This is a genomic window from Kitasatospora sp. NPDC001159 (genome assembly GCF_053598235.1).
Window position 1 is genome coordinate 1 of sequence record NZ_JBSFJV010000007.1, and the last position, 57,137, is coordinate 57,137.

48 protein-coding genes and 1 riboswitch (1 of these 49 running past the window's edge) are annotated in these 57,137 nt (G+C 74.0%); of the genes, 26 read left to right on the forward strand and 22 right to left on the reverse strand.

All coding sequences use genetic code 11. The features are described from left to right. Positions 1-37: 37 nt before the first annotated feature. Positions 38-745: a lysoplasmalogenase gene (locus ACWC9T_RS05725; RefSeq protein WP_449819784.1), complete on the reverse strand. Its 708-nt coding sequence runs from the start codon at positions 743-745 to the stop codon at positions 38-40. A 306-nt stretch (positions 746-1,051) separates the two neighbouring features. On the opposite strand from ACWC9T_RS05725, the gene ACWC9T_RS05730 reads away from it, so the two are divergent. Further along, the gene (locus ACWC9T_RS05730; RefSeq protein WP_449819785.1) at positions 1,052-2,803 is read left to right on the forward strand and encodes a DUF2398 family protein; all 1,752 of its coding nucleotides are present in this window, start codon (positions 1,052-1,054) and stop codon (positions 2,801-2,803) included. 75 nt (positions 2,804-2,878) lie between these two features. On the opposite strand, the gene ACWC9T_RS05735 is transcribed toward ACWC9T_RS05730, so the two are convergent. Further along, complete coding sequence (locus ACWC9T_RS05735; protein WP_449819786.1) at positions 2,879-3,058, reverse strand: hypothetical protein; 180 nt, start codon at positions 3,056-3,058, stop codon at positions 2,879-2,881. A gap of 466 nt (positions 3,059-3,524) precedes the next feature. On the opposite strand from ACWC9T_RS05735, the gene ACWC9T_RS05740 reads away from it, so the two are divergent. Together ACWC9T_RS05740 and ACWC9T_RS05745 are read left to right on the forward strand one after the other, a co-directional pair. Then, positions 3,525-3,755 carry a helix-turn-helix domain-containing protein gene (locus ACWC9T_RS05740; protein ID WP_449819898.1) on the forward strand — a complete coding sequence of 77 codons (231 nt, stop codon included), beginning with the start codon at positions 3,525-3,527 and terminating at the stop codon, positions 3,753-3,755. A gap of 246 nt (positions 3,756-4,001) precedes the next feature. After that, positions 4,002-5,213, forward strand: a complete 1,212-nt coding sequence (locus tag ACWC9T_RS05745; RefSeq protein WP_449819787.1) for a sulfite oxidase — start codon at positions 4,002-4,004, stop codon at positions 5,211-5,213. Between the two features lie 12 nt (positions 5,214-5,225). Here the strand turns inward: ACWC9T_RS05745 and ACWC9T_RS05750 are convergent, their stop codons facing one another. From ACWC9T_RS05750 to ACWC9T_RS05770, 5 genes are all read right to left on the reverse strand, one after another. Next, positions 5,226-5,876 (reverse strand): TetR/AcrR family transcriptional regulator, encoded by a 651-nt coding sequence (locus tag ACWC9T_RS05750; RefSeq protein WP_449819788.1) that lies wholly within the window; start codon positions 5,874-5,876, stop codon positions 5,226-5,228. A gap of 100 nt (positions 5,877-5,976) precedes the next feature. Continuing rightward, on the reverse strand, positions 5,977-6,885 hold the full coding sequence (locus ACWC9T_RS05755; RefSeq protein WP_449819789.1) for an acyl-CoA thioesterase: 909 nt from the start codon (positions 6,883-6,885) through the stop codon (positions 5,977-5,979). A gap of 247 nt (positions 6,886-7,132) precedes the next feature. Continuing rightward, on the reverse strand, positions 7,133-8,338 hold the full coding sequence (locus tag ACWC9T_RS05760; RefSeq protein ID WP_449819899.1) for an MBL fold metallo-hydrolase: 1,206 nt from the start codon (positions 8,336-8,338) through the stop codon (positions 7,133-7,135). Between the two features lie 321 nt (positions 8,339-8,659). Next, on the reverse strand, positions 8,660-9,112 hold the full coding sequence (locus tag ACWC9T_RS05765; protein WP_449819790.1) for a MaoC family dehydratase: 453 nt from the start codon (positions 9,110-9,112) through the stop codon (positions 8,660-8,662). A gap of 117 nt (positions 9,113-9,229) precedes the next feature. Then, on the reverse strand, positions 9,230-9,673 hold the full coding sequence (locus ACWC9T_RS05770; protein ID WP_449819791.1) for a pyridoxamine 5'-phosphate oxidase family protein: 444 nt from the start codon (positions 9,671-9,673) through the stop codon (positions 9,230-9,232). Positions 9,674-9,814: 141 nt separating this feature from the next. Between ACWC9T_RS05770 and ACWC9T_RS05775 the strand changes: the two genes are divergently transcribed. The 14 genes from ACWC9T_RS05775 (at position 9,815) to ACWC9T_RS05840 (ending at position 26,278) form a co-directional block, all read left to right on the forward strand. Further along, positions 9,815-10,666: a hypothetical protein gene (locus tag ACWC9T_RS05775; protein ID WP_449819792.1), complete on the forward strand. Its 852-nt coding sequence runs from the start codon at positions 9,815-9,817 to the stop codon at positions 10,664-10,666. A gap of 137 nt (positions 10,667-10,803) precedes the next feature. Next, a complete protein-coding gene (locus ACWC9T_RS05780) occupies positions 10,804-11,427 on the forward strand; it encodes a hypothetical protein (RefSeq protein ID WP_449819793.1) in 624 nt (207 codons plus the stop codon). Next, the gene (locus ACWC9T_RS05785; protein ID WP_449819794.1) at positions 11,421-12,371 is read left to right on the forward strand and encodes a hypothetical protein; all 951 of its coding nucleotides are present in this window, start codon (positions 11,421-11,423) and stop codon (positions 12,369-12,371) included. Before ACWC9T_RS05780 ends, ACWC9T_RS05785 begins: the two co-directional genes overlap by 7 nt. A gap of 64 nt (positions 12,372-12,435) precedes the next feature. Then, on the forward strand, positions 12,436-13,263 hold the full coding sequence (locus ACWC9T_RS05790; RefSeq protein WP_449819795.1) for an SAF domain-containing protein: 828 nt from the start codon (positions 12,436-12,438) through the stop codon (positions 13,261-13,263). After that, positions 13,263-14,516: a hypothetical protein gene (locus ACWC9T_RS05795; RefSeq protein ID WP_449819796.1), complete on the forward strand. Its 1,254-nt coding sequence runs from the start codon at positions 13,263-13,265 to the stop codon at positions 14,514-14,516. The genes ACWC9T_RS05790 and ACWC9T_RS05795 overlap by 1 nt, the downstream gene beginning before the upstream one ends. Further along, entirely contained in the window at positions 14,506-16,134 is a 1,629-nt protein-coding gene (locus tag ACWC9T_RS05800; RefSeq protein ID WP_449819797.1) for a CpaF family protein, read from the forward strand. The genes ACWC9T_RS05795 and ACWC9T_RS05800 overlap by 11 nt, the downstream gene beginning before the upstream one ends. After that, the gene (locus tag ACWC9T_RS05805; RefSeq protein ID WP_449819798.1) at positions 16,134-17,093 is read left to right on the forward strand and encodes a type II secretion system F family protein; all 960 of its coding nucleotides are present in this window, start codon (positions 16,134-16,136) and stop codon (positions 17,091-17,093) included. Before ACWC9T_RS05800 ends, ACWC9T_RS05805 begins: the two co-directional genes overlap by 1 nt. Further along, positions 17,090-17,968 (forward strand): hypothetical protein, encoded by an 879-nt coding sequence (locus ACWC9T_RS05810; RefSeq protein WP_449819799.1) that lies wholly within the window; start codon positions 17,090-17,092, stop codon positions 17,966-17,968. Before ACWC9T_RS05805 ends, ACWC9T_RS05810 begins: the two co-directional genes overlap by 4 nt. 48 nt (positions 17,969-18,016) lie before the next feature. Then, entirely contained in the window at positions 18,017-18,301 is a 285-nt protein-coding gene (locus ACWC9T_RS05815; protein ID WP_449819800.1) for a hypothetical protein, read from the forward strand. Between the two features lie 35 nt (positions 18,302-18,336). Further along, entirely contained in the window at positions 18,337-18,729 is a 393-nt protein-coding gene (locus ACWC9T_RS05820; RefSeq protein WP_449819801.1) for a TadE/TadG family type IV pilus assembly protein, read from the forward strand. After that, positions 18,726-19,175: a TadE/TadG family type IV pilus assembly protein gene (locus tag ACWC9T_RS05825; protein WP_449819802.1), complete on the forward strand. Its 450-nt coding sequence runs from the start codon at positions 18,726-18,728 to the stop codon at positions 19,173-19,175. The genes ACWC9T_RS05820 and ACWC9T_RS05825 overlap by 4 nt, the downstream gene beginning before the upstream one ends. Positions 19,176-19,328: 153 nt before the next feature. After that, the gene (locus ACWC9T_RS05830; RefSeq protein ID WP_449819803.1) at positions 19,329-19,793 is read left to right on the forward strand and encodes a hypothetical protein; all 465 of its coding nucleotides are present in this window, start codon (positions 19,329-19,331) and stop codon (positions 19,791-19,793) included. 122 nt (positions 19,794-19,915) lie between these two features. Continuing rightward, on the forward strand, positions 19,916-23,710 hold the full coding sequence (locus ACWC9T_RS05835) for a LysM peptidoglycan-binding domain-containing protein (protein ID WP_449819804.1): 3,795 nt from the start codon (positions 19,916-19,918) through the stop codon (positions 23,708-23,710). Between the two features lie 534 nt (positions 23,711-24,244). Then, the gene (locus ACWC9T_RS05840) at positions 24,245-26,278 is read left to right on the forward strand and encodes a hypothetical protein (protein ID WP_449819805.1); all 2,034 of its coding nucleotides are present in this window, start codon (positions 24,245-24,247) and stop codon (positions 26,276-26,278) included. Between the two features lie 211 nt (positions 26,279-26,489). On the opposite strand, the gene ACWC9T_RS05845 is transcribed toward ACWC9T_RS05840, so the two are convergent. The 4 genes from ACWC9T_RS05845 to ACWC9T_RS05860 all read right to left on the reverse strand — a co-directional run bounded on the left by ACWC9T_RS05845 (position 26,490) and on the right by ACWC9T_RS05860 (position 31,376). Continuing rightward, entirely contained in the window at positions 26,490-27,884 is a 1,395-nt protein-coding gene (locus tag ACWC9T_RS05845; protein ID WP_449819806.1) for a S53 family peptidase, read from the reverse strand. Between the two features lie 286 nt (positions 27,885-28,170). Further along, positions 28,171-28,929: a 3-oxoacyl-ACP reductase FabG gene (gene fabG, locus ACWC9T_RS05850; RefSeq protein ID WP_449819807.1), complete on the reverse strand. Its 759-nt coding sequence runs from the start codon at positions 28,927-28,929 to the stop codon at positions 28,171-28,173. 47 nt (positions 28,930-28,976) lie between these two features. Next, positions 28,977-30,176: a thiolase family protein gene (locus ACWC9T_RS05855; RefSeq protein WP_449819808.1), complete on the reverse strand. Its 1,200-nt coding sequence runs from the start codon at positions 30,174-30,176 to the stop codon at positions 28,977-28,979. Positions 30,177-30,212: 36 nt separating this feature from the next. Beyond that, entirely contained in the window at positions 30,213-31,376 is a 1,164-nt protein-coding gene (locus ACWC9T_RS05860) for an acyl-CoA dehydrogenase family protein (protein WP_449819809.1), read from the reverse strand. Between the two features lie 174 nt (positions 31,377-31,550). Between ACWC9T_RS05860 and ACWC9T_RS05865 the strand changes: the two genes are divergently transcribed. Next, positions 31,551-32,222: a TetR/AcrR family transcriptional regulator gene (locus ACWC9T_RS05865; protein WP_449819810.1), complete on the forward strand. Its 672-nt coding sequence runs from the start codon at positions 31,551-31,553 to the stop codon at positions 32,220-32,222. Between the two features lie 19 nt (positions 32,223-32,241). Here the strand turns inward: ACWC9T_RS05865 and ACWC9T_RS05870 are convergent, their stop codons facing one another. The 8 genes from ACWC9T_RS05870 to ACWC9T_RS05905 form a co-directional block, all read right to left on the reverse strand. Then, entirely contained in the window at positions 32,242-33,357 is a 1,116-nt protein-coding gene (locus tag ACWC9T_RS05870) for a nitric oxide synthase oxygenase (RefSeq protein ID WP_449819900.1), read from the reverse strand. A gap of 328 nt (positions 33,358-33,685) precedes the next feature. Then, complete coding sequence (locus ACWC9T_RS05875) at positions 33,686-35,113, reverse strand: sugar porter family MFS transporter (RefSeq protein WP_449819901.1); 1,428 nt, start codon at positions 35,111-35,113, stop codon at positions 33,686-33,688. Positions 35,114-35,333: 220 nt separating this feature from the next. After that, positions 35,334-36,305, reverse strand: a complete 972-nt coding sequence (egtD, locus tag ACWC9T_RS05880; RefSeq protein ID WP_449819811.1) for an L-histidine N(alpha)-methyltransferase — start codon at positions 36,303-36,305, stop codon at positions 35,334-35,336. Between the two features lie 53 nt (positions 36,306-36,358). Continuing rightward, on the reverse strand, positions 36,359-37,108 hold the full coding sequence (egtC, locus tag ACWC9T_RS05885) for an ergothioneine biosynthesis protein EgtC (RefSeq protein WP_449819812.1): 750 nt from the start codon (positions 37,106-37,108) through the stop codon (positions 36,359-36,361). Further along, complete coding sequence (gene egtB, locus ACWC9T_RS05890; protein ID WP_449819813.1) at positions 37,108-38,454, reverse strand: ergothioneine biosynthesis protein EgtB; 1,347 nt, start codon at positions 38,452-38,454, stop codon at positions 37,108-37,110. Before egtB ends, egtC begins: the two co-directional genes overlap by 1 nt. Then, on the reverse strand, positions 38,451-39,830 hold the full coding sequence (gene egtA, locus ACWC9T_RS05895; RefSeq protein ID WP_449819814.1) for an ergothioneine biosynthesis glutamate--cysteine ligase EgtA: 1,380 nt from the start codon (positions 39,828-39,830) through the stop codon (positions 38,451-38,453). The genes egtB and egtA overlap by 4 nt, the downstream gene beginning before the upstream one ends. Positions 39,831-40,017: 187 nt before the next feature. After that, positions 40,018-41,211, reverse strand: coding sequence for a MalY/PatB family protein (locus tag ACWC9T_RS05900; RefSeq protein WP_449819815.1), 1,194 nt, complete (start codon positions 41,209-41,211; stop codon positions 40,018-40,020). Next, positions 41,208-41,708, reverse strand: a complete 501-nt coding sequence (locus ACWC9T_RS05905; protein WP_449819816.1) for an SRPBCC family protein — start codon at positions 41,706-41,708, stop codon at positions 41,208-41,210. Before ACWC9T_RS05905 ends, ACWC9T_RS05900 begins: the two co-directional genes overlap by 4 nt. A gap of 302 nt (positions 41,709-42,010) precedes the next feature. Between ACWC9T_RS05905 and ACWC9T_RS05910 the strand changes: the two genes are divergently transcribed. Together ACWC9T_RS05910 and ACWC9T_RS05915 are read left to right on the forward strand one after the other, a co-directional pair. Beyond that, positions 42,011-42,817: an SAM-dependent methyltransferase gene (locus ACWC9T_RS05910; protein ID WP_449819817.1), complete on the forward strand. Its 807-nt coding sequence runs from the start codon at positions 42,011-42,013 to the stop codon at positions 42,815-42,817. Positions 42,818-42,959: 142 nt separating this feature from the next. Next, positions 42,960-45,077: a putative bifunctional diguanylate cyclase/phosphodiesterase gene (locus ACWC9T_RS05915; RefSeq protein ID WP_449819818.1), complete on the forward strand. Its 2,118-nt coding sequence runs from the start codon at positions 42,960-42,962 to the stop codon at positions 45,075-45,077. A gap of 234 nt (positions 45,078-45,311) precedes the next feature. Here ACWC9T_RS05915 and ACWC9T_RS05920 read toward each other — a convergent pair whose 3' ends face one another. Then, the gene (locus ACWC9T_RS05920) at positions 45,312-45,941 is read right to left on the reverse strand and encodes a GTP cyclohydrolase II (protein WP_449819819.1); all 630 of its coding nucleotides are present in this window, start codon (positions 45,939-45,941) and stop codon (positions 45,312-45,314) included. A 348-nt stretch (positions 45,942-46,289) separates the two neighbouring features. On the opposite strand from ACWC9T_RS05920, the gene ACWC9T_RS05925 reads away from it, so the two are divergent. From ACWC9T_RS05925 to ACWC9T_RS05935, 3 genes are all read left to right on the forward strand, one after another. Beyond that, entirely contained in the window at positions 46,290-47,165 is an 876-nt protein-coding gene (locus ACWC9T_RS05925; RefSeq protein ID WP_449819902.1) for an AraC family transcriptional regulator, read from the forward strand. Positions 47,166-47,399: 234 nt separating this feature from the next. After that, positions 47,400-48,308, forward strand: a complete 909-nt coding sequence (locus ACWC9T_RS05930; RefSeq protein WP_449819820.1) for an NADP-dependent oxidoreductase — start codon at positions 47,400-47,402, stop codon at positions 48,306-48,308. A gap of 120 nt (positions 48,309-48,428) precedes the next feature. Next, on the forward strand, positions 48,429-49,193 hold the full coding sequence (locus ACWC9T_RS05935) for a VOC family protein (RefSeq protein ID WP_449819821.1): 765 nt from the start codon (positions 48,429-48,431) through the stop codon (positions 49,191-49,193). A gap of 36 nt (positions 49,194-49,229) precedes the next feature. On the opposite strand, the gene lnt is transcribed toward ACWC9T_RS05935, so the two are convergent. Together lnt and cobN are read right to left on the reverse strand one after the other, a co-directional pair. Beyond that, positions 49,230-50,864 carry an apolipoprotein N-acyltransferase gene (lnt, locus tag ACWC9T_RS05940; protein ID WP_449819822.1) on the reverse strand — a complete coding sequence of 545 codons (1,635 nt, stop codon included), beginning with the start codon at positions 50,862-50,864 and terminating at the stop codon, positions 49,230-49,232. Positions 50,865-50,968: 104 nt separating this feature from the next. After that, positions 50,969-54,580: a cobaltochelatase subunit CobN gene (gene cobN / locus ACWC9T_RS05945; RefSeq protein WP_449819823.1), complete on the reverse strand. Its 3,612-nt coding sequence runs from the start codon at positions 54,578-54,580 to the stop codon at positions 50,969-50,971. A gap of 154 nt (positions 54,581-54,734) precedes the next feature. After that, positions 54,735-54,820: riboswitch (cobalamin riboswitch) on the reverse strand. 308 nt (positions 54,821-55,128) lie between these two features. On the opposite strand from cobN, the gene ACWC9T_RS05950 reads away from it, so the two are divergent. The 3 genes in view from ACWC9T_RS05950 to ACWC9T_RS05960 are tightly spaced (each overlapping or abutting the next) and all read left to right on the forward strand, a layout consistent with a single transcriptional unit that may run on beyond the window. Continuing rightward, the gene (locus ACWC9T_RS05950) at positions 55,129-56,373 is read left to right on the forward strand and encodes a hypothetical protein (protein WP_449819824.1); all 1,245 of its coding nucleotides are present in this window, start codon (positions 55,129-55,131) and stop codon (positions 56,371-56,373) included. Next, the gene (locus tag ACWC9T_RS05955; RefSeq protein WP_449819825.1) at positions 56,370-56,996 is read left to right on the forward strand and encodes a precorrin-8X methylmutase; all 627 of its coding nucleotides are present in this window, start codon (positions 56,370-56,372) and stop codon (positions 56,994-56,996) included. Before ACWC9T_RS05950 ends, ACWC9T_RS05955 begins: the two co-directional genes overlap by 4 nt. Then, positions 56,993-57,137 carry the 5' end (the start) of a precorrin-2 C(20)-methyltransferase gene (locus ACWC9T_RS05960; RefSeq protein WP_449819826.1) on the forward strand. The gene runs 1,373 nt beyond the window's last position, so only the first 145 of its 1,518 coding nucleotides appear in the window; the start codon lies at positions 56,993-56,995; its stop codon lies beyond the right edge, outside the window. Before ACWC9T_RS05955 ends, ACWC9T_RS05960 begins: the two co-directional genes overlap by 4 nt.

Below are 57,137 nucleotides of genomic sequence, written 5' to 3' on the forward strand. Positions count from 1 at the left end.
CGCCGGACCCTGACGGGACCGGCGGCGCGACGGTGCGTCAGGCGGCCGCCCGCTCCTGCCGCTCCTGGTGCTGGAGGATGCCGCTGGCCAGCAGGTACTGGGCCAGGACGTACGTCGCCATGATCCAGAACTGATGCCCCGGCAGCTCGCGCCACTTCGCCAGCTGGGTGGCGATCAGCGTGTCGGAGAGCAGGAACAGCGCCCCGCCCAGCCCGGTCCGCCAGCCCAACCCGGCCGAGGTGACGGCCGTCGAGGTGAGCAGCAGGCTGTAGCCCGCGACCGGGACCTTCAGGTCCCCGAGGTCCGGCCAGAGCCGGCTGACCAGGCCCACCCAGGCCGTCGCGTACGCGGCCGCGACCACCAGGGCGCGACGGCGGTCGGTGAGCGCCCCGCGCTGGACGAACATCGTCACGTAGCAGACGTGCGCCGCCGCGAACGAGCCCATGCCGGCCAGGAACGCGGGGTCGTTCTTCAGCTGCAGCAGCACGTCCCCGCCCGCGCTCGCCAGCAGCGCCGGAGCCAGCAGCTTCGGCGCCTGCCGACCGGCCGTCGTGGCCGCCGTCACGCTGTGCGCGGCCAGCAGCGGCATCAGGGCCGGCTTGGTGGCGTTCTGCAGCACCGAGGCGCCGGACAGGATCGAGCCCAGGTGCGCCGCCGAGGTGGCCGCGAACCCGCCGAGCAGGCCGGTGGCCGAACGCAGGCGGCTGCCGAGGCCGGCGGCGCGGGTGGTCGTACTGATACTCATGCGCCCGCCTCGCTGCGCTCGGCAGGGGCATTCGCCCATACGCACTTTTTGATGATTCGCTCGCTTCGCTCACTCATGTGGCGAGTGCCTCCGAGTCGCTCGGGTGGGGGTCCACCGACCCCAAAGGAGCCGATGGGGCCGGGGAAGAGCAGGTTACCCGTGCGTAACCCCGGCTGGGTACGGCGGATGACGGGCGGCCGGGTAGCGGAGGGTGCGCGGCCGCTTCAAGGGCTCCTGCGGAGAGTTCCTCAGGAGGGCGGTTGCTGCCACCGGGTGACCCGGTCACCGTCTAGTCTGGATCCCGACATGGAGCAGCAGGAGTACGCGGTCGGCGCCACCAGGATGGCCGTCGGCAGGCCGGACGGACGCACGGGCGGGGCAGGACGGGGAGCCGCCGACGCCGTTCTCGCCGTACGCGAAGCCGACTCCTCCCCGGGCTGCTCGCCGCCCGGCTCCGGGCCGGACCGCGACCCCGCCGATGCTGACGCGGTAGCCGAGCTCGCTCCCGAGGGTGGCGCTGACGGCCCGCAGGCGACCGGGGAGGGCCTCTCGCCCGACCCGGGGCTGCTGCGACTCGCCCACTGGTTCGCCGCCGCCACCCCCGGCACCGCGGACGACCTGTGCACCGCCTCCTTCGGCCTCTACCCCGCCCGCCACCTCGGGGCCCCCGCCGAGCCCGCCGACCCCGGCGTCAGCTGGTGGCACGGCCCGACCGCCCACGGCGGCGCCACCGTCCCGCGAGCCCGCGACGCCCGCACCGACGGCGGCCTGCGCCGAGCCCGGCGCGACGATGCCGCACTGCCCGTCGTCCGGTCAGGCGCCAAGCCGGGCAGGCCCGGCAGGCACCGCAAGCCCGAGCGGGTCCGGGCGCTCCCGGGCGCACCCGCCGAACCGCAGGATCGATCCGGCGCGGAACTCCCGGCCGCCGAACGCCGCATCGCCGCCCGGCTGTTGCTCGCCCACCCGCTGGTCACCGCCTCCGGCCCGCACGCCGACGGCTTCCCGCTGATCCGCCGTCACCGTGACTGGCTCACCGAGCGTTTCGACACCCTGCTCGGCTACCGGCTGGTCGTCGGCCCCTGGCACGCCCGGCTCTGCAAGGCGGGCCTCGGTCCCGGCGCCGCCCGCCGCCTCGAACACCCCGTCACCAACGCCCCGTTCACCCCGGCTGGCTACGCCCAACTCGCGCTCGCCCTGGCCCTGCTCGTCGACGCCCCGGAGCAACTCCCGTACGGACGCCTGCTCGACGCGATGCGCGCCGCGGCACCCGAACTCGCCGCCGAGCCGGCCGACCTCGCGATGGCACTCGCCGCGCTCGCCGCCTGGCAGGTGCTCGGCGACCTGCCGTCCGACCCGGCCGACGCCGACTTCGTGCTCACCGTCGACCGGGAACTCGCCCGCGCCGTCCCGGCCGGCCCGCCCGCCCTCGCCGACGACGCCGCCGACCTCATCCGCCGCGCCGCCGAGGCCGAGCCCGCCACCGCCGTCCGCCGCCTCCTCGCCGAGACGCCCGCCGTCCTCGCCGCCGACCTCCCCGAGGAGCGGCGCGCCTGGCTGCACGAGCACCGGCTCAGCGGCCCGGCCGCGCTCGCCGAGTTCCTCGGCCTCGAGGCCGAACTGCGGGCCGAGGGCGTCGCCCTGCTCGACCCGGCCGCCGAGCTCACCGACCTCGCCCTCCCCGGCGCCGGCACCCTCGCCCAGGCCACCCTGCTGCTGGTCGAGCGTCTGGTCGAGGAGGTCCGCCCGCTGCCCGGCGAGAGCGCCGACGGCGACGTCCCCGTCCCCGACGCCCTGATAGACGGCGTCCTCGGCGACATCACCGACGAATACGGCCTCCCCGCGCGCTACCTCGCCGACCGCACCGCCCTGCGCCGAGACGCCCTCGACCTCCTCCACCGCCTCGGCCTCATCACCCCCACTCCCCGCACCACCTGGCTCCTCCGCCCCCCGGCCGCCCGATACGCCCCGGCCCCCGACCTCCACCCCACCCCCAGCACCGGCCGCCACTCCCGCCCGGCGGCCCCGCCCCCGGCGGCGCGTGAGGGGCGGCGGGTGTAGGTGCTTCGCGTCTTCCCGCGCAGGGAACGCGAAAGCACCGCGTCCGGGGTGGACGGCGGTGCCGGGTGCGGCCGGCTACTTGCTGGCGGTGGTGGTGGCGAGGGGGCCGTGCTGGACGGTTTCGACTGTGGCGCCGACGCCGAGGGTGCCGAGGGCGATGGAGGCGAGGACGGCGGTGCAGGCGAGGAGGCGGCGGTGGTGCTGCGGGAGGGGGAAGCGCGGTTCCTGGTAGGGCGCCTGAGAGCTGGCGTTCATGACAGGGAGGGTCCCAGGGCGGTGTGAACGGTCGGTACGCGCGGGTGAAGTCCGGACGGGGGTTGGGCGTCGGTTGGCCGCATACGCCCCATCCTGCCGCCGGGTGGGGCGTATGCGCCGGTCAGTGGGTCGTCCGCATCGGCGAGGGCCTCGCCGACCGGCGACCCGTACGGCGGCCCGGAGGCCGCGGGCGGGGATGGGCGGGCGGCCGTGGACGGGTGTGGACGGGCCGGACAGGCGGGATTTCGCGGGTTCATGCGGGACTGCTCCGACAGCGGGAACGCTAGGTGTTCACCTGATTCTGGCGAGGAAGCCGGGGGCTTCAGCCCCGGGAGGAATCGGTTCCTTGTCTCGGAGCCACGAAGGGGCGGAGTGAGCTCCGGAGTTCTGTACGGGAGGCGATGTCAGTGGCCCCCGGTAGGTTGATCGTGTGCATCTGAGGTACTCGTATCGCATCTACCCGACGGTGGGCCAGCGAGCGGCGCTGGCCCGGACGTTCGGGTGCGCGCGGGTGGTGTACAACGACGCTCTTGCGGCGCGGAAGGATGCCCGGAAAGGAGGTTTGCCGTACCCGAAGAGCGCCGATCTCCAGAAGCTGGTGATCACGGCGGCGCCTGTTCCGCTTGCGGCGTCCTGCATGACCGTGACCTCAATGCTGCTCGCAACATCCTGGCCGCCGGGCAGGCGGACAGGCTAAACGCCCTTGGAGGGCCGGTCAGTCCGGGTGTGGCGATCCCACGCCAGGCACGGCCCGTTGAACGGGGAACCCACCTTGGCGACCTGCGATCCACGGGTGTCCGTGCCGCAGGCGCGGGAGGATGTCAAACCGGTGAGAAGGTCAAGCCGGAGATCGCACCGGAACCCCGGCCGACGGCCCTGGTTACGTGAAGCGCCGGATCCCCTACGCTGAGACACGGAGCGCCATCCGGACAGTGCCGTCCGGATGCCGTTGCGCTCCGCCGCCGGGGCGCTCACCGTGCCCGCGTTGGCCGCGCCGGTGTTCGCCCCGGGCCGGGCGGCCGCCGAGGAGGTGCCCTGGCCTGTGTCCGGAATCGTCAAACCGCTTCCTGCCGAGTGGTTCGTCCCGCACGACACCAATGCCGAGATGCGTTGGGAGGCTCTGCGCGACGCCGACGGCAAGGCCGCGATCGGCCGTCATGTGCCGACGGAACGGTTCTTCGTCCGCAACCACACCGGCACCCCGCTGATCGACCCGGACCGCTGGCGGCTGCGGCTGTTCGGCGGCGGCTTGCGCGGCGCGCCGACGGCCGAGCAGGCGGTCGAGTTCGGCCTGGCGGACCTGCGAGCCCTGCCGGCCACCCGGATCGACGCGGTGATCGAGTGCGCCGGCAACGGCCGCAGCTACTACCGCAGCCAGCAGCACCAGTCCGTGCCCGGCACCCCGTGGACGCTCGGCGGCATCGGCTCGGCGAGCTGGCGCGGGGTCCGGCTGGCCGAGGTGCTGCGGGCGGCCGGGCTGACCGACGGCGCGGTGGACCTGCTGCCGGTCGGCCTGGACCCGGACTACGTGGTCGGCGGCGTCAACTACGGCCCGGTGCGCCGCCCGCTGCCGGTCGCCAAGGCGCTGGAGGACGTGCTGCTCGCGTACGAGATGAACGACGAGCCGCTGACCCCGGACCACGGCGCGCCGGCCCGGCTGGTGGTGCCCGGCTGGGTGGGCATCGCCTCGATCAAGTGGGTCGGCGCCATCGAGGTGGCCGACCACCCGCTTCGCTCGCCGTGGAACACCGACTTCTACCGGATGTTCGGCCCGGACTACCCGCCCGGCGGCGGCGCCCCGCTCAGCACCCAGGTGGTGAAGTCCGCCTTCGAGCTGGCCGCGGGTGCGGTGCTGGAGGCCGGGCGAGAGCACCGGCTGCACGGACGTTCGTGGTCCGGCACCGCCCCGGTGAGCCGGGTCGAGGTGAGCACCGACGGCGGCCGGAGCTGGCGGCCCGCCGCGCTGTGCGAGGAGCCGCTCGCCGACAACTGGACGCGCTGGAGCATCGACTGGCGCCCCGAGCGGCCCGGCCCGTACGAGCTGCGCGCCCGCGCGACGGACCGCCTCGGTGGCACCCAGCCGGAGCGGGCGCCGTTCAACCGGGAGGGCTACCTGTTCGGCGCCGTGGTGGTGCACCCGGTGGCGGTGGTCTGACGAAGCCGGGGCTCAGCCGGTGGACTGGACCTCGTACGGGGCCGGGTAGTGGGTCTCGTACGGGGTCAGCACCAGCCGCACCACGTCCTCCAACCGCCGCCGGGCGTCCCCGAGGGTGGTGCGGCCGGTCACCCAGGCGGTCAGCTCCCCCTGCCAGGCGTGCGCGACGATGTGCCGCACCAGGTCGCTGGCCGCCGCCGGCACCTCGGCCGTCACCGCCTGCAGGGCGGCGCTGTCGGCCCGGGCCATCCCCTGCAGGGCCTCGCTGGCGAAGGGATCGGTGGAGGCGGCGACGGCCACCCGAAGCCGGGCCAGCTCGGGCTGGCGCTGGTAGGCCCGCATCCCGCCCCGGACGAACCGCACCGCCCGGTCGGTGGCCCCCAGCCCGGCGCGCGGTCCGCGCAGCTCGGCCACCAGGTCGGCCAGCAACAGGCGGTGCCACTCGGCGATCGCCGCCGCCAGGAGGTGGTCCTTGGAGGAGAAGTAGCGGTACGTCGTCCCCAGGGCGACTCCGGACCGCTCGCAGACCTGCTTCATCTGCAGCCGCTCGACGCCGATCTCGTTCACCAGGGCGAGCGCGGCCGCGATCAGGCTTTCGCGGCGTTCGAGCTGACGCGGAGACATCGCCTCCACCGGCCGTGGTGACAGGTCAACCTTGGTCACCCGCACCATGATACGGGCCGGGGCCGCTCAGGAGTATGACGCCGACCGGCCCCCTTCCGTTCGCCCGGCGGCCACCGGGGTGCCCGGGGCCGTCCGCCGGCTACGGCAGCCTGCGGATCAGCGCCTCCTGGACGGCCGAGGCCACCAGTCGGCCGTCCCGGTCGTAGAACTCGCCGAGCGACAGGCCCCGGCCGTCCGAGGCGGACGGGCTGCGCTGGGCGAACAGCAGCCATTCGTCGGCCCGGAACGGGCGGTGGAACCACATCGCGTGGTCCAGCGAGGCCATCAGCAGCCGGGGCGGTTCGGTGCGCTGGAAGAAGTTCGGCTGCTCGTGCAGTCCTGCGGTGGAGGCCAGCGTGAGGTCGGACAGGTAGGTGAGCGCGCAGGTGTGCAGCAGTGGGTCGCCGGCCGGGAACGGGGTGGCGATGCGCAGCCAGACGAACTGCTGCGGCATCCCGGGGACGGCCGGCGGCACGCCCGGGGCGTCCGCCGGGACGAAGCGCAGTTCGAGGTCGCGGAAGCCGTCGGAGTTCCTCATCGCGGCCTGCAGCTCCTCGTCCCAGTGCGAGAAGGCGTCGGGCAGGGACTCCGGGGCGGGCACCGGCGGCATCTCGCGGTGGCGCTCGCCGGTCGGCTCCGGGCGCTTGAAGGAAGCGGTGAGGCTGAAGATCTCGTTCCGGTCCTGCACCGCCCGGACCCGGCGGGTGGCGTAGGTGACGCCCTCGCGCAGCCGCTCGACCTCGTAGGTGATCGGCCGGGTGGGGTTGCCGGGCAGCAGGAAGTAGCTGTGCAGCGAGTGCACCGCGCGCGGGGCCTCGCAGCTGCGTCCGGCGGCTGCGAGGGCCTGGGCGGCGACGTGGCCGCCGAAGGCGCGCATCGGGGCCCCGGCGTGGCAGTAGCCCCGGAACGTGTTCTCGTCCAGCTGCTCGATCTCCAGCAACTCGGCGAACGGAGCGGCCGGGCGGGGCGCCTGCTCGGCCGGGGTCTGCTGTTCGGTCAGGTCGGTCACCGGCCCATAGTGGCAGAAGCCAACCGTACGGTGGTGTGTCCTGGGTAACACTCACAGGGTGTAGAACACGTTTCATTTCGATGTCGGCCCGATGGGCTGTCAGACCGGTGACCTGGCGTGCTCCGCATGACGCGTGCTCCGCATGACGTAATCCGCACACGCGTACGCCTTTCCGTGCCCGTCGGCTGTCCTGGGCGGCCGTCCGACGCTCGTCGAGCAGCTGTGCACGGATTTCAGCAAACGGCGTTCAGTGAACAGATTTCGAAATCTGTTCGCTGAAATCTGTCACCTGTTCGCGCACCGCCGTCCCCGTCGTGGCCGCCGCCGCGCTCTCGCGCTCGGAGACCAGCGGCTCGATGCCGCGCGGCACGGCCGTCACCGCGCGCCACCAGAGCCGCAGCGCCGGCGGGTCGACGGGCTCGAAGGGCTTGCCGGGGCGGGGGACCGCGAGGCGGGCGCCGAGCGCCTGGGCGGCGGTGACGACGCGCTCGGCGGGCTCCTCCCACGGGTGGGCCGCCAGGTTGAAGGTGCACCAGTGGATCGGCAGAAGCAGCTCGCCGCCCAGGTCCAGGTGTGCCCGGACGCCCTCCTCGGGGGTCATGTGCACCTCGGGCCAGAACTCGCTGTACGCGCCGACCTGCATCATCGTCGCGTCGAACGGTCCGAGCCGACGCCCGATCTCCGCGAAGCCGGGGAAGTACCCGGTGTCCCCGCTGTGGAAGATCCGGTGCCCGCCGCCCGCAACCACCCAGGACGACCACAGGAACAACGTGCTGGTGCGCGGCCCGCGGCTGCAGTAGTGCCGGGCGGGGGTGGCGGTCAGGGTCAGCCCGGCGACCTCGGCGGACTCCCACCAGTCCAGTTCGACGATCCGTCCGGCCGGCACCCCCCAGTGCTCCAGGTGCGCCCCGACCCCGAGCGGTACGGCGAACACCGCGTCGCTGCCGATCAGGGCCCGTACGGTGGCCATGTCCAGGTGGTCGTAGTGGTCGTGCGAGACCACCACCACGTCCACCGGCCCGAGTTCGGACAGCGGCAGCGGCACCGGGTGCAGCCGCTTGGGTCCGGTCCAGGTGAACGGGGAGCAACGCTCGCCCCAGACCGGGTCGATCAGCACGCGCCGCCCGCCGATCTCGGCGAGCACGGTGGCGTGCCCGAGCCAGGTGAGCCGCAGCCCGGACTCCGGTGGCGTGGCCAGGTCGACCGGCAGCAGTCGGTGCACCGGCACGGCGGCGGCTGGCGAGCGGCGGGTCTTGTCCCCGCCCAGCTGGGCGCGGGTGATCTCCAGCGGGCTCCGCTCGTACACCAGGCGGCGGGTCGGCACCGGGTTGCGGAAGGCGCCGTCGACGAACTGGGGCGAGCGGCGGATCCGGGCCAGCCGCTCGCCCCGGGGATCGGCCCCGAAGGCGTCGGTCCGGACCCGGTGCCAGGCCGCGCGGGGGAGTCCGGCCAGTCCGGGGACGGCGCGGTCGGCGACCGGCCCGGCGGACGGCGGGGCGAGCTGTGAGGTCAGACCGGCGAGACGGGAGAACCACGGGGCAGGGCGGGGCACGGCTCCTCCAGGGACGGTCACGGCTACCGGGGCATGCCCGGGCGCGCACCCTTGGGGCAGATGGGCCCACGTGGTACGACAACCATCTCGTCGGAGACTACTCGCCGTGGGCCGTCCGGACCCGGTGGAGAGTCCGGTACGGTCCAATCGGCGTACCCGGCGCGGGCCGGAACCCGGATCCGCGCTCCACGTGGAAGCCGGCGCTACGCGTACCAGTCGGCGTTACGCGTAGAAGCGGGTGATCGCCTCCGCGACGCAGTGCGGCTTGGCGCTCTGCTCGCTCATGATGGTGAACCGGACCACCGCCTGGACCCCGCCCGGCACCTCGGTGGCCGAGACCAGCTCGGCGGTGGCCCGGATCGCCGTGCCCACCGGCACCGGGGCCGGGAAGCGGACCTTGTCCGAGCCGTAGTTCAGTGCCATCCGCACGCCCTCGACGCTGTAGCACTCCTTGGCCAGCACCGGGATCATCGACTGGGTCAGGTAGCCGTGCGCGATGGTCGAGCCGAACCGGCTCTCCTTCGCCCGCTCCGGGTCCACGTGGATCCACTGGTGGTCCCCGGTCGCCTCGGCGAACAGGTCGATCTGCCGCTGGTCGATGGTGTGCCACTCGCTGGTGCCCAGTTCGGTGCCGACGGCGGCGGTCAGCTCGGCGAGGGAGGCGAAGGTCGTCACGGTGCGCTCCTGGAGGGGGACGGGCCCGGCGAGGGGCCAGGACGCCGGAAGCGTATGCCTACCCGTTGGTATCTGTCAGGAGCGGACGGGAAAAGGGAAGCGCGGAACGGCAGCGCGTCAGGGCCGCAGCGCCGCGTGCCCCGGCGAGCCCTGGCCGGTCGGGAACAGCCGCCGCCCGCTGACCAGCTCCGGCACCAGCGCGATGAACAGCGGCTCCGGATCGCCCACCCATGGCCGCAGCCCGGAGCGCAGCACCCGCCGCACCTGCTCGGGGTCTCGCACCGCGTCCGCCCGACCGTGCACCAGCACGCTCCACCCGGTGCGGGTGACCGGGTCCAGCAGATCGGCCTGGAAGGCCACCACCGTGCCGTCAAGCCCGCGCGCGGTGGCACTTCCCCGGCGCACGGCGAGCACCAGCCGCCCGTCCAGGACCTCGAAGGAGACCGGCAGGACGGCCGGCAGCGCGTGCTCGGTGTACACCACGCGCCCGACGGGCACGGTGCTGAGCAGCCGCAGGCACTCGGCCTCGCTCAGGGTCTCCACACGGTCCTCACGCTCCATGCGTCCGATCGTCCTCCGGTCGGTACGCGCGTCGATAGGGCCCATGGTCCCTGAGCGGACGGGTCGGGAGCCCCGTCGGCGGCCGCCCGGAGCGGTAGCCTGCCCGGCGGGTGGAGGAATGGTGGAGGAGGGGGCGGACGGATGGCCGGCGGGGTCGATCTGGTGGTGATCGGGGCGGACGGCGGGCCGGACCGGGCGTACGGGGGTTCGGCGCTCGCGCCGGACGGCGCCCGGCTGCTGGCCGAGGTGCTGCCCGGGATGTGCTTCGACACCGGCGCGGCCGGCTGTCGCGTCACCCGTACGGCGCCGTATGCGGACGCCAACGCGATACTCACCGCGGTCCGGGGCGCCGCCCAGCACCCAGGCCGATGGCTGGTGGTCTGCCTGGTCGGCCAGCTGGTCGCCGACCCCCGCGGTCGCCGGCTCGCCCTGGTCACCGGCGGCAGCACCCCCGACAACGCCTACCGGCGCGGCCTGGCGTGGGACTGGGTGGTCAGCGCGATGGTGCACGGCGACCAGGAGGAGGCGCTGCTGCTGGTCGACGCGGTGGCCGACCGCGACACCTGGACGGCGCTGGAGCGCGGCGGCGAGGACAGCGCGGGCGAACTGCTCAGCTACTCCCGGGTCCCGCTGTGGGGCCGGGTCGGCCGCTTCACCCCGGGCAGACGCGGCCGGGACGCCGTACTGCCGGGCGGCGATGGCTCGTTCAGCCGGGCACTCACCACTGTCCTGCGCCACGGCGTCCCGGGTGCTCCCGCGGCCGTCGCCCCGCTGGACCTCCAGCCGGCCGTCGCCGGGTTGCTGGACGGGGAAGAGTCAGCCGGTAGTTCGGGTGCGCCGGGCGCGCGCCTGCTCGTTCCGCCGCACGGCGGGCGCCTGTTGATGCGCAATCGGGCCGCGGTTCGGGGCGCATTGGCCGGATTGTCGCTTTCCGAAGAACTGTTGGCCGTTCTGTGGCGGGAAAGTGCCCCGACGGAACCGCCTTCCGCGTAAGGTCGGGGGGCCTGAGGTGTTGCCGTGATGGGGTGGGTTGGCGAAGAATCGATCCCCAGCGGAAACACCGGCGGGACGAAGTAAATCTTCTGGCGGCCGTGGATCACGGATCGGCTCGGTCGCGACGAGGTGGGGCGATGCGGCAGCGCGGAAATGTGTTGCGCCCTGGGGCCGTTGGGGTTGGTGGGGCGGTTCTGGTGTTGCTGCTCGGCGCTTGTGCGAGCGGTGGTGCCGACGGTTCCGTCGATCGTCTCGGTTCGGCTGCGCCCACTGTTGCGGGAGTGAACCCGTTAACTCCTTCGGGTGGTTCGGTAAACGCCACGATCGCGCCGACCGACGGCCCGGAAGGCGCCATGGCGCGGCTCGCCCTGAGTGCGTATCAGGACTGGTGGCAGGCCCAGACCGAGGTATTCGGGCGCACGGATTCGGACGGTTTTACGCTGCAGCAGTACTCCTCGGGCCGCGCCCTGTCCGACACCCTCGTCAGCCTCCGCCAACTCCACGAGGCCAAAGTGGTGATGACCGGGACGCCGCGCAATTCGGCGGTGGTGAAGGCGATTGATCTGAAAGCCGATCCGCGGACCGCCGTGATCGAGGACTGCGTCGATCTCTCCGGCTGGCATCGCGTCGATGCCGTCACCGGGGCCGCAAAGGATCCCGGGCAGCGCTTGAACCGGTACGTCGCGACCGCGTCCCTGCGCAGGTTCCAAGCACATTGGCTGATCTACGAGTTCACGCGGGAGGTGGACCGGACATGCTGAACGCGCGGAAACCGGCCGGGCGGTTCGCGGTCGTCGCGTCGTTGTCCGCCGGGCTGCTGCTGTCCTCGGCGGTGACGGCGACGGCGGACGAACCGCCGAGCGGCGGGGCCGAGCAGTGTTTCCCGAGCGTGATCTGCGCCCACGCCAGTTCCGGCGGAACGACGCCCGCGCCCGGAGCTTCGAATCCCGGTGGGGGCGGGGGCGGCGCAGTGGACCCGGGTCCGGAGCTGTGCAGTTACCACGACGTGCAGTGGGCGTGCCACGACCCGCAGTGGGGCTGGTTCGACAGCGACCGGGGGTGCTACTTCCGTCCGTTGGACAAGCAGCTTCCCGAGAGCGACGACGCGTGGAAGGGGCACAAGGCCTCGGAGGGCTCGCTCTACTCGAAGGTCTGCCCGCAGACGAACGGGGGCCAGGACGGCGCCGAGATCGAGTTCGTGCCCAACGGGCCCAACGGGCAGCGCCAGAAGACCCTGGCGGAGCTCAAGCAGGAGGCCTTCGACCAGGTCAAGCTCCCGGCGCCGGTGGGCCGCGTCGCGCCCGGCGGGACGGCGGTGGTCAAGGCACCGGTCTGGCTCTGGGCGGAGAACTCGGTGCCGCCCAAGCCGGGGTACGCCGAGTCCGGGGGAGTCTCGGTCACCGTCACGGTCCGACTGACCGGCACCACCTGGGACTTCGGCGGCGGCCAAACCGCGGAGTGCGCGACGGCCGGGACGCCGTACGACCCCACGTACGGCGCCGCCAAGTCCCCGGACTGCGGCTACGAGTTCAAGGTCGGCTCGGGCACGAAGCAGAACGGCGTCTTCAGCGCCACGGTACGGACGCGCTGGGCGGCCGACGTGGTCGTCACGGGGCCGAAGCCTGCGACCTACACGATCGACAAGCTCAAGCAGGACAGCGAACCCTTCGCGGTCAAGGTCGCCGAGGTGCAGGTCCTCAACTGACCGCGCCACGACGGCGATTCGACCACTGACGAACCGGAAGCGAACGAGGGAAGGGCGGAACCCGGTGGAGAACCGTACATTCGCGACGCCGGGATCCGGCACACCCGCCGGCGCCGCGGTGTCCGTGGCGCCCCCGGAGCAGCAGGAGCAGGGCAGGGGTCGCGGCCGTGCCGTGCCGCACGCGCCCGGGCGGACCATGCGGGCCCGGCGGCGGCGCCCGGCGGTGCTGGCGATGGCGGTCGCGCTGATCGCGGCCGGCGGGCTGGGCGGCGCCGTCCTCTACGACAGCACCGGGCAGCGGGTCGCGGTTCTGGCGCTGGCCCGGGACGTGCCCTGGGGGCAGGTGATCACCGAGGACGACCTGGTGGTGGCCCGGATCGCGGGGGATCCGGCGCTGCGGCCGGTGTCGGCCCAGGACCGGGCCAAGGCGGTCGGCATGCGGGCCGCCACCGACCTCAAGCGCGGGTCCATGCTGATCAGTTCGGACCTGGCGCAGGGCTTGTCGGTGCAGCCGGGGCAGATCGTGGTCGGGGTGTCGGCCAAGCGCACCCAGCTGCCCGCCAGCCGGCTCCAGCCCGGGGTGCAGATCGTCGTGGTCAACACCCCCGACACCGGCCGGGCCGACTCGCTGCCGGCGACGGTCATCACGGTCGGCCGGGTGGACACCGACGGCAGCCAGGTGATCGACGTGGCGGTCGGCGCGGCGGACGGGCCCCGGCTGGCGCAGTGGGTGGCGAGCGGGCGGATCCAGGTGCTGCTGGCGCCGCGCGCCGCCCCGGGCGGCGCCGGGGCCGGTTCCCCGGCCTCCCCGTCGGCGGCACCCACCGGCGCGGCCACCGCGCCCGCCACCCCGGCCGGAACGGGTGCCCCGGCCGGGACGGGTGGCGCCTGATGGCGGTGATCGCGGTGGTCGGCGGTCCGGGCGCGCCGGGCGCGACCACGACCGCGCTGGCGCTGCTGCTGGCCTGGCCGCTGCAACCCGGCCGGCGGATCCTGCTGGTCGAGGCCGACCCGGACGGAGGCGCGGTGCTCGCGGGTGCCCTGGAAGGTCGGGTCGACGCGGTGTACGGGCTGCGCAACCTCGCCGTCGCCGACCGGCGAGGGCTGCTCGCCCAGACCATCTGGGAGCAGCTGATCGACCTCTCTCCCGAGGGCAACGCCGAGCGGCTGCTGCTGCCCGGCCTGACCGACCCGGCCCAGGCGCCCGGCCTCGCCTACACCTGGGAGCCGCTGGCCGAACTGCTGCACGGCATCGAGCAGCAGGGCTACGACGTCATCCTGGACCTCGGCCGCTCCGGCGCCACCGGGACGAGCGCGGTGCTGGCCCGCCGTGCGGACGTGGTGGCGGCGACGGTGCGCACCACGCTGCGCGGGCTGAGTGCGGCGCGCCCCCGGCTCGCCGCCCTCGCCGAGGACCTGACCGCTGGCGGGACCGGGGTGGACGCGTTCGGGCTGCTGCTGGTCGCCGAGGGGCCGTACTCGGGGGCGGAGGTGTCCCGGGAGTTCGGCCTGCCGGTGCTCGGAGTGCTGCCGCACGCCGCCCGTACCGCGCGGGTGCTCTCCGACGGCGGGGACACCACCGACCGGCGGTTCATCCGCTCGGAGCTGATGCGCACGGCCCGTTCGGCGGCCGACGAACTGCAGCTGCTGGTCCGCCGACGGCGCCAGCGGCTCACCCCGAACGCCGCGCCGACGCCCGCGCCCGCCCAGCTCACGGCGCCGCTGGCCGCGCCCGCTCCGGCTACGCCCACCGTGCCCGCCCCGGCGCCGGTTCCCGCCCCGGGGCCGGTGGCGCCGCTGCCGCCGATGGCTGCCCCGGCCTCGTACGGACAACCGCCGTACGGACAACCGCCGTACGGACAACCGCCGTACGGACAACCGCCCTACGCGGAACCTGCCTACGACCCCGGCGAGGGTGAGCAGCCGTCGTACGTCCCGCCCCTGATCACCACCGGACCGGTCGCGCCGCTGGCCGGGCTGGCGCCGCAGCCGGCCGCCCCGGCGCCGTTCCCGGCGCACGTCCAGACGCCGCGACCGTCCGACGAGGACAGACGGTACCCGCTCCAGCAGCCTGTGGTGGCTGAGCGTCAGGTCGGCGGACAGCCGTACCCGTACAACCCCGGGGAGGTGCTCCGTGCGCGGTAGCCCCCTGCACCAGCGCCCGACGGCCGACCCGGCCGCCCTGCCCTGGTCGACACCCACGTCCACGTCCGCGCCGGCACCCGCGCCCGCCGCCGCGCCGCCTCGGCCCGCGCCGGCGTACCAGCCCGGCCCGGTCGCGCCCCAGCCCGCCGCCCCCGCCCACGGCGGTGCGGCCGGGCCCACCGCCGTACCCTCCCAACTGCCCTCGCTGGACCTGCGCGGGGCCGCCACCCGCCCGGCCGTCGACCCGCAGGTCGCACGCGAACTCAAGCGTCAGGTCGCGGCCGAACTGCACCAGCAGATCAGTCGGTTGACCGTCGGCTCCGGCTCCGAGCCGGACCGTGCCACCCGCCGCCAGCGTGGCCGCGCGCTGATCGAGGAGGCGGTCGCCCGCTGGTCCGACGCCTACGCCCAGACCCACGGCATCCCGCCCACCCGGGAGCAGGACCGCGCCCTCGCCGAGGCCGTCTTCGACCTGCTGTTCCGGGCCGGCCGGCTCCAGCCCTACCTGGACGACCCGGAGATCGAGAACATTCTGATCAACGGCTGTGACGACGTCTGGGTCTCCAAGGTGCACCAGCCCCTGCGCCAGGTCCCGCCGGTGGCCGACAGTGACGCCGAACTCATCGAGCTGCTCCAGGATTTGGCCCGCCAGCACGGCGGCGCCGAGCGCAGCCTGTCCACCGCCAGCCCGACGCTCGCCCTGCGCCTGGAGGGCGGCATGCGCCTGCAGGCGCTCACCGAGGTGACGCCCCGCCCGTACGTGGCGATCCGCCGCCACCGGGTGGCCTCGGCGACGCTGCCCGAGATGGTCGAACTCGGCACCCTGGACGCCACCTTGGCCGCCTTCCTGGCCGCCGCGATCCGGGCCCGGAAGAACGTGATGATCACCGGCACCCAGGGCGTCGGCAAGACCAGCCTGCTGCGCGCGATGGCCGCCGAGATCCCGCCGGACGAGCGGATCGGCACCCTGGAGTCGGAGTTCGAACTCTGGCTGCACACCCTCGGCCACCTGCGCCAGGTCGTCCCGATGGAGGCCCGCGAGGGCAACGGCGAGCGCGTCGACGGCCGCCTGGCCGGGGAGTTGACGATCGGCGACCTCATCCCGGCCGCGCTGCGCATGACCCTCTCCCGGGTCATCGTCGGCGAGGTCCGCTCCGGCGAGGTCGTCCCGATGCTGCGGGTCATGACCAACGGCGAGGGCGGCTCGATGTGTACCCTGCACGCCCGCGGCCCGCACATGGTGGTCGACCGCATCGCCGAACTCTGCCTGGAGTACGGCTCGCACATGACCGACGCCCTCGCCTACCGGCTCACCGCCAACGCCCTGGACCTCATCGTGCACGTCACCATGGTCGACGAGACCGCCGTCGGCGGCCGTCGGCACCGCTTCGTCTCGCACGTCCTGGAGGTCACCGGCCTCGGCGAGAGCGGCCGTCCCGCGCTGAACACCGTCTTCGGCCCCCGGCCGGACCTCGGCGAGCCGCGCGCCGTCCCGCACACCCCGCCGCAGTGCCTGGACGACCTGCGCCGGGCCGGCTTCGACGCCTCGCTGCTCGGCTCCCGGTACGGGGGCTGGGCCACCCCGCTGCAGCTGCGGATCGGTGGTGGCGCGCGGTGATGCTGCTGTTCGCCCTGTGCGGGCTGGCGGTCGCGGGCGGCCTGGTCGCCCTGGTGGCCTGGGCCCGCGGCAGCGAGCCCGCCGACGAGGACGAGCCGGGCCGCCGGGACAACCCGCTGGCCGGCCGCGCCCACGTCTTCTGGTACGGCGCCCCCGGCGCGGCTTCGCTGCGGATGGTGCGGCTGCGCCGGCTCCAGCTGCCGCTGGCGCTCGCCGGAGCGCCGCTGGCCTGGCTGTTCACCGGGATCCCGCTGACCGCGCTGCTGGTGCCGCTGGCCGTCTTCGGCCTGCCCTGGCTGTTCGACACCACCCGCCCGGACACCCACCGGATCGAGCGCCTGGAGGCGCTGTCCGAGTGGACCCAGCGGATCGCCGACGTGCTGCTGCTCGGCGTGGGCCTCAACCAGGCCATCGTCACCAGCCGCCGCACCGCCCCCGCCGCCCTGGAGGACGAGATCTGCGAGCTGGCCGCCCGGTTGCAGGCCCGCTGGCGACCCGAGGAGGCGCTGCGGTCCTTCGCCGACAGCCTGGCCGACGCCACCGCCGACAAGGTGCTCGCGGCCCTCGTGCTGCGGGCCGGGGACAGCGGCCCGGGCCTGGCCCGGACGCTGTCCGACATGGCCGACTCGGTGCGCGAGGAGGTCCGCCAGCGCCGCGCCATCGAGGCCGACCGGGCCAAGCACCGCACCACCATCCGCTGGCTGGTCGGCATCATCGTGCTGGTCGTCACGGTCGGCTCCTTCAACACCGAGTACACCCGCCCCTACGGGACCTTCCTCGGGCAGATCGTGCTCGCCGGGGTCGCCGCGCTGTTCGTCGCGATCATCGCCTGGATGCGGGCGCTGGCCTCGCACCCGCCGGTGCCCCGGCTGCTCGCGCCGGACCGGCGCAGCAAGGGCGGGCGCCGCCTGCCCGGCCCCGAACAGGAGCCCGTCGAGCAGCTCGGGGAGGCCCGGTGATCTCCCCCTGGTCCGTGCTGGCCGGCGCCGCCGTGGCCGGCGGCCTCGCTCTGCTGATCGCCGAACTGCGGCCCGCGCCACCGGACCTGCGCCAGGCGCTGGACCGGCTGCACCGAGCCCCGGCGGACCGGCCCCAGGACCCGGACGAGCGGCCGCGCTGGTACGACCGGATCGGCGAGCGCTCGCTCACCCTGCGCGGGGTCTCCATCCCGCGCCGCGAACTCGCCCTGATCGGCCGTACCCCGGCCCGGTTCATGGCGCACAAGCTGCTGTTCGCCGCGCTCGGCCTGGTGCTGCCCGCCTACCTCGGCGCGATGGTCGTGCTGATGGACGTCGGCCTGCCCTTCGCCCTGCCGCTGGTCGCCGGACCGCTGCTGGCCGGGCTGCTGTTCTTCGTCCCGGACACGATCGTGCGCGGCGAGGCCAAGGAGGCGCGCACCGAGTACCTGCACGGCATCGCCGCCTACCTGGAACTCGTCGCCATGGAGCGGGCCGCCGACTGTGGCCCCGCCGAGGCACTGCGCCGCGCCGCCTCGGTCGGACAGGGCGTGGTGTTCCGCCGGATCCGCGACGCGCTGGAGCGCGCCGCCACCGACCGCCTCCCGCCCTGGGCCGGACTCGACGCGCTGGCCGAGGAGTTGGGCCTCAGCGCGCTCCAGGACGTGGCCGACATCATGCGGCTGTCCGGCACCGACGGCGCCGCCGTGTACGACACCCTGCGGGCCCGTGCCAAGGGCCTGCGCGGTGAACTGCTCGCCGAGGACCTCGCCCGCGCCAACGCCGACAGCGAGCGGATGGTCGCGCCCGGGGCCGCCCTGACCCTGCTGATGACCGTTCTGATCGTCTTTCCCGCGCTCCACCAGATGCTCAACTGATGCCTTTACCCGAGCAGCTGACACCACACCACACCCCGGGAGAACCCGATGACCGTACGACTCGCCCAGCTGGCCGGCCGGGTGATGCGGCCCGTCCTGCTGCCCGTGCAGTTCGCCCTGCTGTTGTTCACGCTCCGGCTGGGCCGGCTGCGGGCCGCCCGCGCGCGCGGCGACCGCGGCGCCATCAGCATCGAACTGGCCCTCGCCATCATCGCCCTGGTGTTCGTCGCGGGCGCCGTGGCGACCGCGCTGTACCTGCTGAAGGACAAGGTGGTCACCAAGGTCGAGCAGGACCCGAACATGCCGGGCGGCGCGGGCGGCGCCAGCAAGTGACCCGCCTGCCTCGCCGCCGCGGCGACCGGGGGTCGATGAGCATCAGCCTCGCCATCGTCTTCCCGGTCGTCCTGCTGCTCGTGCTGCTCGTCGTCCAGGCCGCGCTGTGGTGGTACGACCGGCAGGTCGCGCTCACCGCCGCGCGCGAGGGCGTGGACGCCGGGCGGTTGCAGGGGAACCTGGAGGACAAGGACAAGGACAAGGACGCGGCCGCCCAGCGGCAGGCTCGGGAGTTCCTGGACCGGCAGGGCGTGCGCTCGTACGAGGTGCGGACCGACGGAAGTACGGACAAGACGATCCGGGTCACCGTGGAGCTGACGCCCCCGCTGCTGATACCCGGGCTCACGGCACCCAGCATCCGGCAGGTCGCCGAGGCGCCGCGCGAGCGCTTCGTGCCGCCGGTGGTGGCGCCGGTGGTGGCGCCGTGAGACGGGGGCTCCGGCGGAGGGCGCGCCGGCGGGACCGGGGCGGGATCGCGATCGAGGCGGCGATCGTCGTGCCGGGCGTGGTCGGGCTGGTCCTGGTGGCGATCGCCGCCGGGCGGGTGCAGACCACGGCCGGCACGGTCGAGGCCGCCGCCCGCGCCGGGGCCCGGACCGCCTCGCTGCAGCGCAGCGTCGACGGGATGGACAAGCCGGCCAAGGACTCCGCCCTCGACACGCTGCGCCAGCAGGGGGTCTCCTGCCGCAACGGCGACGTCAAGGTGACCACGGGCGAGTTGACGCTGCCGGACGGTCCGGTCGCGACCGTCAAGGTCACCGTGATCTGCGACGTCGAACTCGCCGACCTGCTTGGCGGACCGTCCGGTGTACCCGTGACGAAGCACCTCGTCGGGGAGTTCACCTCGGTGGTGGACCGTTACCGGGGCACATGACGGCGGCGCGGCCCCGCCCGCGGCGATCGGGGGATTGGGGGCGGCCCGCGCGGGGGAGACGCAAGCGGAGAGCGCTCGGGGGATGACGCAACGGCACCGAGTGGCGCCCGGTGGGGGCCGGTGGGGAGACATCGTGTGGATTGGGGGGAGGGGATGCGAGTGCTGAGCGGCCTGCGGCGCCGAGGTGTGCGGCGGGGTCCGCGCCGGTCGGACCGGGGCGCGGTCGCCCTTTTCGTGGCGATCTGCGCGGCCTACCTGGTGCTCGTCGTCGCCCTGGTGATCGACGCCGGCGGCCGACTGCGGGTCGCCGAGCGCACCGACGCCTACGCCCAGGAGGCCGCGCGGGTCGGCGGGCAGCAACTCGACCAGGCGGCCGTGCTGCAGGGGAAGGGCTTCAAGGTCAAGCAGGACTACGTCCGGCGGGCCGCCGACGCCTACCTCGGGCTGTACGGGCTGCAGGTCGGCGACGTCGCGTTCTCCGGTGACGGCAGGGTCGTCACCATCACCGTGCAGGCCGACTACCGGCCGGTCCTGCTGGGCGCCCTCGGGCAGCGGAAGGTAACGGGCAAGGGCAGTGCGACCCTCGTCCACGGAGTCGAGAAAGCGGAGACCGACTGATGGCCGCGCCACGTGCCAAGGACCAGGCCCGAACCGCCCCGGCCCGTAGTGGCCGGACCGGGACCGGGAACGACCAGGATCGAATCGCGAGGGGCCGAACCGAGAGGGACCGGAGTCGAAGCGTGCACCGGGCCGGACGCGGCCGCGGCGGCGCGCTGATCACCGCGCTCGTCGCGCTGGTCACCCTGCTCGCCCTGCTGTTCGGCGTCCCCGCGCTGCTGCTGTACGGCACCCACGCGGTCGCCTCGATGGGCGAGGTCGCCCCGGGCGGGGTGGGTGAGGCGCTCACAGGTCCGGACGACGGGCGGCTGTTCCTCTGGCTGCTGGTGGTGGTCGGCTGGCTGGCCTGGGCGTGCTTCGCGCTCTCCGTCCTGCTGGAGATCCCCGCCCAGCTGCGCGGCCGGATCGCCCGAAGGATCCCGGCCTTCGGCTGGAGCCAGCGGCTCGCCGCCGGGCTGGTCGGCTCGGTGCTCGCGCTGCTGCCGGTGGCCGGCTCGGCCTTCGCCGCGGTGCCCGAGCTGACGCACAACCCGGTCAGCCAGGCGCAGTTGACCCCCGGCGTGCAGCGGGCGGCGCTGCCCGCCGCCCAGTCCGCACCGGCGCTGAGCCCGGCGGCGGAGCAGCACCCCACGTACACCGTCCGGGACAGCCGGCCCGCGGACAGCCTGTGGTCCATCGCGGAGCGCCAACTGGGCTCCGGTGAGCGATGGGTGGAGATCGCCAAGCTCAACGAGGGCCGGATGATGGACGATTCGGGCATCCGTTTCGACGCGGACCGGCCGATCCAGCCCGGGTGGGAACTGCTGATGCCGGCGGACGCCAAGCCGGACGAGGCGAAGGCGGCCGCGCAGGCACCGGCCCCCGCACCGGCCCCCGCCCCCGCTTCCGGTCAGGCGCAGGCACCGCAGACCGGGACGGAGTCGGGTGCGGGCGGGCAGAAGACCGTGACCGTCCAGGCCGGGGACAGCCTGTCGGCCATCGCCCAGCGGGAGTTGGGGGACGGCGAGGCCTGGCCGAAGCTGTTCGACGCCAACAAGGGGGTGCAGGCGCCGGACGGGGAGCGGCTGACCGACCCGGACGTGCTGGAGCCGGGGATGGTGCTCACGGTGCCGGGGGCGGCTGCCTCGGCCGCCCAGACGCCCGCCCCGGCCCCGGCCCCGGAGCAGACACCGATGCCCGCCCCCGGCCAGGCCCCGGCCACCCGGACCCCGGCCCCCGCGCCCACCCAGGGCGCCCCGACGCCGGGCGCGCCGCAGTCGGCCCCGGCGTCGACGCCTGCCCACACACCCGCGCCCGCCCCCGCCGCGCACGCCGACCCGGCGTCCGACGGCGACTACACCGTCGCCCTGGCCGCCTCCACCGTCGGCGTCCTGCTCGCCGCGATGATGGTCGGCACCGTCGCCTACAGGCGCGGCACCCAGCTGCGCGCCCGCCGCCCCCGGCACCGCATCGCGCTGCCCGCCGCCGAGGCCGCCGCCTTCGAGAACGAGCTGATGGTCCGCCAGGACCAGGCCGGGCTCGAACTGCTGGACCGCGCCCTGCGCACGCTGGCCCGCAACACCGTGCGCGGCGGCAAGCGCCTGCCGGCCATCGTCGCGGCCCGGATCACCCCCGGCCGCACCATCGAGCTGCACCTGTCCGGCCCGGCCACGCCGATCGCGCCGTTCCGCGCCGCGCACGCCGCCAACGTCTGGTGGTGCGGTGAGGAGTCCGGCGACCTGCTCAGCGCCGCCCAGGCCCGCAAGACCGCCGCGCCCTACCCGGCGCTGGTCACCCTGGGCACCTCGCCCGACGGCTCGGTGGTCCTCGCCGACCTGGAGGCCGTCCGGCTGCTCCACCTCTCCGGGCACCCCGACGACGCCCGTGACGTGCTGCGCACCCTCGCCGTCGAACTGGCCCACAGCCCGCTGGCCGACCGGCTCCACCTGCACCTGGTGGACCTCGCCGAGGAGGTGCCGATCAGCGGCCCGGCCGCCGAGCGCGTCCACCGCCACCCCACCCTGGAGGCCGCGCTGGCCGCGCTCGGCCCGCGCACCGCCAAGGCCCGTGCCACCCTGATCGCCGCCGAGGCCGCCAGCCCGCGCGAGGCCCGCAGTCGTGGCCAGGCGGACGAGTCCTGGGTGCCGGAGATCGTGCTCTGCTCCCAGCAACCCGGCGGCGACATCCCCGCCGAGCTGGGCCGCCTGCTGGACACCCGCCCGCGCACCTGCGTCGCCGTCATCACCCGCGCCCCCGAGCGCGGCACCGGCCCGGTCGCCCGCTGGACCCTGCCGGCCACCGGCCAGGCCACCATCCCCGGCCTGCACCTGACCGTCGAACTCCAGCGGCTCGACGCCCGCCAGTACGACCAGGTCGCCGAACTGCTCCGGGCCGCCGACGACACCACCCAGCACCCGGCACCCGCCTGGACCCTGGACGGTCCCGGTCTCGACCCGGATCCGGACGAGGACCCGGACACCGCCGAACTGCCGCCCACCGTACCGGTGCTGGCCGTGGTCGGTGCTCCGGTCGAGGAGGCCGAGGCGGACGCGGACGCCGCTGCCGGGCCCCGGCTGCTGACCCGGGTCATCGGCACCGGCGCGAGCCCGTTCGCGGGCACCGACCCGGTGACGCCCGCCCCGGCCCCCGTCCCGACGCCGGCCGGCCCGGCACGGTTCGCCGTCAACGGGCAGGGGCGCCAGGCGGCCGCCGAGACCGAGCAGGCCACCGACGAGACCACCCGCGACCTGCGGCTGCCGGGCGAACCGGCCGAAGCGGCGGACCGGGCCCCGGACACGGCTGTGGACGACGTGGTGGACGCGGCCGAGGCGGCGCAAGCGGTGCAGGCGGACGCTCCGGTGGTCGTCCTGCCCGTCCAGCCCGTGGTGCCGCGGCCGTCCGCCGAGCCCGCCCCGACCCCCGCCGAGCCCGCCCCGACGCACCAGAGCGCGCCCGCGCCCACCGGCACCGACCCGCGCATTCCGTCCCGGCCGGAGCCCGGTCCCGAGCCCGAGTCCGGTTCTGCCGCGGAGCGCCCGGCCGAAGCCGAGGCGCGGGTGGAAACGGGGGTCGAGCCCGGACCGGCCGCCGTCGCCCCGGTCGCCCGGACCACCCCCGGCCGCAGCGACAGCGACGACCTGCTCGCCATCCTGCGTTCCCCGGAGGCGCACACCCCGCGCAACGCCCCCCGGATCCGGCTGCTCGGCCCGGTCGACGTGGCCGGCACCGTCGGTGCCGTCGAACCCGGCGCGCTGCCCCGGCTCACCGAGCTCGCCGTCTACCTCGCGCTGCGTCCCGGCTCCGACCACCACGCCCTCGACCACGACCTGCACCCCGGCGCCGCCCACCTCGACCCGCACCCCACCGCCGCCGACGCCAAGAGCCCACTCCCGGCCAAACTCGCCGACCTGGCCGCCTGGTTCGGCGCCTCCGCCGAGGGGCGCGCCTACCTGTCCTCCGAGGCCACCGACGGCTACGCCTTCGCGCCGGCCGTCACCTGCGACTGGGACGAGTTCCGCAGCCTCTACCGGCGCGGCATGCGCAGCACCAGTGCCACCGCTGACGCGGCCCTCGCCCACGCCCTGGCCCTGGTTCGCGGCGCCCCGTTCGCCGAGGCCCCGCCCGCCTCCTACGGCTGGGCCGAGGCCGAACGCCAGGACATGATCTCCGCCATCGTCGACACCGCCCACGAACTGGCCGCCCGCCGGCTCCAGTACGGCGACCACCGCAGCGCCGAGGCCGCCGTGTTTCGCGGCCTCGCCGTCGCCCCGGACGTCGAACTCCTGCACCGGGACCTCTTCTACGCCTACGCCTCGGCCGGCGCCCGCGACCAACTCCTGCGCGCCGTCAACCGCCTCGACGCTCTGAGCCGCCGCACCGGCCGCGACCTGGACGCCGACACGGTAGCCCTGCTGCGCGACCTGCTGGCCGGTTCCTGAACCGGCCGGCCACGCGGTGGGCTTGAGCGGGGGCCGACATGCCGGCCCCCGCTCCTTGCGCCTGGTGCATCGCCTTCGCGATCCGCGCCGACGCTTCGCCAGTGGTTCGCCCACGGTTCAGGAGGCTGCCCGGAGCCAGCTGTCGGGGGTGGCGAAGTCGATTTCGGTGAGGCCGACTTGGGGGTCGACACGGTGCGTGCCGGACCCGGTCATGGTGGCACGGTAGCGGGGGCTGCGGGCGGCGTGGCGCGCCGATCGGTACCCGGCCTGGATCGGGTGTGCCGGGATCTCGTAGGGTGGCGCGCACGGAACGTGGTGGCAGGCACCACGCAGGCAAGGGCATCAGACGTCGCGGAAGCGGCGGGGCGGGGCGGTGACCAGAAGATGGCGGAGACGACAGCTGTTTCCGGAGGTCCCGAGCCGGCTGCGGGCTCGGGCCCCTGGGACGCCGTACCGCCGCCCGCGCGCCAGCCAGCCGAGGAGCACCCGCCCGGGCCTGCCGCGCTGTACGAGCCGCCGCCCACGCCCCCGGCCGTGCCCGCCCCAGTACCGCCGGCACCGGTACCGCCCGCGCCGCTGGTTGCACCCGCGCCGCTGGTTGCACCCGCGCCGCCGGTCGCACCCACCGGATGGACCCTCACCGGCCTGCCCGCCGCGGGCGCGCCGTCCTCGGCCGTGCCCCCGCCGCTCGCCGTCCCGGGTGGCGCGGCCGCCGGTACCGGCGGGCTGGGCGCGGCGCCGCGCGGCCGGATCCTGGTGATCGAGGGCGGGTACGGCAACTCCGGCCGCCGCACCTGGGGCCGGGGCGGTCCGACCCAGGTACCGGTGCTGTCGGCGATGCTCGCCGCCGTCTCGCCGCAGGTACTGCTCGCCGCGGACGCGGTGGACGCCGTCCACCTCCCCGGCGCCAGCGACCCGCACACCGTCCTCGCCCACCTGCGCGCCGCCTCCCGGCACCCCGGGCCGCTGCTGGTGCACCTGGGCGGGCACGTGGTCGCCGACAAGCGCGGCGGCCAGCTCCAGCTGACCCTGCGCGACTCCAAGCAGGACGGACTGCCCTGGCAGGCCGTCGCCGCCGAGCTGAGCCACCGTCCGGCCGAGTGGCAGACCCTGGTCATCGCGGACCTGAGCGCCGACCAGAACGCCTGGCCGTACCTCCAGGGCACCGTTTCGCCGCTCAGCGAGGGCATCCCGCTGTGGGCGGTCGTCAGCCCGGACCCGGAGCAGATCGGCACCTTCACCCGCGCCCTGATCGAGGCGCTGCACGGCGGCCGCCCCGGCGCGGGCGACGTGCTGGCGCCCGAGCAGTTGCGGCAGCAGGTGTACTCGGTGCTGCGGCCGGACGTGGTCATCCTGGCCACGCACGTGCCGGACCGCCCGGTGTTCCGCAACACGGCCCGGCGGGGCGAGACCCCGGTGGCCGGGATTCCGCCGATTTCGGACGCGGTGCCGATTCCGGACGCGCTGCGGACGGCTGACGCCGTGCCGATGGTGGATGCCGCGTCGGTGTCGGACGCCGTTCCGACGGAGCGTCCGCTGCCCCCGGTGCCGCCGCTGCCACGTCAGGCCGGGCCGCAGGACGCCGTGGCCGAGCGGCCGGTGCCGACCCCGCCCGCCGACGGCCTGGTGAGCCTGATCAAGCCGGGCGTGCCGCCCACCCCGCCGCGACCGGTCCGGCCGGTCAGCCTGTTGAAGGCGGGCGAGCAGCCTGCCGAGGCGTCGAACGTGAGCCTGCGCAAGCCCGGTTCGGCCGACGCCGAGGTGTCGGTGGCGGGCGCCGTGCGACCGGCGGGTGTGACGCTGCGCAAGGCGCAGCCGGAGCCGGTGACGCGGGGCGGGGCGGTCGAGGCGGCTGAGGTCGTCGAGGAGAGCGTCGAGGCGGTCGCCGAGGTGGCTGAGGTCGCCGTCGCCGGGGCCGCTGAGCTGGCGGTCGCGGAGGAGCCCCAGGACGCCGTCCCGGCCGAGGTCGTAGCGGCCGAGGCGGCGCCGACGGACGAGGTGCCGCAGGACCGCGCCCCGGCCGAGGAGGCGCCCGCCGAGCAGCCGCCCGCGCCGGCCGGCGCCCCTGCCGAAGCTCCTGCCGAGGCCGTCGCCGAAGCCCCGGCCGCCAACGCGCCCCGCGCGGACTACCGCGAGGTCATCGGACGGATCGTCCGCAGCGCCGACGCCGGGGACCACGCCGCCGCCACCGATCTCGCCTTCGCGCTCGAACTGGAGGCGATCGCCGAGCACGGGGCCGTCTCCGGGCCCGTCCTCCAGGTGCGCCAGGTGCGCGCGCACGTGTGCCGACTCGCGGGCCGACCGGCCGAGGCGGCCGACATCTACCGCGAGGTGGCCCTGACGCTGCTCCGCTCGCTGGGCGCGAACCATCCGGAGACCCAGCAGGCGGCCACCAACGCCGAGGCCTGCTGGCGTTCGATCAGCGACCGCGCGGAGGCCATCCGGATCGCCCCGGAGATCATCGAGCTGCGCGCCTATCTCCCGGGCCCCGACGGCCGCAAGCTCCGCGCCGCGGAGCGCTACCTCGCCCAGCTGGCCGCAGCCCCGGCTCCGGCCGAGCAGGCCTGAACCCATCGCCGGCCGTCGGCTGAAACCGAGGGCCAAGCGCTGACCGCCCACACCTGGCGACGAACACCGAACAGCAAACAGAAGACAGCAAACAGCGAACGGATAACAGATTTCGAAATCTGTTATCCGTTCGCTGTTATTTGTCAGCTGTCAGTTGGTCAGTTGACGGCTGCCAGCTGCCAGGTGGCAGCCGTCACACACCGACCGCTGCTTACTGCTGGTCCTCGTCACCCTGCACATCGCCGGCGAGCGCGTGAACGAACTTGGCGCCGTTGATGGTGCCGAGGCCGCTCGCGAGGTCGTAGCCCTCGGTGGCGTTGTAGCCGGTGACGCCGTTCCAGCCGTTGTCGCCGTCCTTGACGTCGACGATGCCGCTCCACTGGTTCGGGAGCAGGCTCAGGCCGTACATGCGCCAGTTGAGCTGGCCGAGGCGGTGGCCGGCCAGCTGGTCGGCGAGGGCGACGACACCCGAGAACAGCGGGGTGGCCTCGCTGGTGCCGCCGGTGAGGTGCCAGCCGACCGCGGTCGGGTCGTAGGACTCGTAGGTCCAGGCGGCGCCGTCGACGGCCGCGCTCATGCTGATGTCGGGCGTGCCGCGGTGGTTGCCGGTGACGTTCGCGACGCCGGCCTGGTACCACGGGCGCTCGAAGATGCCGGAGACGCCACCGCCGCCGGCGCCGGACTTGTCGTGCCACACCTTGTCGGCCGCGGTGCGGTTGCCCTTGTCGTCCAGGGTGAGCTGGGTGCCGCCGACGGAGGTGACCAGCGGGTCCGAGGACGGCCAGGAGTTGACCTTGTACGGGTACAGGTCGGTGCCGTTGAGCTGCGCGTCGGTCGCGCCGTTGTCGCCGGAGGCGGCGAGCACGGTGACGTTGCGGTCGGCGGCGGCCTTGAAGGCGTAGCGCAGGTCGGTCAGCGACTTGAAGTCGCCCTTGTCGTAGCCCGGGAAGGTGTTCTCGGTGGCGCCGAAGCTCTGCGAAATGACGTCGCCGACGCCCTTCTTGATGAGGTCCTTCTCAGCGTCCATCATCTCGGGCAGGCCGGTGACGCCCTCGGTCTCGGCGACGCCGGTCTCGACCAGGACGATGTGCGCGTCGGGGGCGATCGCGTGGGCGTACTCGACGTCGAGGGTGGTCTCGCCGGCCCAGCCGGTGTGGTCGGGGTTCTTCGGGTCGAAGACGGGGACATTGCCCCACTTGCGCACCTCGACCTGGGTGTCCGGGATGCCCCACTGCTTGTCGAAGACCTCCAGGTCGTGCTGGATGGTCGGCGAGCCGAAGGAGTCGACGATGACGATCGTGCGGCCCTTGCCGGTGACGCCCTCCTTGTACAGGGGGTCCAGGTTGTAGGCGGTGCGGTACTGCAGCGGCGAGTAGCAGTGGATGCCGATCTGGCTGACGCACTGGGTGGTGCTCAGCGGCGCCGGGCGGGCCGTGGCGAGGTGGTGTCCGGCCGAGGCGGGACGCACGTGAACGCCCGCGAGGTTGTGCGAGGGGGCGGCGGTCGCGGCGCCGACAGCCGGTACGGCGATGGTGCCGGCCGTCAGGGCGGTGGCCCCTACGGCGAGCAGAGCCAGGGCACGGCGGAGGGTAGCGGGGCTGCCCATGGGACTCCTTGAAGGGGGCGCGGGCCCGACCTTGGTCCGGTCGGGTCGGTCCGGCCATCCCATCGACTGCCGCATGATCATGCCATAGTCATTTGGTGGGGTAGTCCGACCAGCGGCATGGTCCTGCTCGGCCACGCGAAAAGGTAAAGGCCGTCCCAGGAGAAGGTAACCCCGCATCTGGGACGGCCGACTGATCAACCGTCAGTCACGTATTGCCGATTTCACAGTTTTCACCGAGTTGGCCAAGTTTACCAAGTTGACTGGCCTCTGGTAAGCCTCCGTCAGGTCACCGGGCCCCGCCGTTGACGTACAGCGTCTGCCCGCTGACGTACGAGGCGTCCTCGCTGGCCAGGAAGGCCACCACCGCCGCGATCTCCTCCGGCTGCCCCACCCGGCGCAGCGGCGTGCGGGCGGCCACCTCGGTCTGGTGGTCCTCGGCGGTGGCGCCGACCCGCTCGGCGGTGGCCGCCGTCATCGCGGTGGCGATGTAGCCGGGGGCGACGGCGTTGACGTTGATGTTGAACGGCCCGAGCTCGATCGCCAGGGTCGCGGTGAGCCCCTGGATACCGGCCTTGGCGGCCGCGTAGTTGGCCTGGCCCCGATTGCCGAGCGCGGAGCGCGAGCTGAGCGAGACGATCTTCCCGTACTTCTGCGCCACCATGTACTTCTGCGCCACGTGGCTGCAGTTGTACGCACTCGTCAGGTTGACCGTCAGTACCGCGTCCCAGTCGGCCTTGGGCATCTTGAAGAACAGGTTGTCCCGGGTGATCCCGGCGTTGTTCACCAGGATGTGCAGCCCGCCGAGGTCCTCTGCGATCCGCGCGAACACCGCGTCGACGGCGTCGTAGTCCGCCACGTCGCAGCCGTACGCCCGGGCGGTGCCGCCCTTGGCGGTGATCTCGGCGACCGTCCCGGCCGCCCGCTCGGCGGTCAGGTCGACCACGGCGACCGTCGCGCCCTCCTCCGCCAGCCGGCAGGCGGTGGCCGCGCCGATGCCCTGCGCCGCGCCGGTCACCACGGCGACCTTCCCCGCGAAACGGGCCATGTCAGTTCCTCCGATCACTGGAAACTCCCTCATCACTGGAAACTCCCTCAGGCGTTCTCGACCAGCACGGCCGTACCCTGCCCCACGCCCACGCACATCGTGGCCAGGCCGCGCCGGGCGCCGGTGCGGTGCATCCGGTGCAGCAGGGTGGTCAGGATGCGGGCGCCCGAGCCGCCCAGCGGGTGGCCGAGGGCGATCGCCCCGCCGCCGGGGTTGACCACCTCGTCCGCCTGCTCCGGGCTGAACCCGATGCCGTCGGCCGAGGCCAGCGCCTGGGCGGCGAAGGCCTCGTTGAGCTCGGCGGTGTCCAGGTCGGCCAGCGTCCAGCCGGCCCGCCCGAGCACCTTCTGCGTCGCGGGCACCGGGCCGATGCCCATGACGTCCGGGTGCACCCCGGCCGAGGCCCCGGCCACGTACCGGCCGAGCGGCTGCAGCCCGAGGTCGCGCAGCGCCTCCTCGCTGACCAGGACCAGCCCCGCCGCGCCGTCGTTCATCGGCGAGGCGTTCCCGGCCGTGACGGTGCCGCCCGGGCGGAAGGCCGGCTTGAGCCTGGCGAGCTTCTCCAGGCTGGTGTCCTCGCGGATGCCCTCGTCCTGGCTCACCGTCACCCCGTCCGGCCGCTCGACCGGGATCAGCTCGGCGTCGAAGTGCCCGTCCTTGCGGGCGGCGGCGGCCCGCTGGTGGCTGCGCAGCGCGAAGGCGTCCTGGCGCTCCCGGCCGATGCCGTACCGGCCGGCCACCTCCTCGGCGGTCTCGCCCATGCTCAGCACGCCGTGCAGCTCGGCCATCCGGGGGTTGGTCAGCCGCCAGCCGAGCCGGGTGTCGTAGGTCTCGATCCGGTGCGGCAGCGCCTCGTCGGGGCGGGGCAGGACGAAGGGCGCGCGGGTCATCGACTCGCAGCCGCCGGCCAGTACCACGTCGGCCTCGCCGGAGCCGATGGCCCGGGCCGCGAGGGTGACGGCCTCCAGGCCGGAGGCGCAGAGCCGGTTGACGGTGGCGCCGGGGACGGTCTCCGGCAGGCCGGCCAGCAGGACGGCCATCCGGGCGGCGTTGCGGTTGTCCTCGCCGGCCTGGTTGGCGGCGCCCCAGTAGACGTCGTCGATCCGGGCCGGGTCGAGGGAGGGTACGTCGGCGAGCAGGGCGCGCAGCACGGTGGCCGAGAGGTCGTCCGGGCGGACCGTGGCGAGCGCTCCGCGCAGCCGGCCGATGGGTGTGCGGCGGGCGGCGGCGAAGTAGACAGGACGCACGTCGTGCTCCTAATCGGGTTATCGGGGGGAGGAGGGTCAGAAGGCGTTGACGCCGGTCAGGGCACGCCCGATGAGCAGCTGGTGGATCTGGCTGGTGCCCTCGTAGAGGGTCATCACGCGCGCGTCGCGCAGGTACTTGCCGACCGGGTACTCGTCGATGAAGCCGTAGCCGCCGAACACCTGGAGCGCGTTGTTCGCGGCCCGGACGGCGGCCTCGCTCGCGTAGAGCTTGGCGATCGAGGACTCGGTGGCGAACGGCAGGCCGCGTTCGATGTGGTCGGCGACCTTCCAGGTGAGCAGCCGGGCGGCCTCGACGTCCACCGCGATGGCGGCCAGCAGTTCCTGGACGAGCTGGTGCGAGGCGATCGGCCGGCCGAACTGCTCGCGCTCGCCCGCGTAGCGGACGGCGGCCTCCAGGCAGGCGCGGGCAATGCCGACGCAGCCGGCCGCGACCGACATCCGGCCCTTGGCCAGGGCCGCCATCGCCACCGTGAAGCCCTTGCCGACCTCGCCGAGCCGGGCGCCGTCGGGCACCCGGACGTTGTCGAGGGCGAGTTCGGCGGTGGCCTGGCCGCGCAGGCCGAGCTTGCCGTGGATGGTGGTGCGGCCGAAGCCGGGCAGGTCGGTGGGGACCAGGAAGGCGGTGATGCCCCGGTGGCCCCGCTGCTCGGGCTCGCTGCCGCCGGTGCGGGCGAAGACCAGCGCGACGTCGGCCCACGAGCCGTTGGTGATGAACATCTTGGCGCCGCTGATCAGCCAGTCGTCGCCGTCCCGGACGGCCCGGGTGGTCAGATTGGCGGCGTCCGAGCCGGTGCCGGGCTCGGTGAGCGCGAAGCAGCCGAGCGCCTCGCCCGAGGTGAGCCGGGGCAGCCAGTGGCGCTTCTGCTCCTCGGTGCCGTAGCTGTTGATCGACTTGCCGACCAGGCCGAGCGTGACCGAGACGATCCCGCGCACGGCCGAGTCGCCGCGCCCGAGCTCCTCCAGCACCAGGCAGTAGGCGAGGTGGTCGCCGCCGCTGCCGCCGTACTCCTCCGGGATGGTCAGACCGAGGAAGCCGACCTTGGCCAGCTTGCCGATGATCGCCCGGTCCACGGACTCCACGCGGTCCCACTCGGCGGCGTACGGCACGATCTCGCGGTCGGCGAAGGCGGCGGCGAGGTCCCGGACGGCGCTCTGCTCGTCGGACAACTCCAGGTTCACGGCGGCTCCCGACTCAGGCCCGGTGGAGGCTGCAGGGCGATAAACTAGCGCTGCAAGTTTTACGGGGGGACTGTAGCCCGGGGAGCCCGCGCTGGGAAGAGGCACCTGCCAGAATCGGTCCCCCACCCACCCGACCGGGGGAGCCGGCCGGAGGAATCGGAGGAAGTCACCGCGATGGCCCGTCCGCGCACCCCGCTGCTCAGCCGCGAGCGCATCGTCACCGCCGCCCTGCGGCTGATCGACGAGGAGGGACTGGACGCCCTCTCCACCCGCCGCCTGGCCACCGAGCTGTCGGTCAGCGGGCCCTCGCTCTACAACCACTTCGCCACCAAGGACGAACTGCTGGACGCGGTGGTGGACAGCGTCATCGGTGAAGTCGACTTGTCGATGTTCAGCGGCGGCGCGGACCCCGGCCCCCCGGCCGGCCTGACGACCTCCTGGCCGGAGGCGCTGCGCGACTGGGCCCGCTCCTACCGCGCCGCGCTGGCCGCCCACCCGAACATCGTCCCGGTGCTCGCCCAGGGCCCGGGGCGGCGGCCCAACGCGCTGCGGCTGGCCGACGCCGTCTTCGGGCACCTGGTCGAGTCCGGGTGGCCGCGCGGCCAGGCCACCCGGATCGGCGCGCTGATGCGCTACTTCGTCACCGGCTCCGCGCTCGCCTCCTTCGCGGCCGGCTTCCCGGCGGACGCCGGGGTCTACGACGCGGCCGACTACCCGCACCTCGGCGAGGCGCACCGGCTGGCCGGGCACCGGGGAACGGTGGACGAGGGCGCGTTCGAGACCGGCCTGGAGGCGCTGCTGGACGGACTCGTGCTGCGCTTCGATCGCCTCGCCGCGCGTTCGTAGCCCCGGTGCCGGGTCGCTCCTACCAGGGCTCGCGGGCGACGAAGGCCGGCCGCTGATCCGGGTCCACCGGGTCGTAGTACCGGTGGTAGACCGGCGTCAGCCCGCCGGAGACCGGAGGCACGATCCAGCTCCAGTCCGCCGGGGTGGGGCGGCCCAGCCGCTTCTCCTGGGCGACGTGCTTGAGGAAGCGCTCCGACTCGGTGTGGTGGTCGGCGATCGTCACCCCGGCCTCCTGGAAGGAGTGCAGCACCGCGATGTTGAGCTCGATCAGCGCGCGGTCGCGCCAGAGCGTGCGGTCGCTGGAGGTGTCCAGGCCCAGCCGCTGGGCGACGGTGCCGAGCATGTCGTAGCGGTCGGCGTCGGCCAGGTTGCGGGCGCCGATCTCGGTGCCCATGTACCAGCCGTTGAACGGTGCGGTGGGGTAGCGGACGCCGCCGATCTCCAGCGTCATGTCGCTGATCGCGGGGACCGCGTACCAGCGCAGTCCGAGCTCGGCGAACCACTCGTACCCGGGGTGGCTGAGCGGCACCTCCAGCGTGGTGCCGTCCGGCAGTCCGTACCAGACCGGGCTCTCGCCGGGGCGCTCCTGGATGATCAGCGGCAGCACCTCGAAGCGGTCCTCGGCGCACTTCCAGCCGAGGTCGCGGGCCCGGTCGGCGAGCGGGGCGCCCGCCGGGTCGCCGACCACGGCGTCGTCGACCCGGTGCCCGGCGTAGCGGACCAGCTGCTGGTTGAGGATGCGCGCGGCCGGACGGCCCGGGCGGTCGGGGGCGAACACCGAGACCACCGGGCGGATCCGGCCGCCGTTGCCGGCCGTGCGCAGGTGCTCGAAGCACTCGGTGGCGATGTCGTCGGCCGAGGAGAGGTGACGCAGGTCGCGGACCACCAGGCTGCGCCAGTAGAGCCGGCCGATGCAGCGGGCGGCGTTGCGCCAGGCGAGCTTGGCGCCGTAGGTCAGTTCGGCGGCGGTGTGCCGGTAGCTGCCGGTGCGGTCGATCTCGTCCAGGACGGCGCGCAGCCGCGGCTGTGGGTCACCGGCGACGGGCTGCTCGCGGTGGAACTGGCGGATGAACTCGGCGGCCTGGCCCGGGTCGGTGAACGGCGGTGGCGCGGGCGGCAGTTGCGGGTCCGGCAGCTGCGGTACGGGCGGTTGCGCCGCGGGCGTCCGGGGCGCGGGCGTCGAAACGGTCTGCGCGGTCTGCGGGAACACCGCCGGAACGGGCTGCGGGAACGCGCCCGGAGCGTGGGCGTGGGGGTACGGACAGCCGCCGCTCGGGGCGGCGGCGGTTCTGCGGGTGCGAAGCCGGTTGAAGATCAAGGACACATCCCTCCTGCCGCACAGGAGTACCCGAGGTGGTTGGTTCGCCGCAGAGAGTGAACGATTCGGCCCCCGCACCCGCGCTCATCGCGCTAGGGTGCGGGGGCCGAAGGTCTTACCGTCGGACTAGCCCATGGAAGGCTGATCAGCCCATGTCCTCCAGTCGGACGCCCTTGGTCTCCTTCATGAACTTGGCCACGAAGACGGTCGACAGCGCCGCGAAGGCCGCGTACACGAGGTAGGTCGCCGAGAGGTTCCAGCGCGAGAGGGACGGGAACGAGACGGTGATCGCCCAGTTGGCGATCCACTGCGCGGAGGCGGCGACGGAGAGCGCGGCGGCGCGGATCCGGTTCGGGAACATCTCGCCGAGCATCACCCAGACGACCACGCCCCAGGACATCGCGAAGAACAGCACGAAGGCGTTGGCGCTGATCAGGGCGACGGTGCCCTGGAGGTCGGGCAGCGAGACGTTGTCGCCGGTGCCGGTGGCCGAGGAGAAGGCCCAGCCGGCCGCGGCGAGGGTGACGGCCATGCCGACCGAGCCGATCAGGGCGAGCGGCTTGCGGCCGATCCGGTCGACCAGCAGGATCGCGATCACGGTGCCGAGGATGTTGATGACCGAGCCGATGAAGCTGATCAGCAGCGAGTTGCTCTGGTCGATACCGACCGACTGCCACAGGATCGACGAGTAGTAGAAGATCACGTTGATGCCGACCAACTGCTGGAAGACCGACAGGCCGATGCCGACCCAGACGATCGGCAGCAGGCCGAAGCGGCCGCCGAGCAGGTCGCGGAAGCGCGGGCGGTGGTCGGAGGCGATCAGCGACTGGATCTCGGCGATCCGGGCATCGGCGTCCACGCCCTCGCCCTCGACCTCGGCCAGCACCTTGCGGGCGTCGTCCAGGCGCTCGGCCTGGATCAGGTAGCGCGGGGACTCGGGGATCACGGAGGAGAGCACGAAGTAGACCGCGGCCGGGACCACGCAGATGCCGAGCATCCACTGCCAGGCCTCCAGGCCGAGCAGGTGGCCGCGGGTGTCACCGCCGGCGGCGTCCGCCAGTACCCAGTTGACCAGCTGGGATATCGCGATGCCGAGCACGATCGCGGCCTGCTGGAAGGAGGCCAGTCGGCCCCGGTACTTGGTCGGCGCGACCTCGGCGATGTAGGTCGGGGCGATCACCGAGGCGATGCCGATGGCCGCGCCGCCGAGGACGCGCCACAGGGCGAGGTCCCAGGGGGAGAAGGGCAGCATCGAGCCGACGGCGCTGACCGCGAACAGCAGCGCGCCCGCCTTCATGACCTTGATGCGGCCGTAGCGGTCGGCGAAGCGGCCGGCCAGCGCGGCGCCGACCGCCGAGCCCAGCAGCGCCGAGGAGACGATCAGGCCGGTCTCGCCGCTGCCGACACCGAACTTCCCCTGGATGCCGGAGACGGCGCCGTTGATCACGGAGCTGTCGTAGCCGAACAGGAAGCCGCCGAGGGCCGCTGCGGCGGTGATGAAGACGACGAAGCCGAGGCGGCCGGGCGCGGGGGCCTCGACCGCCCCGGAGGGCTTCTGGGTGACGCTCACGATCTTGACTCCTGGTACTCAACACTGAGCTCGGTAGCCGCGATCGTAACCCCTATCCGTTTAAGTCTTGTACATCAGGGATCTCCCTGCCCGATTTGCGAATTCGTAAGATGAAAAAGCAAATTGGGCTGGCTTGGGCGCTGCAGCGGCCGCGCCCGGCACCGTCACGCCGCTGCGGCCGCACCTGGGTGTCCGCTCCCGGGCGGCGACTGCGGCCGTCCGCTCAGGCCGGGGCCGAGAGGGACAGTCCGAACCGGCCCTCCGGGTCCGTCCACCAGTGGCGCAGCCGCAGCCCGGCCGTCGCCAGCTCCCCGGCCACCCGCTCCCGGCGGAACTTGGCCGATACCTCGGTGCGCAGCTCCTCGCCCCGGTCGAAGTGCACCGGCAGGTCCAGCGCCGGGATCTTCACGGTCTGTGAGCGCAGCGAGCGCAGCCGCATCTCGATCCACTCCTGCTCGGCGTCCCAGAGCGCGACGTGCTCGAAGGCGTCCGGGGCGAAGTCGGCGCCCAGCTCGCGGTTGAGCACGTTGAGCACGTTGCGGTTGAACTCGGCGGTCACCCCGGCACTGTCGTCGTAGGCGGCGACCAGCACCGCCGGGTCCTTGACCAGGTCGGTGCCGAGCAGCAGGAAGTCGCCCGGGTCGAGGGCGGCGCGCAGGCCGCGCAGGAAGGCCGCGCGCTCCTTCGGCAGCAGGTTGCCGAGGGTGCCGCCGAGGAAGGCGACCAGCCGGGGGCCGCCGTCCGGGGGCAGGCCGAGCCGGGCGGTGAAGTCGGCGAGCACGCCGTGCACGGCCAGGCCGGGGTACTCGGTGGCGAGCGCGGCGCCGGCGGCGGTCAGCGCGCTCTCGCTGACGTCCACCGGGACGTAGGTCTCCAGGGTGCCGCGCGAGCGCAGCGAGTCCAGCAGCAGCCGGGTCTTCTCGGAGGAGCCGGAGCCCAGCTCGACCAGGGTGCGGGCCCCGGTGGCGGCGGCGATCTCGCCGGCCCGGGCGGTCAGGATGGCCCGCTCGGCGCGGGTCGGGTAGTACTCGGGCAGTCGGGTGATCTCCTCGAACAGCTCGCTGCCCCGCGCGTCGTAGAACCACTTGGGCGGCAGCCGCTTGGGTTCGGAGGTCAGGCCGTGCTGCACGTCGTGGCGCAGCGCGGTGCTGAAGTGGTCGGCGGGCAGCAGCCGGGTGAGATCGAATGTGTCCATGACAGGGTGGTTCCTCTGTTCAGAAGATGAAGGGAGAGTGGGCGGTCAGCGGTTCAGTCGTGGCTGGGAAGCCGCCGGACGGTGACGCCCCGGGCGTCGGCCAGTAGCAGGGAGCCGTCCGGGACGGGCGTCCAGCCCGGGTCGTCGTCGTACGGCTCGGAGGCCACCACCGTTCCGAGGCCCGGCAGGGTGCGGTGGTGCAGGGTGTCGCCCCAGGTGGTCGCGGCGATCGCGGTGCCGTCGGTGAGCAGCAGGTTGAGCCGACCGGTGGTGTGCGCGGCGACGTCCGCTACGGTGCCCGCCAGCGCCTCGCCGAGGTCCGCGCCCCGGCGCAGCCGGTGCAGGGTGAGGGCCCACAGCAGCGCCGAGTCGGTGCGGGCCTCCAGCTCCAGCAGCTCGGTCGGCGGGAGGAGGGCGGCGAGCGCGTCCAGCTTGCCGGGCCAGCCGGCCACCGCGCCGTTGTGGCTGAACAGCCAGCGCGCGGCGGCGAACGGCGCGGCCGCGCCCTCGCCCGCCGCGCAGCCCTCGGTGGCGGAGCGGACGGCCGCCAGCAGCGCCCGGGTGCGGATCACCCGGGCGAGGTCGGCGAACGTCGGGTCCGCCCAGATCGGCCCGGCCCGGCGGTAGCGGGCGGGCAGCTCGTCGCCGTCCGCGTACCAGCCGAGGCCGAAACCGTCCACGTTGACCGTGCCGTGCCGCTGGGTCCGGGGCGCCCAGGACTGGCGGTACAGCGCGTACGGCGGGTGCACCAGCAGCTCCTGCGGCGCCAACGGCTCGCCAAGGTAGGCGATGTGGCGACACATCAGGCCTCCTCCGGGCTGCGGGCGGTGCGGAAGCCGGCGAAGATCTGCCGCCGGATCGGGTAGTCCCAGTTGCGGAAGGTGCCCCGGCAGGCGACCGGCGCCACCGCGAAACAGCCGCCGCGCAGCACCTTGTACTCGGGTCCGAAGAAGACCTCGGAGTACTCCTTGTACGGCCAGGCCCGGAACCCCGGGTGGGAGCGGAAGTCGCTGGCCGTCCACTCCCACACGTCGCCCATCAACTGCCGGACACCGTAAGGGGACTGTCCCTGCGGGTAGCTGCCGGCCGCGGCCGGGCGCAGGTGGCGCTGGCCGAGGTTGGCGTGCTCGGGGCCGGGCGGGCCGTCGCCCCACGGGTAGCGGCGCGAGCGGCCGGTGGCCGGGTCGTGCCGGGCCGCCTTCTCCCACTCCGCCTCGGTCGGCAGGCGCCGCCCGGCCCAGCGGGCGTACGCGTCCGCCTCGTACCAGCTGACGTGCAGCACCGGCTCGTCCGGCGGGACGGGCTCGACCGTGCCGAAGCGCCGGCGCAGCCACTGGCCGTCCTGCCGCTTCCAGAACAGCGGGGCGGTCAGGTCGGCCCGGCGGCGGTGTTCCCAGCCCTCCGGGGTCCACCAGCGCGGGTCGCCGTAGCCGCCGTCCGCGATGAAGCGCTGGTAGGCGGCGTTGGTGACCGGGGTGGTGTCCAGGAAGTAGGCCGGCAGGTCGACGACGTGCGCCGGGCGCTCGTTGTCCAGCGCCCACGGTTCGGTGTCCGTACCCATGGTGAACGGGCCTGCGGGGATCAGGACTTCGGCGGGCAGGGTGGCCGCGTCGGCGGGCGCGGGCGGCGGCGGGGGAGCGGCCAGGGCGGGTTCGCCTCTGCGGAGCTGATGGGTGATCAGCATCGTCTCGTCGTGCTGCTGCTCGTGCTGGGCGATCATCCCGAAGGCGAAGCCGGCGTCCAGCAGCGGCGCGCCCCCCTCCAGCGGGCTGGCGGCCAGCAGGTCCAGCACCCGGCCGCGTACTTCGTGGGCGTACGCGCGGGCCTCGGCGGGCGGCAGCAGCGGCAGGCTGGGGCGCTCGGCCCGGGGGTGCTGGAAGGCGTCGTACAGCGGGTCGATCTCGGGGTGCATCGGGTCGCGTCCGCCGACGTTGCGCAGCAGCCAGAGCTCCTCCTGGTTGCCGATGTGCGCGAGGTCCCAGACCAGCGGGGACATCAACGGCGAGTGCTGGGCGGTGAGATCGGCGTCCTCGACGCAGTCGGTCAACGCGGCGGTCCGGGCGCGGGCGGCCAGCAGCTCGGCGGCGATGCTCTCGCGCAGCGCCTCGGTGCCCGTTCCCCGGTCGGCGGGCGGTCGGACGTTGGTCATGGTGCCTCCTGCGGAGGAGTGCGTCGGGCGCCGGAGCGCAGGGCGTCCAGCTGGTCGTCGGCCGGGCAGCGGCCGCGTGCGGGGTAGCGCTCGGCGAACTCGGCGACGGCGGTGCGCAACCGCCCGGCGCCGGGCAGGCGGCCCAGCGCGGCGTCGGCGGCGGCGAAGCAGGTGAGGGCGGCGCGGCGCAGCTCGGGGTCGGCGACGGCCAGGGTGGCGGCGCGGCGCCAGACGTCGCTGCGCGGCGGGCGCGGGCCGGCCGCCCCCTCCCGCCGGTCGAAGGAGTCGAGCGGCTCCAGCGCGGCGAGCGCGGCGTCGGCGGCCACCGGGTCGTCCAGCAGCGCGGTGACCAGGGCGGCGGGCACCACCCAGCCGTCACCGGGCTGGGCGTCGATCATCCGCAGCTCCAGGTGGCCGCGCGGGCGCACCGGCGGGAACAGCGTGGTGCAGTGGTAGTCCAAGTCGGCGAGCGTGGGCGGGCGTTCGCCGCCGCCGCGGATCCAGTCGCGAAAGGTCAGCCCGGGCGGGGCCGTCCACGGCATGCCCTCCGGCCTTCGCACGCACAGGACTTCGGCGTCCAGCACGTACTGTGCCCAGGCCACGCGGGGGTCGCCGTGGTCCGGCTCGGGGGCCAGGGTGCGGGTCGGGTCCATCCGGGACCAGACGGTCTGCCGGGTGGACCGGTGGCCGGTCGGTCTGCCGTCCAGGAGCGGGGAGTTGGCGAAGGCAGCGACCAGCACCGGGCCCAGCCGGTGGACCAGCTGCCAGCGCCGTTCCACCGCGTGCGGGCCGTTCGCGTCACCGGCGTCCAGGCACACCTGCACCGACGCGGTACCGGTCATCATGATCCGGCCCCACGGGCCGGCCGAGTCGAAGAAGCGCTCCATCGCGAGGTAGCGGGGGTGGTCCAGCACCATCCGCCGGGGACGGGCCAGTGGGTCCGTCCCGGTGCCGGTGAGGCGCAGGCCCTGCGCCGCTAAGGCGGCCCGCAGGGCGGTCAGATCGCGTCGGGTGTCGTCGACGCAGGCCAGGAGGCCGGTGGCGGGCGGGGAGCTGAGCTCGACCTGTCCGCCGGGTTCGAGCGTGAGGCGCGAACCGGAGGGGAGCGAGGTGCCGTCCGGGCCGCCGAGGGGCAGCGACTCCATTGCGGCGTGGAGCAGTTCGGGCCGGACGGGTCGGGTGGGACATCGGTCGTCATGGACGAACCACTCGACCTCGACACCCACCAGACGGGGCGGTCCGATCTTGAAACAGACGCCCGACACATGGCTGCGCGCCCCCGATTCGGTCAACGGGGTCACCCCGGTCGGGGGTGTCGGTGCGCTCTGCCGGTCGGGCGGAGTGGTACGGGAAGTCGGTATCACCGGACTCACCATCCTCGGGATCACGATTGCGGCCCGGTCTACCCTGCCCAGTCTGCAACGGAGCATGCGGGGGCGCTTCGCAAATATCGCGTGAATGTTCGTTTTCGCAGGTCAGGGGCATGGCGATCGGGTGAATGCGGGGTTCGGGGCGGCTGTGCGCGGGGCGTGGGGCCGCTCTTGGCGCGGGCGCATGCCCGGGTCACAGGCGGTCCAGCCGGGCCAGGACGGTGTCCAGCACCGGGCCCGGCAGGGCGTAGTTCAGCCGAAGCGCGCCCGAGCCGCCGGGGCCGAAGTCGGCGCCGGCGGAGGCCTCCAGGCCGCAGCGCTCCAGCAGCGCCCGGCGGGCGGTGGCGGGCGGCAGGCCGAGGGCGGCGGCGTCCAGCCAGAGCAGGTAGGAGGCCTGCGGCGCCGAGCGGACGGCGGTGCCCAGGCGCTCGGTGAGCCGGTCGCGGGCAGCGGCGAGGTGGGCGAGCAGGGCGTCCAGCCACGGGCCGCCCTCGCGCAGCGCGGCCTGCTGCACGGTCTGCTCCAGCAGGCCGCCCTCCCAGAGGCCGTAGCCGGCCAGGGTGTCGGTGAGCCGGGCGCGCAGGGCGGGGTCGGGGACGAGGGCGAAACTGCTGGGGATGCCGGAGCAGTTGAAGGTCTTGCCGACGGAGTTCAGGGTGACCGTGCGGTGCCGGACGGCCCGGTCGACGGTGGTGACCGCCACGGGGTGGACGTGTCCGGGATGGGTGAGGTCGCCGTGCACCTCGTCCGAGACCAGCAGCGCGTCCGCCTCGGCGGCCCGCTCGGCCAGGGTGCGCAGTTCGGCGGCGGGCCAGACCCTGGCGGAGGGGTTGTGCGGGTTGCTCAGCAGGACGGCGGCGGTGGGGCGGGGGAACGGGCCGCCGGGGAGGCGATAGCCGTCCGGGCCGAGGGGGAGCGGAAGTTCGCGGTGGCCGATCCCGGCCGCGCGGCAGAGCTGGGCGAAGCCGCCCCAATCGGGGGTGGGGAAGAGGACGGGCGCCTGCGGGCGGAGGGTGTCCAGCAGCAGACGCAGCGCCGTGCGCGGACCGCAGGGGAGCAGCAGCACCCAGTCGGGGTCCACCGCCACGCCGTGCCGGGCGCGGTACCAGTCGGCAACCAGGGTCCGCCCGGTCGGATCGCAGACCGTGTAGCCGTACGCGCGGTGGCGGGCGCGCCGCTCCAGTGCCTCGGCGACGGCTGGCGGGCCGGGCAGGTCCATGTCGGCCAGGCCCATCGGGATCACCCCGGGGGCCTCGGCCCGGGTCCACTTGCTGCTGCCGGTGCCGGTGCGGTCGAAGGGCGTGGCGAAGGCGGGGTCGGGCGCACCGCGAACAGTTGACAGATTTCGAAAGTTGTCATCTGTTTGCTGAAATCCGTCGTCCGTCATCGGTCCGCCGTCCCCTGTCCGCCGGCGCCCGCCCCGTCTGCTCCGCCACCCGTCAGATACGCCGCGAGCCCCCGCCGCCCCCGGCGCATCATCACCGCGTGGTTGGCCCGGAACAGCGGGTGCAGCGGCAGTGCGAGGCGCCGCAGCAGGGACTTGCCGGGCCGGGCGTCCTCCTCGAACAGCACCCGGCTCCGCGCGCGGCCCGGTCCGTCCGCCGTGACCGTGAACCGCGACCACCCGTCGAGGTCGCCTCGCATCGCCGCCTCCAGCACTCCGGCGGCCGGATCACGGCGGGTCGACTCCAGGCCGATCACCAGCCGGTACGGCAGCAGCGCGCGGACCACCACCTCGCCGGATTCCTCGTCGGTCTCCCGGACCTCGCGGATCTCCGGCCACCACAGCGGGTAGCTCCGCACGTCCTCCAGGGCCGCGTACACCGCCGACGCCGGTGCCGCGAGCCGCCACACGCCCCGGAAACGGTAGTGGTTGGGGTCCACCCGCCCACCCTAGCCGGGCCGGTGCCGCGCCAGGGCGGAACGCCGACGGACCGCCGCCGAGTTGGCGCCCGGCGTACGGACCCGGCATGCGGACCCGCTGCCCGGGAGTCCTTCGCCAGCACCTCCCGGGCCCCGAACGACGGGTGAGCGCTCCGCAGAGAAGGCAGTTCGCGGGGAAGGGCGCACTCCGCTTGCACCCGTTCGGGGTGCGGGGGAGGATCTTCTGTGCTTGTAGTCTCGTCAGTCACGGCAGCATTCCCCAGGCGCTGCACCACCGGAACCGGAGTGAAGGAGTCACGGGCATGCGGCGACCGAGCTGGGCACCGGAGGGTACGGACCTGGACAAACCGAACGCCGCGCGGGTCTACGACTACTACCTGGGGGGCTCGCACAACTTCGAGGTCGACCGGGAGATGGCCCGTAAGGCGCTGGCCCTGTGGCCCGAGCTGCCGCAGACCATGCGCTCCAACCGGGCATTCCTGCGCCGCGCGGTGACCTTCCTCGCCGAGCGCGGCGTCACCCGCTTCCTGGACATCGGCTCCGGCATCCCCACCTTCGGCGCGGTGCACGAGGTAGCCCGCGCGATCCGGCCCGAGGCCGAGGTCGTCTACGTGGACCGCGACCCGGTCGCCGTCGCCCACAGCCGCCTGCTGCTCCAGGACGACCCGCACAGCGCCGTCGTCCAGGCCGACCTGCGCGACGTCGAGGACCTGCTGGCCCGCCCCGAGGTCACCGGGCTGCTGTCCGGCGGCGAGCCGGTGGCCGTCCTGCTGGTGGCCGTGGCCCACTTCGTCAGCGACGACGAGGACCCCTGGAAGCTGATCGGCGTGATCCGCGACGTGCTCCCCGCCGGCAGTGCGTTGGTCCTCTCGCACGCCTCCCTGGAGGCCCGCCCGGACCAGGCCGAGGACCACCAGAAGCTCTACCGGATGACCCCGACCCCGCTGACCATGCGCACCCACGAGCAGGTCGAGGAGATGTTCGCCGGCTTCGAGCTGGTCGAGCCGGGCGTGGTCCACCTGCCGCAGTGGCGCCCGGACCAGCCGGACGCGGTCGGCGAGCACCCCGAGCGGATCGCCGGGGTGGCGGGCGTGGGGTTCCGCCCTTGAGCGGTTGCCACGGGAGAGCAACCGACGGCCGTACGCCCCGAGCGGCGGCCGTCGGCTCTCCCGTCGTGCGCACCACCAGCCGGCGAACGCGTACGGCGAGCCGGCGAACGCGCGCAACGGCCCGCAGGACCGGGGCGGTCGGATGAGCGGCACCACCCCGGTGAACGGCACCGCCGAGCGGTTCCACGAGGACTGGTCCCGGCTGCTCTCCGCCGACCACGGCATCGCCGTGCACCCCGGCCTGCTCGGCCGGCTGGTCGCGCGTACCGCCGCACTGCTCCACCGGGCCCAGCAGGAGGAGCCCTTCGAGCCCCGGCTGGCCGCCCAGGCCGGCACCGAACTGGTCGACGCGCACTTCACCGACCCGGTCCTGCTCGCCCGTGCGGTCGAACTGCTCCAGTCCCAGCCGACCGGTGACGACCGCGGCCCCGCGCTGACCGGCGCCTTCGCGGCCGGCTGGGCCAACGCCCTGCGCGAGCGCACCCTGCGCGAGCAGGAGGCCATCCGCACCGCCGCCGACGCCGCCCGCAAGGAAGCCGAGCGCGCGCTGCGCGCCTCCGAGGCCCGGTTCCGCGCCCTGTTCGAGAGCGCCGCGATCGGCATCGCCATCGGCGACACCGACGGCAACATCCTGGCCGTCAACAAGGCCGTGCAGGAACTGTTCGGCGCGGGCCCGGCCGACATGATCGGCCGCCGGGTCGACGACCTCGTCCACCCCGAGGACACCCCGGGCGTCTGGGAGGCGTACGGGGAGCTGATCAGCGGCAAGCGGGAGTACTTCCAGTTCGACAAGCCGTACTACCGCCAGGACGGCGAGGTGGTCTGGACCCACCTGACCGTCTCGCTGATCCGCGACGACGAAGGCGCCCCGCAGTACCAGGTCGCGATGCTGGAGGACATCACCGACCGTTACCGGCTCCAGGAGCGGCTGCGCCACCAGGCCACCCACGACCCGCTGACCGGCCTCCCCAACCGCGCCGCCTTCTTCGAGCGGCTGGAGAAGCTCTTCGAGGAGCCGGAGCCGGGCGCCCGGTTCGGCCTCTGCTACGTCGACCTCGACGGCTTCAAGGTGGTCAACGACAGCCTCGGCCACGACATGGGCGACCAGCTGCTGTCCGCGGTCGCCGCCCGGCTGAAGGCCGCCCTCACCCCGCTCGGCCACCTGGTGGCCCGGCTCGGCGGCGACGAGTTCGTCGTCCTGCTGGAGAACTGCCGGGGCGAGCAGGAGGCGGTGGCCGCGGCCAAGACCGTGCTCAAGTCGCTGGCCGGGCCGGTGCTGATCGGCGACCACAAGCTCGCCGTCGGCGCCAGCGTCGGCGTGCTGGAGCGGCGGGTGTCCACGACCACCCCCGGCGCCGCCGTCCGGGCCGCGGACCTCACGCTCTACCGGGCCAAGGAGGCCGGCCGCGGCCGCTGGACGCTGTTCGACCCCAAGGAGAACGCCCGCGCGGTCAGCCGCTACGCGGTGTCGGTCCGGATGCCGGCCGCCCTGGACCGCGGCGAGTTCTTCATCGACTACCAGCCGCTCTACAAACTCGCCGACGGCCGGATGGCCGCCGTCGAGGCGCTGGTCCGATGGCGCCACCCGCAGCTCGGGGTGCTCGGCCCGGACGAGTTCGTCACCACCGCCGAGGAGACCGGGCTGATCATGCCGCTCGGCCGCTGGGTGCTGGAGCAGGCCTGCGGCCAGGCCGCCGACTGGATCAAGCAGTACGGCGACGCCGCGCCGCAGCTGAACGTCAACCTGGCGGTCCGCCAGGCGCGCAGCGCCGCGCTGGTCACCGACCTCGGGCGGATCCTGGACAGCACCGGCCTGGACCCGTCCCGGCTGCAGCTGGAGATCACCGAGTCGACCGTGGTCGGCCCCGAGGACGAGGCGCTGCGCACCCTGCACGGGCTGGTCGACCTCGGCGTCTCGCTGGCCGTGGACGACTTCGGCACCGGCTGGTCCAACCTCGCCTACCTGCGCGACCTGCCGGTCTCCGGGCTGAAGATCGCCGGGTCCTTCGTCGGCGACCTGCACGACCCGGCGAAGGACGGCGCGACCGGGTGGCGGATCGTCAGCGGCCTGGTGTCGATGGCGCACGCGCTCGGGCTGACCGTCACCGCCGAGGGCGTGGAGACCCGCAAGGACGCCGAGCGGCTGCGCACCATGGGCTGCGACTGGGCGCAGGGCTGGCACTTCGGCCGCCCGGTGCGGCCGGCCGAGATCGCCCGCCGGATCGTCGAGGAACCGCAGGGCCGTCCCGTCGAGGGCTGAGCCGCCCTCGGGGCCGGGCGCGGGCGGCGGGCGGCACCGTACCCCGGGTCGCGCGAGCAGCCCGACCGGGTCCTGCCGCAGTCCGGCAACTGCTCGGTGGCGATCCCGGAAAGCGCCCGACACCGTTGCCCGCCGCGCGGGATGATGGCGCGTCAAAGATGACAGAATTCGAAATCTGTCATCTGTCCGCTGTCATCTGTCCGCTGTTTTCTGTCAGCTGTCAGCGGCTGGCCGTCAGCCCACCAGCCGGGAGAGCTCGATCGAGTGCCCCGTCCGCTCCACCTTCGCCGTCAGGTACCGCACATTGCTCGCCGACAGGTGGACGCCGGTCGGCACCCGTCGCCGGACGGCGATGCCGAGGTCGGCCAACTGGGCGGCCTTGTCCGGGTTGTTGCTCAGCAGGTCGATGCCGGAGGAGCCGAGCGTGTTGAGCATCTGGGCGGCCGCGGTGTAGTCCCGGCCGTCCTCGGGCAGGCCGAGGGCGGTGTTGGCATCGTAGGTGTCCATCCCGGAGTCCTGGAGGGCGTACGCGTCGAGCTTGTTGTACAGCCCGATGCCCCGGCCCTCCTGGCGCAGGTAGAGCAGGTACCCGCCGGCCTCGCTGATCCGCTCCACCGACTCGCGCAGCTGGGGGCCGCAGTCGCAGCGGTCCGAGCCGAAGACGTCGCCGGTCAGGCACTCGGAGTGCAGCCGCACCAGCGGCGTCCCGCCGTCCGGGACCGTGCCGAGGGCGAGCGCCAGGTGCTCGGCACCGTCGGCGAGGCCGTGGAAGGTGAAGACCTCCGCTTCGGTGTGGTAGCCATCGGGGAAGGTCAGCGGGATGCGCACGCGCGAGCGCACCGTGGCGGAGCCGGGCTGAGGCATGGATGGGCCTTCGTCGATCGGGGGTGGACCGGGTTGGATCGGCCCGGATCCGGATGGATCCGGACGGGTTGGATGTCGACCGTACTCGTTCGTTCCAATTTGAACAACTGGGTGTCGAGCGCGCCGGGGAGCGGCGGGCCGGGATCATGAAGCACATCCACGGCTCCTGCGTCACCACCGCCGAGCGATGCCGGCCCGGGGCGTGGTCTGAGCCCGGGGTTTGGCCTGAGCCCGGGGTGTCCGCCGGTCGCCCGATCGGTACCCGACCGGAGCGGGCACCGATTGTCGGGTGCGGCAAGGTGGGTCCTTCCTATGGTGGTGATCAAGCAAGGGAAGGACGGGGGCGGCGTGCTGGAGCACCTGAACCGGGCGATGGAGAGCATCGACCGGAACCTGGACCGTGAGATCGACGTGGCCGAACTGGCGCGGATCGCGATGACGTCGGAGTACCACTTCCGGCGGTTGTTCTCGATGCTCGCCGGGATGCCGCTGTCGGAGTACATCCGGCGTCGGCGGCTGACCGTCGCCGGGGCCGAAGTGCTCGACGGCGAGCGGACGTTGCTCGACATCGCGGTCCGGTACGGCTACACCTCGGGCGAGGCGTTCGCCCGGGCGTTCCGGGCGATGCACGGAGTCGGGCCGGGGGAGGCCCGGCGTCACGGTGCGGTGCTCACCTCCCAGGCCCGGATGTCCTTCCGACTCATCGTGGAGGGAAGCAGCAGTATGGAATACGAGATCGTTGAGAAGCCGGACTTCCGGATCGTCGGCAAGAAGGCCCGGGTGCCCCTGATCTACCTGGGTGTCAACCCGCACATCGCGGAGTTCATCAAGGGGCTCAGCAAGGAGACCGTCGAGCAGATCGCGGCGCTCACGGGCCCGGACCCGGTCGGTATCGTGTCGGTGAGCGACAACATCCCGTCCGTCCGGGAGGAGGGGGTCGAACTCGACTACTGGCACGCGGTGGTGGCGCGCGAGGACGCCGTCGTCCCCGAAGACCTGGACGTCCTGCACGTCCCGGCGGGGACGTGGGCGGTGTTCACCAACACCGGGACGTTCCCGCAGGCTCTGCAGCAGATGTGGGCGGACGTGTACACCCAGTGGTTCCCGTCCAACCCGTACGAGTCCCGGCCGGGTCCGGAGATCCTGCAGACCCGCTTCGTCCCGGGGACGGCCGACGCCGAGGCGGAGCTCTGGATCCCGGTGGCGCGGGCCGTGCGGGGCTGAAGGTCGGCGGGTGGCGGGGTAACAGCTGACCGCTGACAAGTAACAGTCAACAGATGACAGATTTCGAAATCTGTCATCTCTTGACTGTCTTTTGTTGCCCACCGGCCTGCTCGGCCGTCCATCCACTTGCCCGCCCCGTTCGGCCCACCAGCGCCCGCCGCCGCCCCGTCGCGCCCCGCATGCTGGGGCGGGGGGCAGGGGCCGCAGGCCGCTACCCGAGGAGTGGGATCACCGATGGCCAAGGCGTTCGGCTTCGTCGGCTATGGCGGACCGGAGACACAGGAGTTCCTCGACCGCCCCGCGCTGGAGGCCGGCCCCGGCCAGCTGGCGATCGCGGTCCGCGCCGCCGGGGTGAACCCGGTGGACTGGAAGGTCCGCCGGGGCTTCCTCGGCCGCGAGCGCCAACTCCCCACCGTCATGGGCCAGGAGGCCTCCGGCGTGGTGCAGCAGGTCGGCCCCGGGGTCACCGGCTTCACTCCGGGCGACGAGGTGTTCGGTCTGGTCGCCGCCGGGGGCTTCGCCGAACAGACCCTGCTGCGCGCCGAGTTGAGCGCCCTCAAGCCCGAGGCCGTCGGCTTCGACCAGGCTGCGACGCTCTGCGTCTCGGTCGCCACCGCCGACGACGCCGTCCGTCAACTCGCCCTCGGCGCCGGCCGGACCCTGCTGATCCTCGGCATCGCCGGCGGGGTCGGCAGCGCCGCCGCCCAGATCGCCCGTAGCCAGGGCCTGACCGTGCTCGGCACCGCGAGCGATGCCAACCGCGAGTACGTGGAGTCCCTCGGCGCAACCCTGGTCCGCTACGGCGACGGCGTCGCCGGGCGCATCACCGCGGCGGCCCCCGACGGCGTCGACGGCGTCCTCGACCTGATCGGCGGCGACGCCCTGCGCGCCGTGGCCGGCGTGATCGGCGACCGCACCGAGCTGGTCAGCACCGCCGACCCGGCGGTCGTCGCCGAACTCGGCGGCCGGTACGTCACCCGCTCCACCACTTCCGAGACCCTCGCCGCCCTGGCCGCACTCGTCGCCGCCGGTGACCTGGACCCCCGGGTCGCCGGCCGCTACCCGCTCACCCATGCCGCCGAGGCGATCGCCGCGGTCGAGTCCGGGCACGCCCGCGGCAAGGTCGTCCTCGAAGTCTCCTGACCGCCGTACAAGCCTGACCGCCGTACAACTCCGTACAACCCCGTACAAAGCCGTACAACGCTGTACAAGCCCGACACAAAACAAGACCTGACGAAGAAACAGCAGCGGAAAGCAAGAGCCATGAAGCAGACCTCCGTCACCACCAACGCCCCGTGCTGGGTCGAGTTGGGCACCTCCGACCCGGCCGCCGCCACGACCTTCTACAGCGAGCTGTTCGGCTGGCGCCCCGACAGCGACATCCGTCCCGACGCCGGCGACTACACCCAGATGTTCCTCGGTGACGCCTCGGCCGCCGCCATCACCCCGCGCTACGCACCGCAGCAGCCGATCGCGTGGACGGTGGCCTTCGCGGTCGCCGACGCCGCCGCCACCGCCGCGGGGATCGAGGCCGAGGGCGGCCGCATCCTCAAGGAGCCCACCGACGTGACCGACCTCGGCGTCTTCTCGGTGGCCGCCGACCGGTCGGGCGCGGTCTTCATCCTCTGGCAGGCCCGTGCCTTCCCGGGCGCCGACGTGTTCAACGAGCCCGGCTCGCTCGGCTGGGTGGAACTGCTCACCCGCGACCGGGCCGGCGCGACCGCCTTCTACCCGGCGGTCTTCGGCTGGTCCGTCGCCCCGTCCGAGCGCTACACCCAGTGGGGCCTGGACGGCCAGGACTTCGGCGGCATGCTGGTGATGGGTGAGGACTTCCCGCCGTCGGTTCCGCCGCACTGGCTGCCGTACTTCTCGGTGGCCGACGTCGACAACACCGTTGACCGGGCGGTCACCCTCGGCGCGGACGCGCTGATGCCCTCCTACTCCATGCCGGGCGGCCGGCGGATCGCCGTGCTGCGCGACGCCCAGGGCGCCGCGTTCGGCGTCTACACCGCTCCCGCGGACAGTTGAGCGGAGGGCTCCGGCGGAGGCCCCGGGCAGAGCGTTCTAGACGAAGCGACGAGCCGGGCGCCGCGAGGCCCGCGCGCGCCACCCGCCCACCGCCGCCCCCGCCGTGACCAGCAGCGCGCCCATCGGCACCACGTCGCCGATCCGGTCGTACCAGGTCAGCGTCCCGGGCGCGGTGAGCGGCAGCCGTACGGTCAGCACCCCGGTGCCGCCGGTGCCGAGCCGGGCCAGCTCCCGCCCCTGGGCGTCGAAGGCGGCGGAGACTCCGGTCAGCGAGGCCTGTACGGCCGGACGCCCGGTCTCGGCGGCCCGGATCGCCGCCAGCGCCACGTGCTGCTGGGGCGCCCAGGTGTGCTGGAAGGTCGAGGTCGAGGACTGGTAGACCAGCACCCGGGCACCGTCGAGCGCCGCCGTCCGGGCCATGTCCGGGAACGCCGACTCGAAGCAGATCAGTGCCCCGACCGGCAGCGGCCTGCCCGCCCGGTCGACGGCCGGCAGCAGGTGGAAGGCGGTGCCAGGTACCCGGTTCTCGCCCGCCGCCCGGCTGACCCCGGCGATCCAGCCGAGTGCTGGCCGCAGCGGGATGTACTCGCCGAAGGGCACCAGCCGGATCTTGCGGTAGCGGTCCACCACGCCCGACGGGGAGACCAGCACCGCGTCCTTGGAGATCCTGCCGCCCGCCTTGCGCGCGTCCTCCCCGGCCGTGATCTCGGCGCCAGTGGTCGCGGACAGCCGGCGCAGCGCGTCCAGTGTGACCGGGTCGTGGTCCAGGTCGGCGGTGGTGCTGCTCTCGCCCCACACCACCAGGTCCACCGGCTGCCCGACCAGGGCGGCGGTGGCCTGGGCGCTCGCGTCGAACCGGGCCTGCGGGTCCTCCACGATGCCCGGCTGGACCAGCGCCACCGTCGCGGCGCCGGTGCGGACCGGCGCCTGGCGCAGCGCGAACAGCACCGGACCGGCGGCCAGCACCAGCACGGAGGCCAGCGCCGCGGCCGCCCGGGGCTGCCGGTGCACGGCGGTCAGCACGATCAGCACCGCGGTGTTCACCGCTGCCACCGCCGCGCTGACCAGCCAGATCCCGCCCGCCGAGGCCAGGCCGAGGATCGCCGGGTGCTGCCACTGGGTGGCGCCGAGCAGCGCCCACGGCCCGCCGAGCGCCTGCCAGGAACGCGCGTACTCGGTGGTCACCCACACCGCCGGGACGACCAACAGCGCCAGCAGTGCCCGAGGGGTGGTCAGTGGCGGGCGCAGCAGCCGGTGCACCGCGTACCCGACCGCCGCCTGCAGCGCCCCGAACAGCACCGCGAGCACCGGCAGCCCCGGCCCGATGGACGGCACCAGCCAGTACATCGCGGTGAGGATGAACCCCGCCCCGAACCACCAGCCGCGCACCGCCGCCTCCCGCCCGGACGGCGCCCGCTGCATCAGCAGCAGCCCGGGGACGAGCGCGACCCACGCCAGCCAGGCCTGTCCCGGCGCGGGGAACGCCAGCACCGGCACCGCCCCGGCCACCAGCGCCCCGAGCCGCGCCCGGTACCGGTGCGGCGCACGCGGTTCCCGTTCCCCGGCCGGCGAGGTCGCGGGCGAGGTCGCGGGCGAGGTGGCGGGCGAGGTGGCGGCCGGGGTGCTGGTCGTGCTCAGGGCTCGGCTGGCTGGAGCGATGCGACGCGACATGCCCCGTATTGTCCGCTCGGGCGCGGAACGCCACCAGTATTCCCGTCATCCGAATGGATGACGGGAACACCACGTTTCGAACACGTGGGCCTTGTGTCGACGGGTCAGCCCTCGTCGCCCTCCAGGTCGCCCTCGGTCTCCAGGAACGCGGCCTGCAGCTGCTCGATCAGCTGCGGGTCCGGCTGCTCCCACAGCCCGCGGCTGGCCGCCTCCAGCAGACGCTCGCTGATCCCGTGCAGCGCCCACGGATTGGCGCCGGCCAGGAACTCCCGGTTGACCGGGTCGAGGACGTACTCCTGGGTCAGCTTCTCGTACATCCAGTCCGCGACCACACCGGTCGTGGCGTCGTAGCCGAACAGGTAGTCGACCGTCGCGGCCATCTCGAAGGCGCCCTTGTAGCCGTGGCGGCGCATCGCCTCGATCCAGCGCGGGTTGACCACCCGGGCGCGGAAGACGCGGGCGGCCTCCTCGGTCAGGGTGCGGGTGCGGACCGTCTCCGGGCGGGTGGAGTCGCCGATGTAGGCGGTCGGTGCCTTGCCGGTGAGGGCGCGGACGGTGGCCACCATGCCGCCGTGGTACTGGAAGTAGTCGTCCGAGTCGGCGATGTCGTGCTCGCGGGTGTCGGTGTTCTTCGCGGCGACGGTGATCCGCTTGTACGCGGTCTCCATCTCCTCGCGCGCCGGGCGCCCGTCCAGCCCGCGGCCGTACGCGTAGCCGCCCCAGACCGTGTACACCTCGGCCAGGTCGGCGTCGGTGCGCCAGTCCCGGCTGTCGATCAGCTGGAGCAGGCCCGCGCCGTAGGTGCCCGGCCGGGAGCCGAAGACCCGGACGGTGGCCTTGCGCTCGTCGCCGTGCACCGCGAGGTCGGCCTGCACGTGGGCCCGGACGAAGTTGTCCGCGTCGGCCTCCTCCTGGGCCGCGGCCAGGCGCACCGCGTCGTCCAGCAGGGCGACCACGTGCGGGAAGGCGTCCCGGAAGAAGCCGGAGATGCGCAGCGTGACGTCGATGCGCGGGCGGCCCAGCTCGTCCAGCGGGATCGGCTCAAGACCGGTGACCCGGCGCGAGGCGTCGTCCCAGACCGGGCGGACGCCGAGCAGGGCGAAGGCTTCGGCGATGTCGTCACCGGCGGTGCGCATCGCGCTGGTGCCCCAGAGCGAGAGCCCGACCGAGGGCGGGTAGGTGCCGTCGTTGTCGGCCCGGTAGCGGTCGATCAGCGAGGAGGCGAGCGCCTGGCCGGTCTCCCACGCGAGCTTGCTGGGCACGGCCTTCGGGTCGACGGAGTAGAAGTTGCGGCCGGTCGGCAGCACGTTGACCAGGCCGCGCAGCGGCGAGCCGGACGGCCCGGCGGGGACGAAGCCGCCCTGGAGCGCGTGCAGCACGGCGTCCAGCTCGTCGGTGGTGGCGGACAGCCGCGGTACCACCTGGGTGGCGGCGAAGGTCAGCACCTCGCGGACGGCCTCCGGCAGCCCGGCGGCGACCTTCTCCACCGCCTCGGACGCCCAGTCCTCGGCCTCCATCGCCTCGACCAGGGCGCGGGCCTGCGCCTCGGCCGCGTCGGTGGCGCCGAGGGTGAGCGCGGCCTCGTCCAGGCCGAGCGCCTCGCGCAGACCGGGCAGTGCGCTCACGCCGCCCCAGATCTGCCGGGCGCGCAGGATGGCGAGCACGATGTTGACCCGGTCGGTGCCGGCCGGGGCCTGGCCGAGGACGTGCAGGCCGTCGCGGATCTGGGCGTCCTTGACCTCGCAGAGCCAGCCGTCGACGTGCAGCAGGAAGTCGTCGAAGCCGTCGTCCTCGGGGCGCTCGTCCAGGCCGAGGTCGTGGTCCAGCTTGGCGGCCTGGATCAGGGTCCAGATCTGGGCGCGGATCGCGGGCAGCTTGGCCGGGTCCATCGCGGCAATGTTGGAGTGCTCGTCGAGCAGCTGCTCCAGGCGGGCGATGTCGCCGTAGGAGTCGGCGCGGGCCATCGGCGGCACCAGGTGGTCGACCAGGGTGGCGTGGGCGCGGCGCTTGGCCTGGGTGCCCTCGCCCGGGTCGTTGACCAGGAAGGGGTAGATCAGCGGCAGGTCGCCGAGCACGGCGTCCGGCCCGCACTCGGCGGACAGCGCGGCGGTCTTGCCGGGCAGCCACTCCAGGTTGCCGTGCTTGCCGAGGTGGATGACGGCGTGGGCGCCGAAGCCGCCGTCCTCCTGCGCGGCCTCGATCCAGCGGTAGGCGGCCAGGTAGTGGTGGCTCGGCGGCAGGTCGGGGTCGTGGTAGATGGCGACCGGGTTCTCACCGAACCCACGCGGCGGCTGGATCAGCACCAGCAGGTTCCCGGAGCGGATCGCGGCGAGCACGATGTCGCCGTCCGGGTTCTGCGAGCGGTCGACGTACAGCTCGCCGGGGGCCGGGCCCCAGTGCTCCTCGACCTGCTCGCGCAGACCCTGCGGGAGCGTCGCGTACCAGCGGCGGTAGTCGGCGGCGGGGATGCGGACCGGGTTGCGGGCCAGCTGGTCCTCGGTCAGCCAGTCCTGGTCGTAGCCGCCGGCCGCGATCAGTGCGTGGATCAGCGCGTCGCCCTCGTGACCATCCTCGCCGTCGTCGAACGCGGGCAGGTCGTCGCCGAGGTCCATGCCCTCCGCGCGCAGCCGGTCCAGCAGGCGGACCGCGCTGGCCGGGGTGTCCAGGCCGACGGCGTTGCCGACCCGGGCGTGCTTGGTCGGGTAGGCGGACAGGACCAGCGCGAGGCGGCGCTCGGCGGCCGGGGTGTGCCGCAGCCGGGCGTGCCGGACGGCGGTGCCGGCGACGCGGGCGGCGCGCTCCGGGTCGGCGACGTAGACGGTCAGGCCGTCCTCGTCCAGCTCCTTGAAGGAGAACGGGACGGTGATCAGGCGGCCGTCGAACTCCGGCACCGCGACCTGGGTGGCGGTGTCCAGCGGGGACAGGCCGTCGTCGCTGGCCTCCCACTGGGCGCGCGACCAGGTGAGGCAGAGCGCCTGCAGGATCGGGCGGTCCAGCGCGGCCAGCGCGCCGGCGTCCCAGGCGTCCTCGTCGCCGCCGGCCTGGGCGTCCGCCGGGCGGGTGCCGCCGGCGGCCAGCACGGTGGTGACGATCGCGTCGGCCTCGCCGAGCGCGGCCAGCAGCTCGGGCTCGGCGCCGCGCAGCGAGGCGCAGTAGTAGGCCGTGGCCTGGGCGCCCTGGTCCTCGACCGCCCGGCAGAGGGTCTCCACGAAGGCGGTGTTGCCGCTCATGTGGTGGGCGCGGTAGTAGAGCACCGCCACCTTCGGGCCCTCGGTCACCGTGGCTGTGCGCTCCAGCGGGCCCCAGGCCGGGGCGGAGGCGGGCGGGGCGAAGCCGTGGCCGGTCAGCAGCACGGTGTCGGAGAGGAAGGCGCCCAGCTCGGCCAGGTTGGCCGCGCCACCGTGGGCGAGGTAGGCGTGCGCCTCGGCGGCGATGCCGGCCGGGACGGTGGACAACTCCATCAGCTGGGCGTCGGGGGCCTGCTCACCGGTCAGCACGACCACCGGGCGGGGGCCGGCCAGCAGTGCGTCCAGGCCCTCCTGCCAGGCACGGCGCCCGCCGAGCAGACGGACCACCACGAGTTCGGTGCCCTCCAGCAGCTCGGGCAGGTCCTCGGGGGACAGCCGGGCAGGGTTGCCCAGCCGGTACGGGACCGGGCCGGTCGAGGCGCGGGCACTGAGCAGGTCGGTGTCGGACGTCGACAGCAGCAGGATCATGTGAAGGCCCTCCCGGCCTTGTCGGTGGCCAGGGTGGCCGGGGTGGCCGGGGTGGCCGCGGTGGTGGCCGGGGACACGGGCGCGGGCATGCGACAGCGCGGGTGCATTTCTGCCTTCCTCGGGGTCCGCGCCCCGGGCCGGTGGAGGACGGCGGGAGTTCCTGGCTCCCGCGGCCGACCGGTCTCCCGGTGAACCGCGGTCACAGTGGCGGGACCGCACCGGGCTTGCACCGGTTTCCTCCCCTGCGCCGTCGCTGGCGTACGGGCGGTCCGCTGGGACCGCCCGCCAGCATCGTACGGGGTGCGGCTGACCTGGGGGAGGGCGAACTCCGCCACGTCCGGCGCGGAGGCGGTGTACGGGCGGTCGCGGCGTACGGGCGGTTGCGGCGGGCCGCGGGGGCGGCGCACCTCCCGGTGCGCCGGCCGGGCGTGCGAGTGGGCGTGCGGGCCGGGGCGCGAGCCGGGTGTGCTGCCGGGCGGCTCCGGGTGATGCCGGGTGTGATGCAGCGGACGGAGGCAACCGATCAGATCATCTGTATGCTCGCCGCCATGCCACCGACATCCGACGCCACCGCGCCGGGCGCCGCGGTGCCCGACCGGGGGCGCCCGGACGCCTGCCCCGGGGCGCTTCGTCTGCACCCGGCCGACGACGGCGCCCTCGCCCGGATCCGCCTGCCCGGGGGACTGCTGACGGAACGTCAGGCACTGGCGCTGGCCGAGGCGTCAGAGGCCCTGGGCGACGGCGAGTTGGAGACCACCTCACGCGGCAACGTCCAACTCCGCGGCCTGGCCGCGGACTGCGGCGCCGAACTCGCCGACCGGCTGCGCGTCGTCGGCCTGCTGCCCTCCGACACCCACGAGCGGGTGCGCAACATCGTCGCCTCGCCGCTGGCGGGGCTGGGCCCGGCCGATTCGGCCGATGTACAGGCCTGGGTGCGGGAACTGGACGCGCGGCTGTGCGCGAGCGACTGGGCGGCCGCACTCTCCGGCAAGTTCCTGTTCGCGCTGGACGACGGGCGGGGCGACGTCGCCGCGCTCGACGCCGATGTGACATTGATCGCAGCTTCGGACGGGCCTGCCGTACTGCGCCTCGGGCGCGCCGCCGACGGACACCCGGTCGAGCCCGGGCGGGAGGTGACGGCCGTACTGGACGCGGCCCGCACCTTCCTGGACGCGCTGCGGACCGCCGGCCGCAAGGCCTGGCACCTGCGCGAGGTGCCCGAGTTGCTGCCGGCCGGCACGGTGCCACTGCCTGCCCTCACCGGTGCGGCGCCCGCCGTCGGCGCGCTGCCCGCCGGACTCTCGCTGGGCATGCGCTTCGGGCGGGCGAGCGCCGCGCAGTGGCGTGCGCTGGTCGCCGCCTCGGCCGGTGAGCTGCGGCTGACCCCCTGGCGCGGCGCGGTCCTGCCCGGCGCCCCGGCCGACCGGCTGCCAGCGCTGGAATCGGCCGGCTTCCGGACCGTGCCCGGCTCGGCCTGGGAGCGGGCCACCGCCTGCACCGGCCTGCCGGGCTGCGCCAAGTCGCTGGCCGACGTCCGGGCGGACGCGGCCCGGGCGTTGGAGCCGGGCGTGGCCCGGGCATCGGTGTCCGGACCGGGCGGACTGCCGGTGCACTGGTCCGGCTGCGAACGGCGCTGCGGCCACCCGGCCGGGCGGTGGGTGGACGTGCTCGCCACCGGGCACGGCTACCGGGTGACGGTCAAGGGGTCGGCGACGGCCGCGGGTTCTTCCGTGGACGTGAGGAACGAGCAGATGGCCGAGGCGGTCGCCGAGGCCAGGAGGACCACGAAGTGATCGAGTACGAGAAGGACGGCGCGTCCATCTACCGCCAGTCCTTTGCCACCATCCGCGCGGAGGCCGATCTGGCCGCCCTCCCGGCGGACGTCTCCCAGGTCGCGGTGCGGATGATCCACGCCTGCGGGATGGTCGACCTGGTCGAGGACCTGGTGTACTCGCCCGGCGTGGTCGCCTCGGCGCGCGCGGCGCTGCACGCCGGTGCGCCCATTCTCTGCGACGTCAACATGGTCGCGAGCGGTGTCACCCGCAGGCGGCTGCCCGCCGACAACGAGGTGATCTGCACCCTCACCGACCCGTCGGTGCCCGAACTCGCGCGGAAGATGGGCAACACCCGCAGCGCGGCGGCCATGGAGCTGTGGCTGCCCCGCCTCGAGGGCGCGGTGGTCGCCGTCGGCAACGCGCCGACCTCGCTGTTCCGCCTGCTGGAGATGATCGAGGCGGGCGCGCCGCGCCCGGCCGCGGTGATCGGCGTCCCGGTCGGCTTCATCGGCGCCGCCGAGTCCAAGCAGGCACTGGCCGAGCACCCGTCCGGCCTGGAGCACCTGGTGGTGCGCGGTCGGCGCGGCGGCAGCGCGATCGCCGCCGCCGCCATCAACGCGATTGCGAGCGAAGAAGAATGACGGAGCATCAGGTCGCTGTCGGCCGACTGTACGGTGTCGGTCTCGGCCCGGGCGATCCCTCGCTGGTGACCGTCCGTGCGGCCGAACTCATCGGCAAGGCCGACGTGGTGGCGTACCACAGCGCCCGGCACGGCCGCTCCA

What these genes read in the sequence shown, in the direction of transcription:
- ACWC9T_RS05770 (WP_449819791.1), bottom strand. Translation starts at nt 9,673, where the DNA reads ATGGAGCGTGAGGACCGTGTGGAGACCCTGAGCGAGGCCGAGTGCCTG.
- egtC (WP_449819812.1), bottom strand. Translation starts at nt 37,108, where the DNA reads ATGTGTCGCCACATCGCCTACCTTGGCGAGCCGTTGGCGCCGCAGGAG.
- ACWC9T_RS05900 (WP_449819815.1), bottom strand. Translation starts at nt 41,211, where the DNA reads ATGACGGACGACGGATTTCAGCAAACAGATGACAACTTTCGAAATCTG.
- ACWC9T_RS05845 (WP_449819806.1), bottom strand. Translation starts at nt 27,884, where the DNA reads ATGGGCAGCCCCGCTACCCTCCGCCGTGCCCTGGCTCTGCTCGCCGTA.
- ACWC9T_RS05830 (WP_449819803.1), top strand. Translation starts at nt 19,329, where the DNA reads ATGCGAGTGCTGAGCGGCCTGCGGCGCCGAGGTGTGCGGCGGGGTCCG.
- ACWC9T_RS05950 (WP_449819824.1), top strand. Translation starts at nt 55,129, where the DNA reads ATGCCACCGACATCCGACGCCACCGCGCCGGGCGCCGCGGTGCCCGAC.
- egtA (WP_449819814.1), bottom strand. Translation starts at nt 39,830, where the DNA reads ATGGTGAGTCCGGTGATACCGACTTCCCGTACCACTCCGCCCGACCGG.
- cobN (WP_449819823.1), bottom strand. Translation starts at nt 54,580, where the DNA reads ATGATCCTGCTGCTGTCGACGTCCGACACCGACCTGCTCAGTGCCCGC.
- ACWC9T_RS05915 (WP_449819818.1), top strand. Translation starts at nt 42,960, where the DNA reads ATGAGCGGCACCACCCCGGTGAACGGCACCGCCGAGCGGTTCCACGAG.
- ACWC9T_RS05930 (WP_449819820.1), top strand. Translation starts at nt 47,400, where the DNA reads ATGGCCAAGGCGTTCGGCTTCGTCGGCTATGGCGGACCGGAGACACAG.
- egtB (WP_449819813.1), bottom strand. Translation starts at nt 38,454, where the DNA reads ATGACCAACGTCCGACCGCCCGCCGACCGGGGAACGGGCACCGAGGCG.
- ACWC9T_RS05780 (WP_449819793.1), top strand. Translation starts at nt 10,804, where the DNA reads ATGCGGCAGCGCGGAAATGTGTTGCGCCCTGGGGCCGTTGGGGTTGGT.
- ACWC9T_RS05725 (WP_449819784.1), bottom strand. Translation starts at nt 745, where the DNA reads ATGAGTATCAGTACGACCACCCGCGCCGCCGGCCTCGGCAGCCGCCTG.
- fabG (WP_449819807.1), bottom strand. Translation starts at nt 28,929, where the DNA reads ATGGCCCGTTTCGCGGGGAAGGTCGCCGTGGTGACCGGCGCGGCGCAG.
- ACWC9T_RS05910 (WP_449819817.1), top strand. Translation starts at nt 42,011, where the DNA reads ATGCGGCGACCGAGCTGGGCACCGGAGGGTACGGACCTGGACAAACCG.
- ACWC9T_RS05815 (WP_449819800.1), top strand. Translation starts at nt 18,017, where the DNA reads ATGACCGTACGACTCGCCCAGCTGGCCGGCCGGGTGATGCGGCCCGTC.
- ACWC9T_RS05730 (WP_449819785.1), top strand. Translation starts at nt 1,052, where the DNA reads ATGGAGCAGCAGGAGTACGCGGTCGGCGCCACCAGGATGGCCGTCGGC.
- egtD (WP_449819811.1), bottom strand. Translation starts at nt 36,305, where the DNA reads ATGGACACATTCGATCTCACCCGGCTGCTGCCCGCCGACCACTTCAGC.
- ACWC9T_RS05795 (WP_449819796.1), top strand. Translation starts at nt 13,263, where the DNA reads ATGGCGGTGATCGCGGTGGTCGGCGGTCCGGGCGCGCCGGGCGCGACC.
- ACWC9T_RS05935 (WP_449819821.1), top strand. Translation starts at nt 48,429, where the DNA reads ATGAAGCAGACCTCCGTCACCACCAACGCCCCGTGCTGGGTCGAGTTG.
- ACWC9T_RS05805 (WP_449819798.1), top strand. Translation starts at nt 16,134, where the DNA reads ATGCTGCTGTTCGCCCTGTGCGGGCTGGCGGTCGCGGGCGGCCTGGTC.
- ACWC9T_RS05920 (WP_449819819.1), bottom strand. Translation starts at nt 45,941, where the DNA reads ATGCCTCAGCCCGGCTCCGCCACGGTGCGCTCGCGCGTGCGCATCCCG.
- ACWC9T_RS05820 (WP_449819801.1), top strand. Translation starts at nt 18,337, where the DNA reads ATGAGCATCAGCCTCGCCATCGTCTTCCCGGTCGTCCTGCTGCTCGTG.
- ACWC9T_RS05745 (WP_449819787.1), top strand. Translation starts at nt 4,002, where the DNA reads ATGCCGTTGCGCTCCGCCGCCGGGGCGCTCACCGTGCCCGCGTTGGCC.
- lnt (WP_449819822.1), bottom strand. Translation starts at nt 50,864, where the DNA reads ATGTCGCGTCGCATCGCTCCAGCCAGCCGAGCCCTGAGCACGACCAGC.
- ACWC9T_RS05865 (WP_449819810.1), top strand. Translation starts at nt 31,551, where the DNA reads ATGGCCCGTCCGCGCACCCCGCTGCTCAGCCGCGAGCGCATCGTCACC.
- ACWC9T_RS05735 (WP_449819786.1), bottom strand. Translation starts at nt 3,058, where the DNA reads ATGAACGCCAGCTCTCAGGCGCCCTACCAGGAACCGCGCTTCCCCCTC.
- ACWC9T_RS05775 (WP_449819792.1), top strand. Translation starts at nt 9,815, where the DNA reads ATGGCCGGCGGGGTCGATCTGGTGGTGATCGGGGCGGACGGCGGGCCG.
- ACWC9T_RS05785 (WP_449819794.1), top strand. Translation starts at nt 11,421, where the DNA reads ATGCTGAACGCGCGGAAACCGGCCGGGCGGTTCGCGGTCGTCGCGTCG.